Below are 57209 nucleotides of genomic sequence, written 5' to 3' on the forward strand. Positions count from 1 at the left end.
ATTGAATGAAAATACAAATGGCTTAATACGTCAATACTGCCCCAAAGGTTCATGCTTTAAGCACTTAGATGATGAGCATTTTGAATTCATTATGCATCGTCTAAATAACCCACCTAGGAAAACACTTGGAATGAAAACACCAAATGAAGTATTGTTTGAAGAATTACAGGCTGTTGCACTAGCAAGTTGAATCCAAGATTAAATAAAGAGTATATTTTTTTAAGCAGGCGGAATAAAAAACCTTCTTTTTTATTTTCTGTAAAATCTCTAGGCATCGATTCAATGATGCCAACCACATTGTGACCGGAGTTTATTAAAGGCAATAAAAGTCTGGATAAGCCTTGAGTGATTAAAATGATTTTCATAATTCTGGTTAATTTCACCTAAACAGTAAGTGGTACTTTACGTTTCTTTAATGACTGTTCTACGCTTTCATGCCATAACTTTATAGTTTTAGTTGCTTCTGCATTATCATCTAAACAAATCTTTAAAGTACCGCGTTGGTAAGAAAAATCGGTATCTTTAAGTTCCCAATCTAAAACTCTAATGGGTCTTCTGTGCTCTATCCAGCTTAAATCTGTTTCATCATTGGCGACTGTGTAAGCGCCACCTATCACTTGTACTAAGGCGATGAGTTGCTTACCTGTTTTTATTGCAACAATATCATTTACTTGCATACGGTTGTTAAAGTCATCAATTGTGCCCTGCCCTGCTGACCATTGACCCACACCGATAATTTTGTTGTGTTCTAAAATTGCATGTACCCGTTCGATTGCAAAATTTTTATCATCTGGGTGCATTTGCATGTGCCAGTATTGCATTTTAATTTACCTGTTTAGATAAAATTAATTTAACTTTTTTGCATTCCCACTTGCAAAGTTAAATGTCATAAAAAAATTGACAATAAACAATAAAGAGTAAGCTAATGAATAAAAAATCAAAGCAACTTTTTCACTTGCATATAAATAACCTATAAAAAATGCTGCACTTGTTGTAACTAAAAGTATAACCTGCCAAATTAAATCTAGTTTTTGTTTCTCTGCAATCATAAACATTGCACTTAAGGGGCTTGTTATAAATCTTAGTAAAAATACTGGAGTTAAAATCTGTGCGTACTCTCCAGCAATACGCCATTTCTCACCAAAAATTAATGCGAATAAGTCAGGAGCAATAAAGAAAAATGCAACACTAGGTAATATAGAAATAAATAGTAATCTTTTAAAAGTACCTAAATAAACATCTTTGCAGTTACCAGTATTCACATAGGCATAGCTTGCTTCTTGTCTAAACACATCACCTATAGCATTTGCTACCAGTGTCATAGGTGCTGCCATAACTCTTTGGGTTAACATGAAAAATCCTGCAGCAGCACTGTTAAATAATGCGCTAAGAAGAAAGGTTGGCATTTGCCCTGAAGCTGTATTGAAGCCATGTGCAACGATAAGAAATTTTGGAAAATTAATGTACTTTTTGGCTAGTGCAATAACACGTAATTTTTTGATTGTTGAAATGTGTTCTTTGTCTTCTTTATAAATTAAACCACCTAAGACGGCAGTTGATAATGTCTGTCCAATAAGCTGTCCACCAACAAGCCCTGAAGTACCAATGTTATTAAGAGCACCAGCTAATTGTGCAGCACCAGTACCCGAACTTTGCACTACTCTGCTTATTGCTAGTCTTCTGTAGTGTGATTTACGGTTACTCCAGTAGTTTAAGCTTTGATATACGCCCATTAAAAAAGTAGATGCAGGTACCCAATATAACCAGATAGATAATTCTGGCACACCCATGATAGCAATTAGCTGACCATTAAAAGCAATTACTACTATTAAAATAATTATACTTACCAAAAAACTTAATATTATCGATAACGCTACTAAACTCATTGCATCTCTATCTTTTTTTGGCAATAAAATTGCCATTTCATAACGACCTGTCACTAAAACAGTTAATATTGATGCAATCGCCATATATAGTGCAAAAACACCGAACTCTTCTGGGCTGTATATTCGTGTAAGAATTGGGCTAATAGCTATCGGGATTGCCTGCGCTAGACCTGTACCTGTCATTAGAGTTAGTACATTTTTTGCATAAGCACTTTTAGGTAAAAATCTTTTAATCACTGTGTATCGCTTTTTTAATTAGCTGCTTCGATTGTTTGGCGTACTCGACAGCACCTACCTCATTTATGTGGTGCTCATCTAAATACATAAGGTTCTGTTTATAAATAGGCGCTTGTTTAAAAAATTCTAATTCACTTAAAGCTAGGTAGTTACTTTTATTTGCAGTTTTTGATATTTCTTTCAAAAGCTGGTTGGTTCGTAGGTAGTCTTTGTCCAAACCTGCTTTTGTGCCTATACCTAAATGAGCAAACCTTTGGTTACGCAAAGGGTGGCGATTGAGTAGAGGTTCTTGGCTAATAATGTACTTTTGCGCTTGGGGTGCTTCTTTTTTCAGGAAGTTTGTAAGTGCTTGATTAAATGCTTGGCTTTGCATGTGCCAATTCCAACTTGCCGCTAAAAAAATCGTATCTGCTTTATTTAGGTATTTCTTAGCTTCTTCTATTTGATTTAAGCAGGGTTGGTGTGCCCATTCTGCAATACGTTGGTAGTTAAATTCTGGAATAGTTACGCAGCTGCTGGCGGTAATTATTCGTGCTTTAAAGCCGAGTTCTTTTCCTAGGTAATCAAAGAAGTGGTTGAGCATGGCGGCGTGAGAGTCGCCTAGAACGAGCACTTCTTTATCGCTGTTTAAATCTCCTTTTAGGCAATCGCCTATTATTTTGCCGTGGCAAATTGTTTTGGGGTCTGCATAACGGGTGTATTCCACCGGTAAAGGCTCTGGTGTGTAGTGGGCGTTAATCTTTTTCATGCCTACTGCTGTGGCTAGCAGCAGCAGGGTTAGGCTGGCGTAGCCTAGTAGTTGTTTGTTGCTACGTTTTAGTCTTAGTGGTGTTTCTATCCAGTAAAAACTGGCGGTTGCTAGGGCTAGGGTTAGCATTATAAACGCTAGGCTGTATTGCCAGCTGAGTATTTCTGCGCCTGTGTAGTAGCGCATAAAGGCGAGTACAGGCCAGTGCCATAGGTAGAGCGAGTAGGATAAGGCGCCTATCCAGACTAGGGTTTTGTTTGCTAGTAATTGTGTTAGCCGATTGTTGGCGTTGAGTAAAATAATAAGGGCTGCGCCAAGTGTGGGTAGTAAGCCTGCTATGCCTGGGAAATGCCCTGTGAATTTGGGTAGTGTTAATGCAAAAGCAATTAAGCTCACTGCTAGCAAGGTTAACCATAGCTTTTGACTACCCCCCCCCGCAACCTGATTACTTTTACCTATTAGCAGGGCGACCCATGCACCTAAAAAGAAAGCCGGTAAACGGGCAACAAGGCTGTAATAGGTTGCCTGTTGGTTGCCTGCAATGCGCAGTTGGTATTCTGCATAGGCGGTTAAGCTGATAATGCTTAGGGGTAATATCCAGCTAAGTAAGCGCTTGGGTAGCAGTAAAAATATAAACGGGGCGATAAGGTAAAACTGTATTTCTATTGCCAGTGACCAAGTATGCAGCAAGGGTTGTTCGTGGTTGGCTGGGGCGAAGTAGTCACCGAAATTTGCAAAGTAGTTGTTGCTGTTAAAGTAGGCGGCTTTTTTTAACCCGTCTCTGTAGGTGGAAAAATCTGCCGGCAAAAACAATACGGCTGCGATTAAGCTTATGGCTATTAGCGTGGTGTAATAAGCGGGTGCAATTCTCTTGATGCGACTGCTGTAAAAGTAGCTGAGGGTTGGAAGCAGCTTGTATTCAGATTTGCTTTTTTTATGCAGTAAAATGCTGCTGATTAAAAAGCCTGAAATAACTAGGAAAATATCTACACCTATAAAGCCACCCGGCAACCAAGCCGGGTTGAGGTGGAAGATTATTACTGCTAGTACAGCAATGGCGCGAAGGCCTTGAATGTCTGGGCGGAAGGTCATGTTTTAAGGTTCAGTTAGTTAGGCACGAAAGTAAAAGCTAAGAGCATAAAAGCGTTTTTGCCACAGAAGAACACGGAAAATCACGGAATGGTTAAATAGCTAAAAAAGATTGGTTACGGAGAGTACTTCAGTTAAGAGTTTGTTAACTGCTTGATATCAAACTGCTCATGTTTGAGGATGTTTTCAATCTGCTGTTCTGTTAGTCCGTTTTCTAGCATGTTTCGTCTTAGGCTTTCAATGCGTAAGTTAAAGCGCTGCTTGGCTTGGTGTACGCCATCCAGTACGAACTGTGCATCTAGGTCGCTTTCGATGCGGTAAAAACGCACATTTGAAACACAGGCATAAAACCAGTCATGGGTTGCGGTAAGTTCTTGCAGGGCGATGGTTCCGTGTGCCTCGCTTATGCCTTCTTCACCTAAGTAAACGCTACCCTGTATTCGGTTGAAGCCGTGCTTACCTAGTGTGTTGGCAATATCATAATAAGCATTATTCCAGTTGTTGCCGTGGTAGTTTTCTTTTAGGCAGTTGGTGTCCATATCAAAGGTTATTAGGTACTTGCTCATGGGTTATTCCTGGGTTTGCCACTAAATCCACTAAAAACACGAAAAAAAGCTAAGAGCATAAAAGCGTTTTGGCCACAGAAGGACACGGAAAAACACGGAATAGATCATAGCTAAGGGCAACTTTACCACTTACAGCATTTAAAGAACGGGCTGAAAGGGTGAGCGCAGCGAGTAAAACCACTGAAGGCACGAAAAAAAGAGCGAAAAGCATAAAAAGCTGGCTGGCTACGGAAGTACTCTAAAACAATAGTTTAAATTAGATTATTTTGTTTTAACGCGATACAGGGGTACTCGGATTGGTTTTATACCTAAGCGCATGCAGGTGGATTGCACATACTCGCGCCAATAAGGCCACACATGGTAACCCACATGGTTTTCTGAAAATGCTTCTAGTGCTGCTTTTTCTAGTTGTTTTTCTGTGCGGTACAGAGCGTTAAAAACTGCCTGTATTTCAATAAGTGGTGTTTCTTTACTGTCCACATCTACAAGGCGCACGCCGGCTTTGTAGAAAAAATTGTATTCCAACCAATCAGACTCGCCTTCTTGCAGGTGGTGGGTTTGAATTTTTTCTACCCCGTGGATTACTTGAACTTCTAGCTTTTTATTTTTTATATCTAATGGGGCAATTTCATCTGCAAAATTGATGTTTGTGTTTCGCAGCCTAACTTCTTGAATTGCTAATGATTTTATTGCTTGTTCAAGTATATCAGGCATTAGGCTGCCTCCCACGCGCTGAGGTTACGGCAATCAATCACATTTGACTCTAGAATCACTGGGTTAGGCGTTAAGTCTTCTATAACTTCTATTTGCCAAGTGTCTTTTGCATATTTGATTGTTTTTTCTACACTAGATGTCTCTTGCTGTGCTGTGGCTGTATCTGGCAATAACTCGATTTTTGGCTGAATACCTAGCGCAAAACAAATGTCTGCTAGTGAGGCTAAAGTCATATTTCTTGAACCACTAAGCAGTTGTGAAACGTAAGCACGTGATTTTTTTAAACGGCGTGCTAATTCGACCTTAGTAATTGCTAGGTCTTCCATTTGCACTAGTAGGTCTTCTGTTACGTTATAAATTAAATCTTCCCGTGCATAAGCACAGGCTTCATCTTGAGTAAATGAGTGGTCTTTACTGTAAAAAAGTTCTTTAGCGCTCATTTCCACCTACCTCTATTCGTGTCCAGTTTTCGGCCACCTTTGTTTCATCACGTTTTTTTAGTTTTTGATAGTCTTTGTAAACATAGTGGCTGATAAACCAAGTGTTGGGATGGCTATCTGACTGCCAGCAATAACCCCTGATTGGTAACCTTTTAAATGCAAAGAAATAACCAGCAGAGGAGCCATCTATTCTTTTGGGTAACTCGCCTTCTCTTGGGAAGTTCTCGCGACTCATCCGGTGGCCATCTGCCAAACGCTGTATCTGTTGCACCATGCCACGTTTTAAAGCTGTGCCTTTGTGTGTTTCAACATGAGTTAAAGATTGGTGAAAGCTTTCAAGCGCGCCTAAGCAGTGTACAACCCTGTACTTTGCGCCTTGAAACTCAACTTTGACATCCGTACTCATTGGCAAAACCTTGTTAATATATATATTAGCAGAACAGTTGCTTCAACACATCAAGAACTGGTAAAAAAGCAAACCTTGCGCATTTGGGTAGGGATTAGGGGCTAAAAATTGGTTCGCCACTAAATCCACTAAAGTCACGAAAAAAGACTAAAAGCATAAAAGCCTTTTGGCCACAGAAGGACACGGAAAACGCGGAGCAAGCTTAGCTGCTTTTTTCTGTAAGTTGTTCTAGTTGGGTTAGCCATTGATTAAAACCCGCACAGGCTTTTCGTAGCTTTTTAATGCCGATTCTTACCATTCTGGCCGTCCTCCCACTAGGTTTTTCATCCATATATCACCCATGCCATAGTCTTCGAGCCAGACTTGAAGCTGTTCTTCTTCAAGTCGTTCAAAGGTGGAAACGCCCTTCTTTTGGTCAGCGACGATAAAGTCTTGTGGTTTAAAGAAGTTGGCGAAGGTGACTGATTGTGTGGAGCAAATTACTTGCGAGGTTTTAGCGGTGACTTGGATTATTTCGGCTAAAACTTCAAGGGCGGCTGGATGTAGGCCTAGCTCTGGTTCGTCTAAAATAATGGTATTGGGTCTTAAATAATCAGGCTGTAAGAACAAGGTGCTAAGGCATATAAAACGTGCCGTGCCATCGGATAACTGATTGGCTGAAAAGGGTGCGTCGTGTTCTTTATGTGTCCATCTTAGTAGTATTGTTTCATCGCCTTTTTTGCCCTGCGGCACTAGATGAAAATCATGGAAGAAAGGTGCAACAGTTTGTATAGCTGCCAGTATTTCTTGATAGTTTTCAGGCCAATGCTCTTTCAGATAATGCAGATAGGGCGCTAGATTAGCCGCATCGTTTTGCAAAAACGTACTGGCGCTAATGCTTTGTGCTTGCTTAAAGGCGGCTGAGGCGCTGGTATCGTGAAAGTGGTAGACGCGGCATTTATTTAAGTATTCTCGCGTGTACTTTTTTACATTTATGCTATCTGCTTCCCCATCTGGCAGTAAGCCGCTCTCTCCAAGCTTACCTTTAATATAGAAGTTTTTGTTTGAGCCAGTAAAAGTGCAGTATTCCTGCTCAAAAACGAGTGCATCATTGGCTTCGCCGTGTATAAAATCTGCGTGATAGCCATTTTCACCTACATCAAGTGTGATGCTGATGGCTTTAGTATTTTTAGCGCCAAAATGAAAGAAAGTGTTGGCAAAGCCATTTTGCTCAACATGGGTTTGCAGTTTGCCTTCGGACAGGTGGCGTAAAAAAGAGAATAAGGAGATGAAATTAGACTTACCCGAGCCATTGGCCCCGATCAAAATATTGATAGAGTTCATTTTTAAGTCCAAGGATGCAATGGATTTAAAGCCACTGATTTGAACGCGTTTTAAATGGGACTTGGGGGTGGTCATGGTGCTTCTATTCTCTGTGCTGCTTTAAAGTACGGCTGTGAGTCTATTCAGGCAGGCGCATGGATAAGGTTACTGGTAGTAAATTCATACGCTGTGCTTGGAGCACAACTGCGCTTAACTATTTTGAGCTAGCTGTATTGTTTGTAACACTACTTTGGGTAGGTGCATGCGGTTTGTTTGGTTGGTGAGTAGTTCTCGCCAGTAGGGCCAAATGTGGTAGCTGACATTATTTTTTGCAAAGGCGTCAATTTCTTTTTTGCTTAAGGTTTCGGTCATTTTATATTCAGCAATAAAGTCTGCTTCTATCAATGCTTTTACTTCTTCCGCTTCTGAATCAAACCACCGTACCCCTAAAGATACGCTTACTTTAAGTATTTTTTCGTCATCAACCTGCATTAATTGCGACTTTTCAACTAAATGCATGGTTTGTATTTTATATGTATTTAACTTTGGGTCGTATTTAGGTTCAAAATCACCTAGGCATTCTGCTGTTAGCTTGTGCAGGTAGATGTCTTGAATTTTTAAGCTATCTTTTGCCTTTTGCATTTTTAATATCCGTAAGCTTGGGTTTGACTGCTTTTAGATGCATAGCAATAGGTATCAATTGTTTTAGCGGTTTGTACACCTAGCTCGGTAATAGTGCTAGCAAAACTGTTTATATATTTTTTTGCTTTAGGATTACTCTCACCTTTCTTCTTTAATATTTCTAGCGTGTCTGGTCGCTTTAGCGCTATTCGCATTAGGTTATCCATTGCTTCAGACTGCATAACATCATCATTTTCATATTTGCTGAAGGCTTTGGGACCACCACCAAATAGCTTTGCAGCTTCATCTTGGTCTAGGTTTAATTTTTTTCTTAGGGCCTGTACTTCTTTGCCAGTTAGTAAACCTTCTGCTTGTTTTTTTGCGGCTATGCTTGCTCTTTTGTTTTGACGTGCTTGCTCTTTTGTTAATTGTTCTACTTCACAGCAATCACATATGCTGTGTTTGGTTTGTACACTTATTAACTTGTTTTTGTAGGTAATTTGGATTTCTTCCTGCTCTTCTCGCAGGTTGCCCTCTTCACATAATGGGCAGTGCTTTGGATTTTTTTTCATGGTGTTTGCCCCTCTTTACTATCTTGATAAGTGGCAGGAAATAACTAAAACCAAGCTGCCATTTTTATGTATAGCAAATTTAAAATAATATTCACATTTTAAAGTTGTAAGTCTATACACATCGCAAGCGGCACAGGCTTTTTCACTTAATTTTGCCCATTCTGAACCTAGGTAGTTACCTGGTTTTTTTATTGCTTGCTTAAGGTGTTGTGCAACATCGCTCTTGTCCCAACTTAAGCTTGCTGTATCGCGTCTTGAACTTTTTGTGGCTAAATTTATTGCATTTTCTGCATTTTTGCTAAGTAGCTTGCTAACTTTTGTAAGGCAGTAGAGTGGCCCTTTAGAAATTTTTCTGGAACGACCTTCTAGCTTTTCTGGTGTGAAGCCTTCCTGATATTGGCTTAAGATTTTAACACTTACCATAATGGTACTCCAGAATTTTCTTTCTATGCCTAATCTTGCTTACAGGACTTCAACTAAAGCTTGCACTATTTTCTGCTGGTCTTCTTCTGTCATGTAGGGGTGCATCGGCAAACTCATTACTTTTTCTGCAATTGCATCACCCACGGGTAGCTGTACGTTTTTATCTTCTACCGCTGGTTGTTTGTTGAGGGGTATTGGGTAGTGAACTGCGGTGGGTATGCCGGCTTCTTTTAGCTTGGCTTGTACTTGGTCGCGGTTTTCTACTTGAATGGTGTATTGGGCGTAAACGCTGGTGTTGTGTGGTTCGATGAATGGGGTGATTATTTCGCCACTAAATCCACGAAAAGCACGAAAGTTTTCTTTGCCCTGGTTTTCATTTTTAGTGGGTTTGGTGGATTTCGTGGCTAACAGCTCTAAGTATCTTTGGGCGACTTGTTGGCGTAGTTTTGTTTCTTCGGTGAAGATTTCTAATTTGGGTAATAAAATCGCGGCTTGTAGGGTGTCTAGGCGGCTGTTTACGCCCACGCGTATGTGGTGGTAGCGGCGGTCTTGGCCGTGGCGGGCTATTTGTCTTAGTACTTTGGCTAATTCATCATCATTGGTAAAGATAGCGCCGCCATCGCCATAGCAGCCTAGGGGTTTGCTGGGGAAGAAGCTGGTACAGGCAACGGTGCTTAGGTTGCACGATTGTTTGCCTTTGTAGGTGGCACCAAAGCTTTGGGCTGCGTCTTCTATAACGGGTAGGCCGTGTTTATTGGCTAGGGCGTTAATGGCATCCATGTCTGCGCATTGGCCGTAGAGAGATACAGGAATAATGGCTTTGGTTTTGGGTGTTATGGCTGCTTCTAGTTTTGCAGGGTCTAGGTTGTAGGTTTTAGGGCATACATCAACGTAAACAGGCTTAGCACCCAGTAGCGCGACTGTTTCTGCGGTAGCTATGTAGGTAAAGCCGGGGGTGATAACTTCGTCACCTGGGCCGATGCCAAAAGCCATTTGCGCGATTTGTAAAGCATCGGTGCCATTGGCAACGCTGATGCAGTGTTTAGTGCCGGTGAAAGCAGCGAGCTTTTCTTCTAACTCGGTGACTTCAGGGCCAAGAATATATTGGCCATGGGCTAGAACTTTTTGAATGTTGGAGTCGATTTTGTCTTTGATACGCGCTTGTTGAGCGGCCAAGTCGATAAATTGCATTTTAAATCTCTTTATTATTTGCCACGAAAAACACGAAAAAACACGAAAAATAAAAGCTAAAAGACTAGTCTTTTGATTGTGGCTTTTGGGTGGGTGAAGTTGATTAGTAAGCCTACTTTTATGCCTGTTGCTTTGAGGTAGTTGATAAGTTGCGGTTCTGCGGTTACTGGCAAAACTTGTTGTGCTTTAAGTTCTAATAAAACGCGATTTTCAACAATTATATCAGCACGGTATTCGCCAACAATCTCACCTTTATAAAAAACATCTATTCCTTGTTCAGATGCAGCATTAAGCCCTACCAGTTTTAACTCTGCTAGCAATGCTTTTTGATACACCTGCTCTAAAAATCCGGCACCTAAGGTGCGGTAAACCTCGAAGACCGCACCTTGAATTTTATATACCAAATCCTTTTCGTACATATAAGTCCTTTTTTGCCACGAAACCCACTAAAAAGCACGAAGGTTGAAGGCTTATAGTGGTGGTGTGGTGGTTCTTTATTTGTTTAGCCGCGAAATCCATTAAATGTACGGAAAAATATACTGTGATGAATTTAGTGTGTTTTTGTGGATTTCGTGGCTAAATCAGTTTTTAGTGACTAGACCGTTTTCTAAGGTGTAAATGGTGTCGGTGTGTTGGCATTTTGTTTGGGCGTTGCCGGTTAGTGGTAGGTCTAGTTGTTCGCCGTATTGGCTCATCCAGCCGATTTGTTTTGCCGGTACGCCAACCATTAGGGCGTAGGCGGGTACGTCTTTGTTGATTACTGCGCCAGCACCGACAAAAGCATATTCACCAATAGTTACACCACAAACGATGGTGCAGTTAGCACCGAGGGTTGCGCCTTTTTTAACGATTGTGTCGAGATATTGGTCTTTGCGTTCGATCAGTGAGCGGGGGTTGTAGACGTTGGTGAAGACCATGCTTGGGCCGCAAAACACGCCTTCTTCTAGGTGAACATTGTCATACACTGATACGTTGTTTTGAATTTTACACTGGTCGCCAATGGTAACCTTATTGCCGACAAATACGTTTTGACCAAGGGAAACACCCTTACCGATTTTTGCACCACCGCAAACGTGGACAAAATGCCAAACACGGCTGCCCTCGCCTATTTGAGCGCCTTCATCGACGATTGCTGTTTCATGTTTTTGATAGTTCATAGATCAAAACCTTTTTTGTTTTTTTGCCACGAAATCCACGAAACCCACAAAAACAAACAATAATCTATAAGTTTCGTGTTTTTAGTGGATTTCGTGGCTCATCTAGCTTTCGCTTTTGCTTTCACTTCTGTGCTTTTAGTGGGTTTCGTGGCTTATGAATGTTTTTTAACTTTAGCGAGTAGTGGATGGGGGTTGGTTGGGTTTTCTATTAGTTTGGCTTGGCGCATGACATCGACGGTTTTTATAGCTGCGCGGTTGTCTTCTACGCCGTAGCCTTTACCTTCTAGTATGCGCTGGTAGCTTTGGGTGTGTAGGTCGGTAAAACCACCAGAAAACTCGAGTTCTTCGCCTTCTATATCGATACTGCGGTAGGTGGATTTTTCACCATGTACGGCATTGTCTGGCAGGTGGTTGGCATCTATGGATAAAAACCAGCGCACGTTGGCACGTTCGTATTGTAAGTAGCCGCTGGAGGTTTTTTCATCTCGGTAATGCACTTCGTTGTGGGTGATTTCACCGAATATAAAGTGCAGCATGTCGTAAAAATGCACACCGATATTGGTGGCAACACCGCCGGACTTTTCATCAAAGCCTTTCCATGATTTTAAGTACCATTTACCGCGTGAAGTTAGGTAGGTTAGGTCAACATCAAATACTTTGTCTTGGGGTGCTGCTTGTACTTTATCGCGCAGGGCAATAATGGATGGGTGCAAGCGCAGCTGTAAAATTGAGTTTACTTTAGCGCCGTATTCTTTTTCATAGCGGTTAAGAGTGTCTAGGTCTGCTGTGTTAAGCACTAGGGGTTTTTCACAAATTACGTCTATGCCGTTTTGTAAGGCAAATTTCATGTGTGGAAGGTGTAGATAGTTTGGTGAGCAGATAGCGATGTAATCGAGTTTTTGGCCTTGGAGTTTTAGGTCTTCTACATAACCTGAGAACTCTTCAAATTCAGTAAAAAACTCAGCGTCGGGGAAGTGGCTATCCATGATGCCAACTGAGTCGTTGATATCCATAGCGACAAGTAGATTGTTGCCGGTTTCTTTAATGGCTTTTAAATGGCGGGGGGCAATGTAGCCAGCAGCGCCGATTAGAGCGAAGTTTTTCATTTAGAACCTTTTTGTTTGCCACGAAATCCACGGAAAAACACGAAAGTTAAAAGCAAAACTTTTAAAGATTTTTATTGAGCTTCTGTTTTTTTGTGTCTTTGGTGGTTTTTGTGGCCTATTAAACCTGATTTAAGCTTTGATGATGTGTGCAGCGGGGTCACGGTATATGCCGCGGGTGTCGATGATGAGCTTGGCGTGTTGCTTGATTAGATCGTAATCAAAACCGTCGTGGTTGGTGGTTAATACCACTGCATCGTAACTGGCTAGGCTTTCGGCGGTTAAGGCAACGCTGTTTAAGTCAAATGTGTGTGCGCGCATTTTCGGGAATACCGGTACGTGCGGGTCACTATAAGCGACAGCTGCGCCTTTAGCACGTATCAGCTCCATCACTTCCACCGATGGAGACTCGCGCATATCGTCGACGTTCTTTTTGTAGGCAATACCCAGCACCAATACTTTGCTGCCTTTAACAGCTTTACCGCTATTGTTTAGGCCATCCATGAGTTTATTCATTACATATTCAGGCATGGCTTTATTGACTTCACCTGATAATTCTATAAAACGGGTATGTAAGCCGTATTCACGGGCTTTCCAGGTGAGGTAGAAGGGGTCGATGGGAATGCAGTGTCCACCTAAGCCTGGGCCAGGATAGTAGGCAGTAAAACCAAACGGCTTGGTGGCTGCAGCGTCAATCACTTCAAAAATATCTATGCCCATGCGGTCAGCAACAATTTTCATTTCGTTCACTAAGCCGATGTTCACGGCGCGGTGGATGTTTTCTAGTAGCTTAGTCATTTCTGCTGCTTTGGTAGAGCTTACGCTAACGACTTCATCGATAGCTTGTTCGTAAAGGGCAATACCTGCTTCTAAACAACTAGGGGTGTGGCCGCCTATTACTTTAGGAATGGTACGGGTTTCAAAGTCTGGGTTGCCTGGGTCTTCACGTTCTGGTGAATAGACTAAGAAGATGTTTTCACCTACTTTTAAACCACCTTCTTCTACTCTGGGTAACAGTTCTTCTTCTGTAGTGCCTGGGTAGGTGGTGCTTTCTAGTGAAATTACTTGCCCTGCGCGCAAATACGGCTTAAGCGAGTTCATTGTGTTAATGACATAGCTTAAATCCGGTTCACGGTATTTGTTTAGTGGTGTAGGTACACAGAGAATTAGTGCATCACACTCACTCACGCGAGAAAAGTCTGTACTAGCCTGAAAACCTGACTGCACTGCCTCTTTAATTTTTACGTTAGGAATGTGTTCAATATCACTGACACCCGCATTTAAATCGGCAACCTTTTTTTCATTAATATCAATACCAAGCACTTTAAAACCAATGCTGTTATAACGAAGCATTAGGGGTAAGCCTACATAACCAAGGCCAACTATGCCTATAAGCCCTTGCTGGTTTTTTAATCGCTGAATTAGGTTTTCTTGTGGAGTCATATTTAAACTTTTAATGGTGAGTGTTTGATTTAAGTGGATTTTTTTGTTGCTTTGACGGGCTGAAGCCCGACCTACTGTCACTGCGGGAAGCGTAGCGACGTGGCAGTCTTTGGATTACTTCACTTGCCCTAAGCGTTCTCTTTGGTAGCTGCCGTCTTGTACTCTTTGGCACCATTTTGTGTTGTCTAAATACCATTGAATGGTTTTTTTAAGGCCGGTTTCAAAGGTTTCTTCGGGGGTCCAGCCGAGTTCAGTTTGCATTTTTGTAGAGTCGATGGCGTAACGGCGGTCGTGGCCAGGGCGATCGGCAACGTGGGTGATGAGTGATTTGTAGCTGGAAGCGGTATCGTCACTGCGAGGCTGTAAGCCGTGGCAGTCTGTGGATTGCTTCGCTACGCTCGCAATGACGGAAGAATCACCCGCAATAACGGGAGGTACTAGCTCGTCTAGTATTTCGCAGATGGTTTTTACCACTTCTATGTTTTGTAGTTCGTTATGGCCGCCTATGTTGTAGGTTTCGCCATTTTTGCCTTTTTCTAATACTAGGCAGAGGGCGCGGGCGTGGTCTTTTACATAAAGCCAATCGCGAATTTGATCACCCGCTCCGTAGATGGGTAGTTGCTTTCCTTCTAGTGCGTTGAGTAGCACCAGTGGAATGAGTTTTTCTGGAAACTGGTAAGGGCCGTAGTTGTTGGAGCAGTTGGTGATAACTATAGGAAAGCCATAGGTACGGTGCCAAGCGCGGACTAGGTGGTCACTGCTGGCTTTACTGGCTGAGTAGGGTGAGCTTGGTTCGTAAGCAGTGGTTTCGGTGAATAGTGGTAGTTCGTCACTGCGAGGCTGCAAGCCGTGGCAGTCTATGGATTGCTTCGTTTCACTCGCAATGACGGGGGAATCACCTGCAATGACGGGCTCATCATTTGGATGCGGAAGGTCACCATACACTTCATCGGTGGATACATGATGGAAGCGAAAAGCTTTTTTACGTTCTTCTGGCAGTTGGTTCCAGTAAGCTCTGGCGACTTCTAGCAGGGTGTAGGTGCCGACTATGTTGGTGTGAATAAACTCTGCTGGGCCATCAATGGAGCGGTCGACATGGCTTTCTGCTGCTAGGTGCATTACGGCATCGGGTTGGTGCTGTTGAAATACTCTTTCTAATTCGGCGGTATCGCAAATATCCACCTGTTCAAATGCATAGCGTGGGTCGTCACTTACTTCTAGCAGGCTCTCTAAATTACCTGCGTAGGTAAGTTTATCTAGGTTGATAACGCTGTTTTGGGTGTTTTGGATAAGGTGGCGAATAACAGCAGAGCCGATAAAGCCTGCACCGCCGGTGACTAGAATTTTCATGGTATTCCTGAATCAGGCACGCTACCGCCCTGAGGTTTTGGGCCGATCCTCGGGGCGGTGTTGCTTAGATAGGGTTGCTTTGTTTAGTAAAATCAGTGGTTAGTGTTTATTCAGCTTCTTCTTTTAAGCTTTGGCGTACTTGGCTGGCAAACTCTGCAAAAAAGGCTGCCATAATACCTAATATTCCACCTAGTACTATACCTAAAGCTAAAACGAGTGAGCCGCTTAGCTTTTTGAGTTTTGCTCTTTCATCTTGTGCTGAAAGCTGAATTAGCTTGCCTTCTTTTAATTCAATAAGCGCATCTTCTAATTCAAACAGCCTTTGTGTTTGGGTAGCTATCTGCTGTTCTTGCGCTGTAGATTGATTGCTGTTTTTAGCTAAGTCTTCTAACAAGCTTTTAATTAGGGTTATTTGCTTAGTTAACTTGGTTGTTTCACGCTTAAATGCTGCATCTTGGTCTGCCGTTACTTCATTTAAAAGTGCTTGATGTAGCTGTTTAGCTTCATCTTTTTCAGTTTCTAACACAACAGATTTTAAAAGAATAAGGTTAGTACCACTAGGGTTAGTTACTTCGAATGTAAAAGGTAGTTCACCAAAGCCTTTTAGTCCTTTTTCTTGCACATAATTGCGGCGATAACTAGGCCAGTGCATGCTGTTAATTTTTTCTAACACGCTGCTTGTGGTTTCTAGCTTTTCTGCTGAGTTTTTTTCTGCTAGTTCATAAATACTTATGTAGTTATAAGCTGGGCCTGTTCGGTTAGCTAAGGCAAAAGCTAGGGCTAGGGCTACTACTACAAAACCTGTACCTATAACCCACCAGCGGCGTTTTATTAGGGTTTTGGCTAGGTCAACTAAGGAGATTTCATCATCATAGTGTTGATGCTGTTGGAATTGTGCATCACGAATTTGCGGGGTGTTCATAAAGGTTGCTGTACCTAAAACAATTACTTTTATAAAAAAGAGCACACTTAGTAGTGTGCTCTAGTTTTCCTAGTGTGAAACGCTTGGCTTAGAACTTTTCTTCAAACCCAAGGCTGAAAGCTACATAGCGGGGTATGTCACTGTCGTCAAAGCTTGAAGTGTCAGGTGATACCGCTAAATCGAGGTGCATGATACCATAGAAAGTAGCCCCTGCGTGAATTTTGCTTAGTTCGCTGCCTTTCATGTTTTGGCTGTAGCCAGCGCGTAGACCAGGAATCCAAGCTGTTTTTGGGTAATAGCCAGCGGATAGGTGTAGGTTTTGGAATTCATCACCTACAAAGTTAGTAGCTGTGCCTAGGGTGTAGGAACCTTGCAGCATCCAGTTGCGGCTTTTGCTGAAATAAGCACCTTCGATTACTGCGTGGCGTGTGAGAGTGACTGAATCCGCCACTTTGGTTTTGCCAGCTGTTTGTAGCCCGTAAAGTGCGTCTAGGGTTTCACTATCGTAACTGTCGTTGGCATCTAACACTTTGCTTAGGTCTGGGTAATCAAAGCTGGGTTCGTTTAGGTTGTAGAAGGTAATACCTGCTTGGTAGTTATCTGCATGCCATAAAAAACCTAAATCTAAACCAACACCCATAGTGGTTTCTGTGTTGTCTAGGAAGTCTTCGGTTAGGTTGTCGCTCGCGCTGCTGTCGTCATTGCTATTGGCTTCTGCTTGTAGGGATACAAACTTACGGCCTGCTTCTACGTTATAGAGGTTTAAGCGCACACCTGTTTCTAGTTGACCATGCTCATCGTTAAGTTCTAACCACTCGGTTAGGTTAGTACCGTAACCTAAGCCAAAGTGGGCCACTACTGCGGCTTTAACATCTAAACCAGAGTTGGTGGTGAAAGAATAGTCAGTATCACCATCAACAATATCGTTTACATTAATCTTTATTTCTTCTATAGCAGCTATATTTTGTGGCGTTAAAATACCTGAACCCTGAAGAATGGTTTTAATATCATCGATATCCCCCGTATTATTTATTCCAGATGTAACCTTAGCCTTAATATCGTTATATGCAGCAGCCGCTGTTGCCATATCAATATCAATAGCACCCAAGCTGTTACCACTAGCGTCTTTAAAAGTAGTTCTTACACCAAATTTATCACCTAAAAATGCACTTTTTATTTGGGTGCTGGCTGAAGCATTTAGGCTGAAGGTTCCGCGGGCTGATGAACTACGCAATAAAAAAGGCGTTAGAGGAACTTGCAGCTGACCACCTGCTCGGAATTGACCGCCTTTTTCTAAGTCTGGAATTATTGTAGTGTTAAACTCTTTAGCGATGGCTTCGTAATAATCTGCTTCACTATTACCCAGGTTTCCATAGCGATGTACTAAATAAGCTTTTCCACCAACATTGAAATCATCTATTGCATCTAGGTCATCAACCATCGCATCAACTTTTTTATCTAGGTCGTCTGACTCCCCTATTTCTACATAGCCACCCAGGTTACTTAAATAACCAAAGCGCATTTTTTCTTCTTTTTTGAGTAGTAGATTATTACCGGCTGGGTTAAAGCTGCTGGAGTGTATGCTGCCTTCATTAACAACGCCGCCAATCGTGCCTGCATAACCGGCTGTGTTAAGTGATTGATTGGCAGTAGCGGTGAAAGGTAGCGCTAGTGCTGCTACCGCTAGGGCAATGCGTGTGGGTTTAAGTAGTGTTTTCATAATAGTTCCTCGGCGGTAGCCTGTATTTTTCTATTTAAATATCTTGCTTTTTTTGTGTACTACCGGTTTAGTTTACATGTATTTTGGATGCATCTGCTAGCTGATTTTGTAGTTTATCTAAGAATTCCTTAGGCAAGCTAGCGGTTACTTCGGCGATCCAGTGGTTTTTATTTAACCATGCTTGTAATTTTACGGCATCTTTAGCGGTCATTACGACTGGTGTTTTGTTACCAGCTTTTGGTTCGTAAAACTTTAAGTGTTCTTGGGTTAGTTGTGCATGGTCTGCCAGTGGGTAGCCCTTTACCTTTAAACCTAGCTGGCTGAGCTGGTTAAAAAATCTTTGTGGGTTGCCTATACCCGCTATCGCATTAACGGCTTGCCCTGCTGTAAAAGGGCAGTCTTTTTGCCAGTGGCCGTCTCCCCTGCGCCAGCCTGAAAATTCTAATTGATAGGTGTGTAATGTGTTTTTTAAATTCAGTTGGCTAGCCTCTTGAATTTTTTCGCCCTGCATAATAACCCAATCAACTTTATTTAATCTTTCGACTGGTTCACGTAATGGTCCTAGAGGTAAACAATGGCCATTGCCAAAACCTCGGGCTGCATCAACGACCACTATTTCTATATCTCTGGCGAGTTTTAGATGTTGTAGGCCATCGTCGGCAATAATTAAATCGCAGCCTTCTTCTTTAACTAGCAGGTTGGCAGCGGCAGCGCGGTTAGGGTCTACGGCCACGGGCAGCTGGGTTTGCTGCGCCAGCATTAGCGGTTCGTCACCCACTTCTTGTGGATTGCTGTAGGTGGTTACGCGTTGCGGGTAATGTTTGGCTTTGCCGCCATAGCCACGGCTGACGATACCCGGCTGATAACCTAGGTTTTTAAAATGCTTGGCTAGAGCTGCCACTAGGGGGGATTTGCCGCTACCGCCCACATTGATATTGCCGACCACAATAACCGGTACACCTAGGTGAACGGCTGTTTTTTTGCCGCTTAGGTAGGCTTGTTGGTTTTTATTGAAGAGTTTGAGGTAAAGTTTTTCTAAGGGTGCTAGCCATTTTAAGCCGCCTGGGGTGGCGGCATACCAGTTTTTTTCTACCCAGGTTTGCAGTTTATTCATGCTCGGGCTGTATTTGTTCATGAAATTGCAGCTGGTGAAGTTGCGCATAAGCACCGTTAAGGGCTAAGAGTTCTTGGTGGTTGCCCTCTTCGACTATTTGGCCTTGGTCTATCACTAAAATGCGGTCGGCCTGTTCTATGGTAGATAAACGGTGAGCTATCACAAAACTGGTGCGCCCTTGCATGACTTCTTCTAGGGCTTGTTGTATGAAGCGTTCCGACTCGGTATCTAGTGCTGAGGTGGCTTCATCAAGTATTAAAATAGGCGCGTCTTTCATAATCGCGCGAGCTATGGCTATGCGCTGACGCTGACCACCGGAAAGTAACACGCCGTTATCACCAACTAGGGTATTAAGGCCTTCGGGTAGTTTTTCAGCAAAGTCCATAACAAAGGCAGCTTTGGCGGCGGCTTCTATGGCTTTAGGGTCAGGGTCTTTTATTCCATAAGCTATGTTGGCGGCTAGGGTGTCATTAAATAGAGTAACTTGTTGGGTTACTAGGGCAATTTGTTCTCTTAGGCTGGCTAGGGTTAGCTCGGTAATGGGAAGGCCATCGAGTTGAATTTCGCCTTGGGTAGCATTGTAAAAACGTGGAATAAGGTTAGCTAGGGTCGATTTACCACCACCTGACCGGCCGACTAGGGCAATCATTTCGCCTGGCTTGGCAGTAAAGTTAACTTGGTTAAGTGCTAGGGGTTTGTCTTGGGCATATTGAAAACTCACCTTTTTAAAACTGACTTCACCTTGGGCTCGCTCTAGGGTTTTGGTGCCTTTATCTTCTTCTTCTGGCGCATCTAGGTAGGTGAATACATCCATAGCAGCGGCTAGGCCTTGTTGAATGGTGTTGTTAATTTCGGTGAGTTGGCGCAGGGGTTTGGCCATTAAAGAGGCAGCGGTTAAAAAGGCGATAAATTCACCTGGGGTCATTTCGCCCATTAAATCGGGTGAGAGCGCCAGCCAAACTAGAATACCTAAAGCAATCGCCACAATGGTTTGTACCACGGGTGTGTTAATAGCTTTGGTAAGGGCCATTTTCATGGCTTGGGCGCGGTTGTATTCACTGGCTTTTAAAAAGCGTTGGTATTCAAATTCGGTACCGCCAAAGCTGCGCACCACACGATAGCCTTGCAGGGTTTCTGAGGCAACGTGGGTCACATCGCCCATGGAGTTTTGAATACGGTGGCTTAATCGACGAAAGCGTTTGCTGGCGTAGCTAACTACCAGGCCGATAACCGGCGATACAGCAACAAAAACCAGGGCTAGTTTCCAATTCACCCATAAAAGATAGCCCATTAAGCCGACCACAAATAAGCCTTCGCGCACCAATACGGTAATGGCATTAGTGGCTGCACCGGTGACTTGTTCTACGTTGAAGGTCAGGCGTGAAACTAGGTGGCCAGATGAATGCTTATCGTAAAAACCGGCGGGTAGCACTAAAAAGCGTTTGAATAGGTCTAGGCGCAAGTAGTGAATAAGCTGCCTTGCAACGTAGGTCATAAAGTAGGTACCAAAGAAAGTACCCACGCCACGCAGGGCAAAAATACCCACGACCAGTAACGGAAAGAACAGCCGTTTTTCTGTCATGCCATCTTGTATGGAGTCGACTAGCAGCTTCATTACTTGTGCAAAAGCAGTGCTAGAGGCTGCGTAAAGAGCATAACCCAGCACACTGAGTATAAAGGCCGGCCAGTAGGGGCGAACGTAAGAGAGTAAACGTAAATAGGCGTTTAGGCCTGTAGGTGCTTGTTTGCTTGTTTGGGTTTGATTCATTTCTATTATTTTAGCTCTAGGGGCTGAGTGGCTATTCTAACCTTTTCAATGCCTAAACGTCTTGCTAGGTCTAGGGCAGAAACTATATTTTGATGATGGGTGGTATTTTCGGCTTGAATGAGCAGAGCTTGAATGGCTTCTGGGTTGTTTTGTAGCTGTTCGTTTAGCTGGGCTTCAAGTGTTTCTAGGCTGGTTGGGGTTTGCTCGTTAAACAGAATACTACCATCGGCATACAGGCTTAATACGCTTATTTCTGGCAAGGCTTCTGGTTGGGTTTCTGCAGTGCTGGCTGTGGGTAGTTGTAAATTAAGTGCTTGGTCGGGTAAGCGGGTGCTAACCATAAAAAAGATTAATAGCAAAAACACCACGTCTATTAGTGGTGTGATGTTTACATCGGCAGCTTCTAAGGGTTGACGCTTAAATTGCATAGTTATTGGGGCTCAAATTAAAAAAGACCATACCTATTGATTAGCATCTAACAGGGTGTTGGGTAAATGGCCCTTGTTTACTAGTACCGTATTAACGACTAGCGGTGAAACCAAAAAATGCTCTGCTGCTTCGCTAATGGCTTCATCATCGGGTTCTAGCGTATCTAAGCGTTCTATTAAGGCTGTATAAGGGCAAAGTAATTCTTGCGCAAATGCTCTTTGGTATTTTTGGCGGTAGGTTTTACCTATTGTGCAAACCAGTGTTTCTGCAGAGGCAGTTTTTGCTTGAGTGTTAGTCGTATAAAGGTAGTCGCCTATAATTCTGGCTAGCATAAACCTTTGTGCAAGCGGCCTAGATTTACCTAACATTAGTTTGGCTGTTTTATTGGCATCAGTTTGTGCAGCTGCGATGCTTACTTCATTGGTGCTTAATTCTTGCCATAGCTTTTTACTTGCACTTAACCGTTCTGCTAGCTGTTCATTGGATAAATAGTCACTAGCTATACCCCATGCGTTACGCAGTTGTTGTGCTGCTTTTTGTCCTGCTTCCCAAGGTTGTAGGTTTTGATCACTACTGGTGCTGTTTATTTTGGTGTTTTCAAAGTTAATTAAACTCTTGCTTTGAGTTAACTGGTTTTTAACTTCTTCAAGAACTTCCAAGGTTTTATTTTTTTCTGCTTGGGCTATTTCATTCACTGCTAAATGGCCCAGCTGGTTTTCAGCTTCTAGTAGTTGACTGAGGTAATTTGGTTCGCTTTCATTTTGATCAAAACCTAATTGTGCTTCTAGCTGACGGTAACGAAAGTTGCTGGTTTGAGCTAAGTCTTCTTTTAGGTCTGCCCAAGCTTGGTGTAAGTCAGTCTTGTTTATGCCTTTAGAATTAAGTTGCTCTAATGTTTGTTCAATAAGTTTAAAAACAGCCTCTTCAAATTGATGAGCTGTAATTTTACCTGAGTAGGCTTCTAGGTAACGTATTCCACCTAAGTTGTCTTGGTGTAGTTGATGCTGCAAATAAATAGACTGGGTATCTGATGTAAAGGTGATATCTGGCCAGTAATAACCTTGGCCTACTGCACCTAAGCTATGGCTCATTTCCCAATCTAGCTTTTGCATTGCTGTGGTATTAGCTGGCAGGGCTGCTTCCCAGCGTAAACGCCACCAGTTTACGGCAAACCACAAGGCTAGTGGGTAGCTACTAACGTTAATACCTTCTTGTATAAAACGCTTTTCTAGTAGGTCTTCATGGCGAAATAAAGAGGTGTTGTTTGCTAAAAGGCTAAGCTCTGCAAAGGTTGCTAACTCTTCAGTGGGTAGTTGGGGCTGGCTTGTGTGCCATTTAATAGAAAACTGCATACTTAAACCTCTTTAGAAGCTTGTAAGCATCTTGATAATATTATTTGGTATAAAGGGTCTGCTTTTCCAAGTGGATAACCGTGGTAGGTACCTTTCTCTTGGTTGTCTAGCTGAGTTTCCACTGGTTCTTGTTTATCCGTAATCCACCAAACATTTTGTGGCCAACCATTGCGCTCTTGAGCACTGACCATTCCCTTTAATACTCCTTGGCTAAGTAAGCTTTGTGCTGTTTTTTTGTTGAATAAATTGATGCTATCACACAATGTTTTGTTTGGATGCGGTTTGCTTGGCGGTATTAAGCCAAAATCACCTGGGTTTTTCTTATGCAGTGGACTACCCACGTATTTTACACAGCTGGCAAGAGCTTGGCAGTTTGCTAGGTCGGGTTGAGGTGCCAGTTTTCTTTTTAGGTTGTAAGTCTTTTTTTGAAAGCTCATAAAACCACCTGCTATGAAGTAAAATACGAGTAATTATAGAGTTAAGGGTTGACGCTTAAATTGCATAGTTCTGCGCCTGGTGCGAGTTGGTCGAGTGTTTTTTGGGCTTGGGTTTCTAGGATAACCACTAGATCCCCTACTCTTCTTATAAAGTAGCGGTGCATAACCACGCTAGGTATTGCGATGCTTAAGCCTGTGGCGGTGGTGATAAGTGCTAGGGAGATACCGCCAGCTAGTTGTTGGGCATTGCCTGCGGCTAGGTCTAGCTGTTGGAAAACATCGATCATACCAACTACTGTGCCTAGCAAACCTAGCAAGGGGGTAATGCTGGCGATGGTACCTAGTGGGCTAAGGTGTTTTTCTAGTTGGTGTACTTGATGAGCACCAGCGGCTTGCATGGCTTCACGGATTCTTTGTGCGCCTTGGTTTTGGCGGCTAATTCCTGCATCTTTTATGGCTTGCAGGGCTGTGGGTAGTACACGTTTAGCACGCAATACCCAAAGGCGCTCTAGGATTATGGCTAGGGCTAGAATGGAGCTAAGTAATAAAGGCAGCATTAACCAACCGCCAGCTTGTATAAATTCAAACACTTGAGTCGCCTTGGTGAAAAGTAAAAAAGTAGTTTAGCAGTTACAAGCCACGGATTACACGGATGAAAATCGGATAAACCCAAAAGCAAAAGATTGCTAAAAGCAACATTTTGTCGCAAAATACTTTTATACTTATTTTCAAAGTTAGATAAAGGTAAAAGCTATGGCGGTTAGCGTAAGATTAAATAATGAATTTGTTAGCATTGCTAGGGTTCATGCAGAAGCGGAAAGTCGGTCTCTACCTAAGCAAATAGAGTACTGGGCAAAAATTGGTCAAATAATGATAGACAATCCTGACCTACCTTACGAGTTTGTGCGTGAATCATTATTGGCAGCGGAAGAAGTTAAGCAGGGGTTAAGCAAACCTTATGTTAGAAGAACAAAAAAAGATTGATGTCTATGCATCTCGACGGTTTGAGAAGGTACTTAGCAAACTGCCAGAAGCCTTGCTTAAACTTGTTGAAGATGAAATTGAAGAAATTATTAAAAATCCTAAGGTTGGTGAGCAGAAAAAAGGCGACTTAGCTTACCTTAGAGTTCATAAGTTTAAGCTTAACCAGCAATTGGCACTATTAGGTTACTCTTGGGTGGAAGATAAATTAGAAATTTATTTGCTTCAATTTGGTTCACATGAAAACTTCTACAAGGAAGTCAAAAGCCAACGCAAAGTTGATGGTAAGTTAATCCGTGGCTAAAACAGTTTTATGGCTTATACCCCAACCAATGCCATAGCGGTGGTTTTTGGTTTTTATATTGCATCTTCACTTCACCTTTATTTATTTCAAAATGTATTGCGCCATGCGCGGCGGTGCTGAGTTGCTGTGCATTAAATTCTCTTAATCTTTGCACTACGCTTAAATGCGGGTGGCCGTAGCTGTTGCGCCAGCCGTTGGTGTGAATGGCATATTGGGGTTTTGTAGCTTGTAGTAGGGGTAAACCGGTGGAGGTTTTGCTGCCGTGGTGGCCGGTTATTAGTAGGGTTAAGGGTTGTTGTTCACCTTGCTGGTTGGTTAATAGTTGCGCTAGGGCTTGGCTAAAGAAGGCTTCTTCGGCTAGGCCTGCATCGCCGGTTAATAGTAGGCTGGTTAGTTTACCTTGGTGTTCGGGGGCTTTTATCAGTAGCACGCAGGAATCTTCATTATCAGCACGAGTTTTGCTTTTGTTTAAAGGTGGCTGGGGTGGCCAAAGTGCCATAACTTCTAATGCTCCTAGCTGCCAGCTTTGGCCTGCGTAGCAGTTGGCTTGTTGGGCGCTGTATTCTTGTTGAACTTGCCAACGTTTTTTTATGGCAGGTAAACCACCTGAATGGTCTTGGTCATCGTGGCTTATCACCACTTGGTTCAAGCCTTGTGGTGCTTGGCTGGGTGTTAGCCAAGGTTCTAGTGCGGGTAGAACGGCTGCCCAACCGCTGCTAAAACCTCGTCCTGTGTCATAAAGCAGTTTTTCACCGGCGCTTTCTACTAATACTGCGGTGCCCTGCCCTACGTCTAATACTTTCACTTCCCATTGCTCTGGGTTGCTTGTGGCTGGCTTGCTGGGTAAAAAAGCCAAGACTAAACCTAGCCAAGCAAAATGCCTAATAGCTATGCCTGGGGGTAAGAGGGCTAGCAAACCTAACCAGAGGTAAGCTGGGTTTTGTAATTGTTGGCTGGTGAAGTAATTTAGCTTGGCTGCTGCTTCTAACCCCAGTGCGACCAAGTTAAACAGGCTGGCTAAAATGTTTAAGGGTAATTCCATACCTAAAGCTTGTAACATGAGCGCCAGTAAACTACCCGGCAGTAGCACTAGCCCCACCAAGGGCACTAAAACTAGGTTAATCGGCAGTGAGGCTAGATTAAACCAAGCACCCTGCCATATAAGCAGTGGCGTAAAGGCCAGCAAAAGCAATACTTGTACTTTAAATAAAACCATTAAAGGCGAACTGCTTAAACCCTGCTGATTAACCCGTCCATAAAAGCCACCGATTAAAATGGCGACAGCACCAAATGAAAGCCAAAATCCTTTGCTAAGCACTATTAAGGGGTTGGCTAGTAATAGAATAATTAAGGCTAGGCTAAAGGCGAGCCATACTCCTAATTTGCGCCAGCCGCTAATAATCAATAAGCCTAGCAACAACATTAGTGCAGCTCTTTCTGCAGCTAATCCCCAACCGGCTAATTGGGCATAGCCTAGGGCTAAGGCAGCAGCTAAGGGTAAAGCTAGGGCTTGAGGCCAGTGGTATTTATTGGCTAGCCATAAAACCAAGCCGGCCAATAAACCTAAATGCAAACCTGAAACGATCCATAGGTGCAGGGTTCCGGTTTTTTGTAGTAGTTGCCAGTCTTCTTGGGTGAGTAGCTGCTTAGCGCCTAAACCTAGCGCAACTAAAAAGCGCCAGCCTCTTTGCACTTCGGTGGATTGTTCTTCTATTTGGTTAATCAGTTGATTGCGCCATTGGTTAAGCGGGCTGGCTTGTTTTAGGCGTTTTACTTGGGCTTTTCTAGGAATGTAACCACCAGCCACCTGGCCAGCGGCAAGTTTTCTTCCTGTTGAATCGGCTTGGCCAAAGTTTTGTAGGCTACGTAAGGGCCTTAGTCTGGCCTCTAATTGCCAAGTTTCGCCTTGCTGGGGTAAGGCTTGGTCTTTACCTTCTGACGTTTTGGCGTACCAGTTTAAACGGGTTGTATGCAGTTGAATGGCGTTGCCGTAGCTAGGGCTAATTTTGCCTAGCAGTGGGCTGTTATCATTGGCCGCTTGGGTGGTGCTGGGTGCGGCTTGCATTTGCCAGGCTAGAAAAATAAGTAACCAGCAAAAACCAAAGAGCAGAGCGCCACTAAAAAAGTGCTGACGCTTTAGCAGGCTAAAACTGGCTAGCAGCAAAAGTAATAGAGCTTCTACTGGTGGCCAATCGCTAAAATACACTGAGCTTAAAATACCAACTAGCAGGCCAGCAGCCAGCAGTGAAAATTTGTAGGCTATTAGTTTCATTTCTATACGCGCTGTTTTGGGCTACTATACGCGCACTTTTTTAGGGGAGACTTGGGATAGATCATGCCTCGTAAACTTATCAAACGCTTTATGCCTAAGCCTGAAAAAATTCAAGCTAATAAATCGCTCGGATTTATGTCGGCTCACTTGGCTGATCCTAGTTTATGGACGCTGACTCGAACCAGTGTTTCTGGCGCATTCAGCATAGGTTTGTTTGTGGCTTTTTTACCCATTCCTATGCAGATGTTACTGGCGGCTTTTTTGGCTGGCTATTGGCGGGTGAATCTTCCTATTTCGGTGGGTTTGGTTTGGGTTAGCAACCCGCTGACCACACCGCCCCTTTTGTATGTTTGTTACCGTTTAGGGGCTTGGATATTAAACGTGCCTCTGTCGCCACCTTCTAGTGAAGGCATTATTGATTGGGTTTTTACTCACTTTAACCAAATTTGGCCGCCCTTGTTGTTGGGCTGTTTAATTATAGGGGCTGTACTGGCGGTGGTGGCTAATGTTGCAGTGCGCTTATTGTGGCGTTGGCAGGTTTCACAAAGTTGGAATAAAAGGCAGTCAAATCGCTTACTGCCTTCTACTCAAAAAAAAGACACACCTGAAAACTAGCTAAAACTAAACCGTTAAAAGCTGGCCTTTGTCTAAACGTAGCACTCGGTTTTGTTGTTTAGCTAGCTCGTTATCGTGGGTCACTATCACAAAAGCCGTACCTGAGTTTTCGGCTAATTCCTTGATTAATTCTTGCACCTGCTCAGCGGTTTGCTGGTCTAGGTTACCCGTGGGTTCATCTAATAAAACGCAACCTGGGTTGGTGACTAGCGCTCTGGCTAGCGCAACCCTTTGCCTTTCACCGCCTGAAAGTTCGGCTGGCTTGTGTTCTGCTCGCTTGGCCATATTTACTTTTTCTAGCAGCTTTAAGGCTTGTTCCTTGGCTTGCTGCATGGTTTTGCCAGCGATCAACAGTGGCATAGCTGCGTTTTCTAAAGCACTAAATTCGGCTAACAGGTGGTGAAACTGGTAAACAAAGCCTAGGTGCTGGTTTCTTAGTTCGCCACGTTGTTTTTGGTTTAGCTGGGCATAGTCTTTACCCGCAAGTTTAACGCTACCGCTGGTGGGTAGGTCTAACCCACCTAGCATATTGAGTAAGGTGGTTTTGCCTGAGCCTGAGCTACCGATAATGGCAATTCTGTCGCCTGCAAAAATTTCAAAATTAATGTCGGCTAGTACCTGTACCTTTTGTGGGCCTTCGGTATAGGTTTTGTTCAGTGCTTGGCAACTCAGTACAGCCTGCGCACTAGTGGTTTCTTCTATATTAATAGATGTCATGTTTCTCTCTTTGAAGTTAATCCTTAACATTAATCGTAACGCAGGGCTTCGGCTGGCTGAATTTTTGAAGCGCGCCAAGCTGGGTAAAGGGTAGAAAAAAGGCTAAGTAGCAAGGCGGAGATAGTAATAAAGCGTACATCGTCCCAACGCAGTTCTGAAGGCAGGTAACTTATAAAGTACACATTGGAATCTAAAAATTGAATGCCCAACAGGCCTTCTAGCCATAGCACTAGGTCACTTACATTCAGGGCTAAAAGCACACCTAAAACCACTCCGACTAGGGTTCCTATGACACCGATGGTTAAGCCTTGTACCATAAAAATTCGCATAATGGTGCCGGGGCTTGCGCCTAGGGTTCTTAAAATGGCGATATCGGCTTGCTTGTCGGTCACTACCATGACTAGGGTGGAAACAATGTTAAAGGCAGCCACCGCAACTATGATCATGAGCAGCAAGCCAATCATGCGTTTTTCCATTTGTATGGCTTGAAAAAGGTTGCCTTGGGTTTGTGTCCAGTTGGTGCCGCTATAAGGGTAGCCTAGCTGGTTGACCAGCTCTTGGGTTAAACGGCTAGCTTGGAATAAATCGTTAAGTTCTAAACGCAAGCCTTCAATGCTGGTATCCATACGCATCAGCTTTTGCATATCTTCTAAATGCACATAAGCAAGGTTGCCATCTAACTCTGCTCCAACTTTAAAGGTGCCCATAACAGTGAAGCGTTTAAGCCGTGGGAAAACACCAGCGGGCGTGATAGAGGCTTCAGGCAATAACAGGGTTACCTTGTCGCCAGTGTTTACCCTTAAAAAGCGTGCTAACAAATCACCTAGCAAAATACCGTATTCACCCGGCTGCAAAGCATCTAGGCTAATGCCTTCTTGTAAGTGCTGGCCTACAATGGATACTTGGTTTTCGTATTCAGGCAAAATACCTGCTACAAGCGTGCCTCGGTTATAACCTTGATGAATAAGCATGCCCTGACCATTAACAAAAGGAGCCACACCTTTTACATCTGGGTGTTGGCTAAGCTGGTCGGCCACGCTTTGCCAGTCACTAAAATCTTGATAGTTTTTAATGGCTAGATGCGGCACCATGCCGAGTATGCGCTCCCTTAGCTCTCGGTCAAAACCGTTCATAACGGATAAAACTAAAATTAGCACTGCTACCCCTAACATCATGCCGAGCATAGAGGTAAGCGAAATAAATGATATAAAATGATTTCTGCGTTTGGCTCGGGTGTAACGCAGACCAATTAATAGTGGTATTGAGGCCATGAAATACTGCATCCTTATTAAGTTGTGGCCGTATTGTAATGGAAAATTGAATGACTACCCACTACCGATTACTGTCTCAGTTAGATAGCAGCTTTGAGCTATTGGTGAATAGCCTAGCTTATCTGTCTGAAATGCTTGCAGAAGCTCAGCTGCCCGTGTGGATGCTGGGTTATACAAGTGAGGCTAGTAGCCGTGCTGCTTTAACCTACGCTTTAGAAGACCTTTGGTATTTAGATGGCCAAGATGGTCGAGTCACACGTAGCTACCCTGGCTTAGTGGTGTGTAATGCTGCTATTTGGCAACAGTTAGGCAGTGTGAATTTTTGCAAGGTGACTTTTTCTCGTGCCTTAGATGCCATACGCAAAGAAAGCCCAGATATTTTGTCTGAAGCCAGGTTAGGCATAGCAGCTAGGCATGCCAAGCTACATGCGCATTTATCAGAAGAGGGTTTGGCTAGGTTGCATTTAAAGCAGACTTGGCGACAAATACCCGGCTGTGATGCGCCTTTAAAGCAGGTTAGGTTGAGTTGGTATTCTAGTGGGCGAAGCATTCGCCGCATTAGTTATAAAGAAGCTGTGTATCGTTTAGAAAAGATGGACACTAACGCGCCGCACATTAAGCTACAGCTGCAAAAGCTGGCGGGTATTACAGAAAGTACGCCCTTGGCCCAGGTGCAAGATCAAGCTCCTTTAATGCGAGCTAACTTATTTTTTGATAACCCCTTACCCGGCTTGCCAGAGCGCCAAGCCATGAACCTAGCCATGCCTTTATTTGTGCTAACAAAAGATGAAAAGTTGCCTGCCTTTAACCTGCCTAGCCTAACGCCACCTGAAAAACGCACGCGGGCTAAACGCTCAGATGCCCAGTTAGAAGACCAAGCCTTCCTTCCAAGCATCCGGGTTTTTAAATATAAAAGCTAGAAAACGCGATTCAGGCCATTGATAGCCGCTACCCTGTAGGCTTCTGCCATGGTGGGATAGTTAAAAGTGGTGTTCACAAAATACTTAAGCGTATTGGCTTCACCTTCTTGCGACATAATGGCTTGGCCGATATGAATAATTTCTGCAGCCTGGTCACCAAAGCAGTGAATACCTAAAATGGCTAGGGTTTCTCGGTGGAAAAGTATTTTTAACATGCCCACCGGTTCGCTAGTAATTTGTGCCCTAGCTAGAGTGCGGAAAAAGGCTTGCCCAACTTCGTAGGGCACTTTTTCTTTGGTTAGCTCTCGTTCTGTTTTACCTAGCGAACTGATTTCTGGAATGGTGTAAATACCCGTGGGTACATCATCGATAAACCTAAATTCTGGCTCATCTAAAAAATCGGCTGCGGCAGAGCGGCCTTGGTCGTAAGAAGCTGAGGCAAGACTGGGCCAGCCAACCACATCACCTACAGCGTAAATATGTGGAACACTGGTGCGGTAATGTTCATCAATTTGTAACTGACCGCGTGAGTTGGCTTCTAAACCGATGTTTTCTAGGGCTAGGTCGGCGGTATTCCCGGTACGTCCGTTACACCACATAAAGGCATCGGCACGTATTTTTTTACGGCTTTTTAGGTGCAGGGTTACACCACCTTCTACAACCTCTACCTTGTCGTATTCTTCATTGTGCCTGACTAGCACACCATTATTGCGTAGGTGGTAGCTAAGGCTGTTAGAGATTTCATCGTCTAGGAAGGAAAGCAGGCGGTCGCGGTTGTCGATTAAATCCACCTTTACACCTAAGCCACTGAAGATAGAGGCGTATTCACAACCTATCACCCCGGCACCGTAAATAATAATTGAACGTGGGGTGTGGGAGAGTTCTAAAATGGAATCTGAGCAGTAAATACGGGGGTGATCGAAGTTAATGTCGTCTGGGCGATAGGGTCTGGAGCCAGTAGCAATAATAATTTTTTGGGCTTTTAAAAACTCTATACCATCGTGGCGGTCTTTGACTTCGACTGTATTAGGGTCTACAAAGCGGGCTTTACCAAAAAACACATCGGCACGGTTACGCGCATAAAAGCCGGTACGCAAGGCCACTTGTTTTTCTATGACACGCTGCGAGCGGGCAAGCACCTTAGGAAAGGAAAAAGAGCGTGGCTCTCCTATATCGCGGAACATGCGGTTGGTGTTGAATTGAATAATTTGTTTAATCGCGTGACGTAATGCTTTAGATGGAATGGTGCCTTTGTGGGTGCAGTTACCACCAACGGAGCGCTGTTCTTCAACCACGGCCACTCTTTTGCCATGCTTAACAGCATTCATAGCAGCGCCTTCGCCAGCAGGTCCGGTTCCAATTACTATTACGTCATAGTTGTAGACTGCCATTAACAACACCCCTCTACAGTTTGAATTTTTTTACTACTTACTTGCTGCGTCGTAGGCCAAGCTTTTTTGTGATTCTGTTTCACAAATAGCCTCATCGCCACCACAAATATCGCAGGCGACTTCCATTCCTAAAGCACTCATACCACCACAAGAGCCCGCAATGGGTTTACGGCCCATGATAACCCCTACCGACATAATAAGCATGATTGCACCTAGAACTAGGGCACTAAGTAAGAAGATTTGCATAACTGAATTCCTCTAAAGTAAAAATGGGTTGCCTCTTATCACTAGAGACAACCCAAGTAGACTAACAATTCCATGCATTGAAAAAGTTAGCTGTCTGCATTAGCCACCAAAGTCATCGAGTAGAATGTTTTCTGGTTCTACACCTAGGTCTTCAAGTAGCTTAATAACTGACGCGTTCATCATGGGTGGTCCACACATGTAGTATTCGCAGTCTTCGGGTGCTGGGTGGTCTTTTAGGTAGTTTTCATAAAGTACATTATGAATAAAGCCACTGGCCCCTTCCCAGTTATCTTCAGGTAATGGATCTGACAAGGCGAGGTGCCAAGTAAAGTTCTCATTTTCTTCAGCTAGCTTGTCGAATTCTTCTACATAGAAGGCTTCACGCAAGGAACGAGCACCGTACCAGAAGCTAATTTTACGATCAGTTTTGATGCGTTTTAACTGGTCGAAAATGTGCGAACGCATGGGTGCCATACCTGCACCACCGCCCACAAACACCATTTCGGCATCGGTATCTTTGGCAAAGAAGTCACCAAAGGGACCGTAAACATCAATGGTATCGCCTGGCTTAAGGTTGAAGACGTAAGAGGACATAATGCCCGGTGGTACGTCATCTCGGCCTGGAGGTGGTGTAGCAATACGAATATTGAACTTCACTACGCCACGTTCTTCTGGGTAGTTAGACATGGAGTAAGCACGAATAGTGTTTTCAGTGTTCACTGCCACATAACGCCAGATATCGAATTTATCCCAGTCACCATGGAACTCTTCTTGAATATCAAAATTCTTATAAGGAATTTCATAGGGTGGGCATTCTAGCTGAACATAACCGCCTGCACGGAAGTCAACGTTTTCGCCTTCAGGCAATTTAAGCGTTAGCTCTTTAATGAAGGTAGCTACGTTGGGGTTAGATACTACTTCACAAGTCCATTTTTTAACCCCGAAGATTTCTTCATCTACTTCAATCTTCATGTCTTGCTTTACAGGTACTTGGCAAGATAAGCGCCAGCCGTCTTTCTTTTCACGCATGGTGAAAGCTGATTCTTCTGTTGGCAGTATCGAGCCACCGCCTTCAATTACCTTACAAGTACACTGAGCACAACTACCACCACCACCACAGGCAGAGGATAAGAAGATGCCCTTAGCTGCTAGGGTGTTAAGTAGCTTGCCACCTGCGGCTGTTACAAAGGTGTGTTCTGGGTCACCATTAATTTCTATAGTGACGTCACCGGTACTAACCAGTTTGCTACGCGCTGCCAGGATCACCATAACGAGACTAAGCACGATTATGGTGAACATGACGACGCCGAGCAGAATAATTGTAGTGTCGACCATGTTATTTCCCTTTTATAGCTGGATGCCGGAGAAGGACATAAAGCCTAGTGACATTAAGCCCACCACGATAAAAGTGATGCCTAGACCTTGAAGCCCTGCTGGCACATCGCTGTACTTCAGCTTTTCACGTATACCGGCTAGTGCAACAATTGCCAGTGCCCAACCTAAACCTGCACCTGTACCGTAAACCACCGATTCAGTGAAGTTATAGTCACGCTCTACCATAAACAGTGACGCACCCATAATGGCGCAGTTCACAGTAATTAAGGGTAAGAATACGCCTAGGGCGTTATACAGAGCAGGTACAAATTTCTCGAGGAACATTTCTAGAATTTGAACTAAGGCGGCGATTACCCCGATATAGCTCAATAGGCCTAGGAAAGATAAGTCGATATTTTCTGCACCTTCAATACCTGTCCAAACCAATGCGCCTTCACGCAGCAGCAGGTTATAAATAAGGTTGTTAACGGGTACGGTAATAGCTAGTACTACAATCACCGCAACACCTAAACCAAAGGCTGCATCCACCTTTTTAGACAGGGCTAAGAAGGTACACATACCTAAGAAGAAGGCTAGCGCCATGTTTTCTACAAACACGGCAGTAATAAACAGCGATAAGTAATGTTCTAACATGCTTACATCGCTCCTTCAGATTTAGTGTTTTCGGTAATTTTGAACTCAGGAATTTCATTTTGCTCTGGCTGCCATGAGCGTAAAGCCCAAATGAGTAGACCAATAATGAAGAAGGCTGAGGGTGGAAGTAGCATTAAGCCATTAGCTAGGTACCAGCCACCATCTTTAGTTAGGGATAGAATTTGATAACCAAAGAAACTACCCGAACCAAAAATTTCACGCACAGCACCAACTAACATAAGCACTACACCGTAACCGAAGCCATTACCCATACCATCCCAAAAACTGATGATGGGGCCATTTTTCATGGCGTAAGCTTCTGCACGACCCATAACAATACAGTTGGTAATGATTAGACCAACGAATACTGATAGCTGACGGCTAATTTCGTAGGCGTAAGCTTTAAGTACCTGATCTACCACGATAACCAAAGACGCAATGATCGTCATTTGCACGATAATACGAATACTGCTGGGAATGTGGTTACGAATTAAGGATACAAAGAAGTTAGAGAAGGCAGTTACAAACATAACCGCTATCGTCATAACAACTGCAACTTGCATACTGGTGGTAACAGCCAGCGCCGAACAAATACCTAACACCTGTAAGGCAATAGGGTTGTTCTTAAAAATAGGGCTTACCAAGACTTCTTTAACAGTATCTTTTGCCATGATTAAGCGCCTCCCTGACGGAATTTAGCTAGGAATGAACCGTAGGCTTGTTCACTAACCCAAAATTGCAAAAGGTTAGTTACACCACGAGCGGTTAAGCTAGCACCCGATAAAGTGTCAACTTCATGCACGCCATCTGGGTTTTTTGAAAGACCCAAAAGCGGTTGCATGGTGTCTTCGTTGTAAACCTTTTTACCCGGCCACTGAGCTTTCCAGTTGGGGTTATCTACTTCACCACCTAAACCAGGGGTTTCAGCATGATCATAAAAACCCATACCTGCAATGGTGTTGCCGTCGCCTTCAAGGGCTAGGAAGCCATGCAGTGTTGACCACAAGCCAGGACCACGTACAGGAAGAATAATACGGTCTGGATTGCTTTCATCACCCACTAGGTAAACTAGACCGTAGTTTTCTAGGCGTTTTACACCTATAGCCACTTCATCTAGTTCAAAGCTTTGACTAGGGTCTTTAGCTGCACGCAGTTGGTCGTAGGTTTCTACGCTTACGTCTTGAGTGAATTCACCCGTGCGTAAATCAACCACTTTCACCTGAATTTTGGCAAACTCTTCGGCAATGCGATCTTTGGTTACTTCATTAGGGTCAAGTAAACCAGCAGCAACCAAAATATTACTACGGCGGAAATCTTCTTGGTTAGCATTTTGTAGCGGTTTAAGTGCTACGGCGGATACCGAAACAATCACCGCACAAACTAAACAGAGGATAAACGCAACTGTTAGTGTTTTTGAGATGGAGTCATTACTTTTAGACATTGCGCAATACCCTCCGCTTGATATTTGCTTTAACCACTAGGCTGTCGATCAGTGGGGCAAACAGGTTAGCAAATAGAATAGCTAGCATGATGCCTTCTGGGAAAGCTGGGTTAACTACACGTATTAGAACGGTCATAACACCGATAAGTGCACCAAATACGAGCTTACCCTTGTCGGTCATGGAGGCTGAAACTGGGTCAGTTGCCATAAACACCATTGCAAAGGCAAAACCACCCGTCACTAGGTGCCAATACCACTGCATAGCAAACATATTATTGGTTTCTGAACCAATCATGTTAAACAGGGTTGATGTGGCCATCATACCTAGCATGACACCCGCCATAATGCGCCAAGAAGCGATACGGGTTAGTAGCAGTGCTGCACCACCAATAAAAATCGCTAGGGTTGAGGTTTCACCCACTGAGCCAGGCATAATGCCAACAAAGGCATCCCACCAGCTTAGGCTTTGGTTCAGTGCATTCACACCTTCGCTGTAAGCAACTGAAAGCGCTGTTGCACCAGTGAAACCATCGGCTGCAACCCAAATTGCATCACCCGAAATTTGTGCAGGGTAAGCAAAGTAAAGGAAAGCACGACCAGTCAGTGCAGGGTTAAGGAAGTTTTTGCCTGTACCGCCAAAAATTTCTTTACCTATTACCACACCAAAGGTGATACCTAGGCCAACCTGCCACAAGGGAATGGTTGCTGGAAGAATAAGCGCAAATAGAATAGAAGTAACAAAGAAACCTTCGTTAACTTCATGGCCACGACGCATGGCAAACAAGACTTCCCAAAAACCACCCACTATAAAGGTGACGGCATAAATGGGAATAAAGTAGGTTGCACCGTGAACAAGGTTGTCCCAGACACTGGTTGGGTCGTAGTTACCCGCACCAAACAGAACAACAAAGCTCTCGCGCAAACCACCTAGTGAACCAAACCCTGCATCTATCGCTTGGTTAGCTTGTAAACCAGTATTCCACATACCAAAAAACATGGCTGGGAAGGTACATAGCCAAACGGTAATCATCATACGCTTAAGGTTAATACCATCGCGTACAAAGGCCGTTGTTTTGGCAACACTGGGTGGCGTGTAAAAGATTGTATCGACAGCTTCATAGAGCGCATACCAGCTTTCGTAACGTCCACCTTTTACAAAGTGCGGCTCCATTTTGTCGAGAAGATTACGTAATGCTTTCATTCATTAGCCCTCTTTCTCTATCAGCGTTAGGTTGTCACGCAGAATTGGACCGTATTCATATTTGCCTGGGCACACGTAGGTACAGAGGGCAAGGTCTTCTTCGTCGAGTTCTAAACAACCTAATTGCATGGCAACTTCTATATCGCCCACAATAATGGAGCGAAGAAGTTGGGTGGGCAGAATATCTAGCGGCATCACTTTTTCATAAGAGCCAATGGGTACCATGGCACGCTCTGAACCGTTAGTAGAAGTAGTGGGCGCATAGTGTTTACCTAAACCTAAAAAGGCTGAAGCAAAAATACCCGTTACCGAATGGTTGCCGCTGTTAGGCATACCTGGCGTTAGCCAACCTAAGAAGAGACGGTCACTACCTTCTTGTAAAACGCTGACTTGATTGTGATGAAAGCCTAAATAGTTAAGCGCATCATCGGCTGCACGACCGCTGAATACCGAACCAGATATAATCTGCGATCTGGTTTCAGTGGTTAGTTCGCCTGAAACCAGATCATCTAGGTTAGCACCCACACGAGTACGCACTAAGCGTGGCTCTTTGACTTGTGGGCCAGCTAAAGCGACTACTCGGTTAGTATTGATTTTACCTGTTAGAAATAATTGGCCGTAGGCAATCACTTCTTGGTAGTTCAAATGCCAAACCTGTTTAGTCGCGCTAACTGGGTCTAGGTAGTGAATGTGCGTTCCAACTAAACCGGCTGGATGCACACCTGCAAATTCTGCTACTTCAAAGCTACCACCGGTTAAAGTGGGTAGGTCTTTACCAGCTTCTTTACAGATGAAGGTTTTACCTTCGGTTAGTTTGCTCACTACTTTTAGACCAGCTAAGAAGGCTTCTTTTTGGTCTGCAATGATCACTGCAGGATCTGCAGCTAGAGGATGGGTATCTATGGCGGTTACAAATATCGAGCTAGGCTTAGCGTCCAGTGCCGGAACACGACTAAAGGGTCGAGTTCTTAATGCTGTCCATAAGCCTGATGCAACCAGTTGCTCTTTTACTTGCTCACCGGTTATGTCAGCCAACTGAGCTTCACTGTAGGCAGTAAACTCTTCGGCTTCTTCTTCTGCTGCTATTTCTATCACTACGGATTGCAGTACACGGCGCTGGCCACGATTAATGGCTACTACCGTTCCTGCTGCGGGTGCTGTGTAGTTCACACCGGCAGTTTTTTTATCCGTAAAGAGGATCTGACCCAATTTCACCTTGTCGCCTTCTTTGACCAGCATGGTTGGTTTCATACCAACGTAGTCTGGCCCTAGAACTGCAACGGAGCGCACTTTATTGCCGTCCGTGATGGACTGCTTAGGTGCACCGGCGATGGGTAGATCAAGGCCACGCTTGATTTTTATCATAGGTCACGCCCAATCACCAAGTTAAAGATAAAGCTTTTTAAAGCTAAGGTTTTTACATCTGAAAAAACTGTGTCCCTTGTGGCTGCGCAGTCATGATTGCGTCTTTTTGTCGCACAAGTGGCTATTTAAAAATGTGTGCATTATAAAGACCCTAAACACCAAACGCTACCCGATGCTAGGGTCTTTTAGTCGACCTAAGCAGAAAACTTATAGGTCTATTCGTACAGCTTATTTAAGCTGCAAATAATATTAGCTGCGATCTGCTGGAAAGTAGGGTGAATTTATATGAGAAATCTCTTGTAAAATTCTAACCACTTGGCAGCTATAGCCAAACTCATTATCGTACCAAACGTAGAGTACTGCTTGTTTGTCACTCACGATGGTGGCTTTTGCATCTACGATACCAGCATGACGATTACCTACAAAGTCTGATGAAACCACTTCGTTGGAATCAACAAAATCAATTTGTTTTTGCATGGGTGAATAAAGCGATGCCCAGCTTAGGTAGTCGTTCATTTCCTGTGCGCTGCTTGCCTTTTCCATGCTTAGATTCAATATAGCCATAGACACGTTAGGAATGGGTACACGAATCGCGTTACCCGTTAGCTTGCCTTCTAGTTCTGGCAAGGCTTTAGCTACGGCTTTAGCAGCACCGGTTTCGGTTAGTACCATATTCATTGCAGCTGAACGACCGCGACGATCACCTTTATGGAAGTTATCAATTAAGTTTTGGTCGTTAGTGTAAGCATGCACCGTTTCTACATGGCCACTAATAATGCCGTACTTGTCATTGACTGCTTTTAGAACCGGAACAATGGCGTTAGTGGTACAAGAAGCAGCTGAAATAATTTTATCGCTGTCTTTAATATCGCTGTGGTTAATGCCATAAACGATATTTTTGATATCGCCTTTACCTGGTGCTGTTAAAATAGCGCGTGAAGCACCTTTGCAAGCTAGGTGTTGACTTAGACCTTCTTCATCACGCCACATACCTGTGTTGTCCACCACTAGCGCATCTTGAATACCGTGCTGAGTGTAGTCCACTTCTGCAGGCGAGCTGGCATAGATAAATTGTATGTAGTTACCGTTGACTATGAGTGCTTTGTTTTCTGTGTCTACGCTAATGGTGCCATCAAAAGGACCATGCACTGAGTCACGACGTAAAAGGCTGGCACGCTTTTCTAGGTCGCCATCACTACCACCACGAACCACAACAGCTCTTAGGCGCAGCAGGCTACCACCACCCGCTTTTTCGATCATAATGCGCGCTAACAAACGACCTATACGACCAAAGCCGTAAAGTACAACGTCTTGTGGCTCGCCACCTAGCTCAGCATCTTTATGCTTGCCAAGCACATCACCCATTTCAGCTTTTAAGAAGGCTTCCATGTCTGTGCTGCCTGACTTACGAAATTCTGCCGCCAACTTACCGATATCAACGTGACAAGGGCCAGGCTTTAGCTTGAGTAGTGTGTCTAACAAAAGGTGACTATCGCGCACATCCAACTCACTGCCTTCAACCTGACGTACAAAGCGGTGGTCTTTTAAAATGCGTATAACAGAGCGATTAACTAAAGCTCGACCATAGATAGAAGTCACTACGTTGTACTTACGGTATAAACGGCCAATAATTGGAATCATTGCTTCTGCAATGGTTTCGCGTTCCTGCCAGTCTTCAAAGTAGGTATCTAATTTATTGTCGCTCACAGGCTAAGCCCCTCTTTAGTGAATTAAACTGAATAGTTATCAGTAAATAATGGAGTGTAAAAATTTGCCGCTATTATGCTTGTTGACCCGCTTTTAGGCAAATGGCTCAGGCTTATTAGCTTTAGACCTTCGCAGGGTTAAAGGCATTTTTTAATATCTTGTTTGGCTGGTATCATGCGCTTTAATTTTTAGCTAACTCGGTTATTTTACTAATGAATAAAGCGGTCAAACCCTACTCACTTTTAACCAGTACACCTCCCTCTAAAGCAGGTTTTTTACAACGCTGGTTAAATGTTTATGATGCCGCCGCCGCTGTGGCTTTGGTTGAAGCGGCTCAACAGCATTCTGCCCCTTTATTAGTGATCTGCCCTGATACCACCAGCGCACGCCTTTTAGCTGATGAACTGACTTTTATTGCACCCGAGAACCTACCTGTTTTAAGCCTGCCGGATTGGGAGGTTTTGCCCTATGATCGTTTCTCACCTCATCAAACCATTGTTTCTGAGCGCTTAAAAACTTTATTAGCCTTACCTAATCAGCGTAAAGGTTTGTTGGTTGTGCCTATTAGTACCCTAATGCAGCGTTTACCACCTGCTGAATTTGTAGTAAGCCATGCCATTGACTTAAAGCTAGGGCAAAGGCTAGATATGCATGCTTTTCGTCGCCAGCTTGAAGAAGCAGGTTACCGAGCGGTGGACACGGTTTTTGAGCAGGGTGAATTTACAGTTAGAGGTGGTTTGCTAGACCTTTTCCCTATGGGTAGTGAGCAACCCCTGCGTATTGAACTTTTTGATGATGAAATTGAGTCTTTGCGCTTTTTTAATGCTGAAACCCAAAGAACCGAAGAGAAAACCGATGCGGTTTCGTTACTACCTGCCCATGAGTTTGTATTAAATGAGCAGTCGTTAAAGGTTTTCCGCACAGAATTTCAAACCCGCTTTGATGTTGACCTGCCCCGTTGTGATATTTACCAAGATACCCTTAAAGGCTTAGTAACGCCTGGGCTTGAATTCTTTTTACCATTATTTTTTACTCATACCGCCACCCTTTTTGATTATTTGCCGGTAGGTACGTTAATTGCCGAAATAACTATTGCTGAACCTGCTAGTTCTGAGCCTGGCATGAATGCAAACCCTGACAGTGAGTTAGCAACAGCTAACCAGCCAGTGCAAACCGTTCAGCAGGCTGCAAGTAATTATTGGGAAGAAATTGAACGCCGCTATGAAAACCTGCGCCATGATATTCGCCACCCTTGTTTAGCCCCTAACGAACTCTACCTACCGCTAGAAACTTTAAACCGTGAGCGTAACCTATTTGCGCGGGTTGAAGTGCACTCTTTAACACCCAAAGATTCCCTAGCAGGTGACCAAACCTTAGCCAGTCTGCCGCTACCTAATTTAGCCGTTGCAGCCAAGGCTAAGCGGCCTTTAGGTGCCTTACAAGATTTTATAGCCGCCAACCCTAAGGCTAGTATTTTATTAACGGTGGAATCTCGTGGTCGCCGTGAAGCCTTAATGGAATTATTAGGTCGCCACGACCTAGTGCCGCAAGACGTTAAAGACTGGCAAGACTTTTTAAACCAAAAACCGCCCCTAGCACTGACCCTAGCGCCCCTCGATAGAGGCTTGTATTTACCCCAGCCAGAACTACTGCTGATTACTGAGTCAGTGCTCTTTGGTGAACGCATTTTGCAAAGACGGCGCCGAGAAGTGTCGGCAGTTAACCAAGAGCTGGCCTTTCGTAGCCTATCTGAATTAACCCTGAATGCGCCCGTAGTGCATATTGATCATGGTGTTGGCCGTTATATGGGTTTGGAAACTCTCACCTCAGGTGGGCAAACACAAGAGTTTTTAAAGCTGGTTTATGCTGATGATGCCAACCTTTATGTACCTGTGGCTTCGCTTGACAGAATCAGCCGCTACAGTGGCAACAATGACGAACATGCACCCCTTCACCGCTTAGGTTCTGACCAGTGGGATAAAGCACGTAAAAAAGCTGCAGAAAAAATTCGTGATACCGCTGCAGAGCTGTTAGATATTTACGCCCGCCGTGAAGCACAAAAGGGCTTTGCTTTTACCCTAGACGATGAAGACTGGGCAATGTTTTCTTCTGCCTTTCCTTTTGAAGAGACCGTCGACCAACAACTGGCCATTAATGCAGTGATAAGCGATATGGCACGCACTCGCCCCATGGATAGAGTGGTGTGTGGCGATGTAGGCTTTGGTAAAACGGAAGTAGCCATGCGAGCTGCGTTCATTGCTGTACATAACCAAAAACAAGTGGCTATTTTAGTACCTACGACACTCTTGGCTCAGCAACATTACGATAATTTTAAAGACCGTTTTGCTGATTGGCCGGTGAATATCGAGCTGCTTTCACGTTTTCGTTCTGCTAAAGAACAACAAGAAAGCATTAACCGCCTAGAAGAAGGCAAGGTCGATATTCTAATAGGTACGCACAAGCTATTGCAGTCTTCGGTTAAGTTCCAGAATTTAGGCTTGGTGATTATTGATGAGGAGCACCGCTTTGGGGTGCGTCAAAAAGAAAGCTTAAAAGCCCTAAGAGCTAATGTAGACCTGCTTTCCATGACTGCTACGCCCATTCCGCGTACTTTAAATATGGCCATGTCTGGCATACGCGATTTATCCATTATTGCTACCCCACCGGCTAGGCGCTTATCGGTTAAAACCTTTGTTCGCCAGCGCGATGAGGCGATTATAAAAGAAGCTGTATTGCGTGAACTCTTGCGTGGTGGTCAGGTGTATTTCTTACACAATGATGTGAGCACCATAGAAAATGCTGCTGAAAAGTTAAGGGAAATCATTCCAGAAGTACGCTTAGGTGTTGCTCACGGGCAGATGCCTGAACGCCAGTTAGAAAGGGTAATGCAAGACTTCTACCATAAACGCTACAACCTTTTACTTTGCTCCACCATTATTGAAACAGGCATCGACATACCTAACGCTAACACCATTATTATTGAACGTGCTGATAAATTTGGTTTAGCTCAGCTTCACCAACTTAGGGGTCGAGTGGGTCGCTCTCATCACCAAGCTTATGCTTATCTGCTAACGCCTGAGGGCAAAAAACTTAGTAAAGATGCTGAAAAGCGTTTAGAAGCCATAGCCATGAATGAAGATTTGGGTGCTGGGTTTATTCTAGCTTCACAAGATTTAGAAATTCGTGGTGCAGGTGAGCTTTTAGGTGAAGAACAGAGTGGGCAAATAGCTAGCTTAGGTTTTAGTTTGTATATGGACTTACTAGAAGACGCAGTTAAAGCCATTCGCCAAGGTAAAACACCCAGCGCTGAACTTCCCCTACGCACGGGTACAGAAATTAGCTTACACTTGGCTAGCTTAATTCCAGATGACTACCTGCCCGACGTTAATGGTCGTTTACAGCTGTATAAGCGTATTGCTAGCTGCAAAGATGCTGCTGCTTTAAGGGATTTACAAGTAGAAATGATTGACCGCTTTGGGCTATTGCCTGAGGCAACTAAAAACCTCTTTCGCTTAACTGAGGTCAAGCAACGGGCAGAAGCACTGGGTATAGTACGTATTGATGCAGGTAAAGACAGAGGAATTTTGCACTTTGGTAGTCAAACCAGTGTTGAACCCATTAAGCTAGTGCAGCTAATGCAACGTCAGCCTTTGGTCTATAAACTCGATTCTGCTCAGTCTTTGAAGTTTAATTTAGATATGAGCACAGCCGATAAATGCTTTGCTGGCTTAGAGAAGCTTTTGGATGCACTGCAATGAAGCTGCTTAAATTTTATACAATAGGGATAATTTAGTGATGCGATTATTAGTTTTATTACTGGCTAGCCTAGTAGCTAGCAAGGCAGTGGCAAATACTGAAGCTACGCCTCACCCTAATGAGCGTGACTACATTATTGAAGTGCTTATTTTTTCACAACAGCCTGGCAAGGGCTCTACTGAACTTCCGGGTAAGCCGCATACTTTTTCACCCCTTCAAGAGCCAGCCTTACAAATTGGCCCTTCGCCTGCCTGGTCACAGTTAACTAAGCAACCTAGCGGTAACTATTTACCTCAAGAAGCTTTGTTAGTCAGAGAAGCAGACGCTTTAAAGCGCAATAAAGACTACCGTTTACTTTTCCATGAAACTTGGCGTATGCGCCTAGTCTCTGAAGACAGGAGTCTGCCTTTATTAATAGAAGGTGGTGATTATTACGATGGAATGCCTGAACTGCAAGGCAAGCTAAAACTTAGTGTTGCGCGTTATTTGCACTTAGAAACTGACCTGTTTTTAAACACCTTTGAGCCCTTAGCTGAGTCTAATCAAGACACTCCCTTAGCTAGAAGTCTGCATCCTTTACCTCTAGCAGAAGAGCAGCTAGACCCTAGCAAACTTCGTAAGGGCTCTAGCCTAGTAGAAGGTCAATATAAAGTGAAGGACTCTGCAGGCATGCACCAAAGACGCAGAATGCGAAGTGGCGACTTACATTTTATTGATAGCCCTTATTTAGGCTTGCTAATAAAAATAGAAAGAGCACCAGAATAACTGCTTATAGTTTATAGCCCTTGGGGCGCATAAATAGCAGGCAGGTTACGCAAATAACCCTGGTAGTCCATTCCACAACCAAACAAATACCGGTCTTCTACTTCTAGGCCGGTAAAGTCGGCACTAAAACCTTCTACTGCTTTGCGATTATGTTTTTTATCGACTAAGACGGCACAGGTTACTTCTTTTGCGCCCTGCTCTCGGCAATGATCTAAAATAGCAGCTAGGGTTGCGCCTTCATCAAGAATGTCATCGATCACTAAAACACTGCGTCCTTTCATGGCAACTTCTGGCTCTACTCGCCAATGCAGGTCGCCCGCTTCTGTTTTGCGTCGGTAACGGGTAGCGTGAAGGTAATCGACTTCTAAGGGAAAATCTAAACGCTTTAGCAATTCTGAGGTGGTAAACATACCACCATTCATAACGCAGTAAACCACGGGCAGTTTATCTTTTAAACGCTGAGTAATCGCTTGTGCCATTGTATCGAAAGCCGCTGCTACTTCTTGCTCAGTTGCTAAACAGTCAGCATCTTGAGACACCTTACGAATTCGTTCAATTTCACTAGGTAAATCATCGTTCATTAAGGCTCTACCTGTCCTAGAGCAGAGGAAGCAGAATCCTCATGCAAGTACAAAGTTTGGGTTGGGAAGGCTATATCTGCACCTTCATTACTAATAATGTCGTAAATACCTAAAAGGACATTTTGCTTAATGCCGTGATAATCAACCCAGTTAGTGGTTTTAGTAAACGTATAAATAAAAAACTGTAAAGAAGAGGGGCCATAGGTATTAAAATTAACGATTAAAGTGCGGTTTTCTGTTTCCATGTCTGGATGATCAATCAAGAATTGACGCACCTTTTCAATAATCGCAGGCATTTTGTCGGCATCACTATAGCGTATTCCGATCGTTTCATTAATACGACGATTGAACATACGTGAAGGGTTTTCTACCGCTATGCTAGCAAAAACAGCATTAGGTACATAAAGAGGGCGTTGATCGAAAGTTCTAATGCGAGTTAAGCGCCAACCTATTTCTTCAACCGTGCCTTCTATTTCTCTGTCGGGTGAGCGTATCCAGTCACCCACTACAAATGGGCGGTCTAAATAAATAACCAAGGCACCAAAAAAGTTGGCTAGCAGGTCTCTTGCCGCAAAACCCACAGCTATACCACCTACACCACCAAATGCCAGTACCCCAGAAACTGAAAAGCCTAGGGTTTGTAATAAAACCAGCGCTGTGGTGATAATAGTGGATGCTTTAAGTAGCTTACTAATGGCTTTAGCGGTGGTTAAGTCTAAGGGTTTTTTTAATGCGCCTGGCTTGGTTAAACGTAATTCCATACCCCGAATAAAACGCAGTAGGAACCAAGCAATTAGAATAATAACCACAGAACGCCTTGCTACATCTATAAGCTCGGCCATATCTAGGGTTGAATGGATATTCACTATATTGAACGCAAGCAATAAACCCTGTGCCCATATAAATGCACTAATCGGCTTGCGAGCCGCATCTAAAAACAAGTCATCCCAAATATTGCTTGTTTTTTCAAACTTTTGTTGCAGCTTATTCATAAAGCGATTAGCAAAAAAATTAATCACTAGAGCAACAAATACTACAATAAATACTTGGATTATCCAGGCGTAATCGATAGGTATAACGCCACCTAATGAAGAGACTGTGTGTAAAATATCATTCATCGTCTTGCCTTTTTAATGTTAAGTAAGCAGGTGCAATACTGACTGCAAATCTTTAGCCACTAAATGCTCTGCTAACTGCCTTGCTAACAAGGCCTCAGGTGATTCTAACCAATTATTACTGCTAGCAGGCTGGGCTTTTAAAGCAGCAATTTTATTACAAGGTTCAAAATCTTGCGTTTCTAACCAGTCTAAAACTTCTAATGCAGCTTTAGGGTTATTACAAACCAGAACTTGATCGCAGCCAGCTTTAAGTGCTGCTGCCGCACGTTGTGGAAAACTACCCGCTTGGCTTGCACCTTCCATTGCCAGATCATCACTAAAGATCATGCCTGTAAAATTAAGCTCTTTACGTAATTTGGTTAACCAAACCTTTGAAAAACCTGCTGGCTGAGTATCTACTTGAGTATAAATAATGTGTGCGGGCATGATGCCTTGCACCTGTGCTGCCAGTGCAACAAAGGGTTTCAGGCAGCTAGTTTGAATGTCTTCAAGGCTACGGCTATCTAAAGGTATGCAATTATGTGAATCACCAGTGACATAGCCATGACCAGGAAAATGTTTAGCGGTAGCGGCCATACCCGACTGTTGCATGCCCTGAATAAAAGCTTGGGCTAGGTCTATAAGTGAAGGAATATCACTGGCAAAGGCTCGATCACCAATAACTTCACTGGTTTGGTAGTCAATATCTAAAACGGGCGCAAAGCTTATATCTAAGCCAACCTCTATCACTTCAGCAGCCATTAACTGACCAAGAAGCCGTGCAGTGGTGAGTGCTGCTTCTTGATTCAACTCGTAAAGCCTACCAAGTTCACGCATTGCGGGTAAAAGAGTAAAGCCTTGTTTAAGCCTTTGTACTCTACCGCCTTCTTGATCGACAGCTAAAAGTAAGTCTGGGCGAATGGAGCGTATTTCAGCACTAAGCGCAGCCACTTGGGCTGCGTCTTGTATATTGCGGGAAAAAAGAATGACACCACCCACCAAGGGCCTTGTCAGTAATTGCTCTTCTGCTGGCGTTAGGTGCAAGCCTTGCAGGTCAAGCATAAGTTTAGACATAACTGGGTAACCTAGCGCAGAATGATTTTGGCATCACGCTCTAGCTGCTGCACAAAGCTATTTTGCATACGATAGCTCTGCTCTTCTTGTAAAGCTAAGCTAAGCTGACTTACTTCTGCTTCGTTACTAGACAACTCACCTTGAGTTACCTGGTGCAACTCAATAATCACTGAATCACCATTGATTAGGCTAAGGCTAGTGGTTGGCTTGGCTAGACTTAAACGAAAAGCTGCTTGATTGATATCAGCTAAAACTTGAGAAGCATTGCGTGTAGCTTTGTTGACTGACTGCCAATCGCCCGCCACTTCTTCTTGAGCTTGAAGTTTATCTAGCTGCTGTTGGGCAAGCTTACTAACTAGTTCGCTAGCTTTTTGCTGTTTGAGTTCTGCTGTTACTGCCTCACTCACTTCTTCAAGTGCTTGCTGCTCTTGTGGCTGGTAGGTTTCACGGCCGGCAATTAAATAACGACCATCCGCTAGTGCTAGGGGTTGGGTTAACCAGCCATCTTTTATAAGGTCATCAGCAAAAATAGCTTTACTAACTTTAGACTCAGCCCAAATGCCTTTTAACTTGCCTCTAACTAACCAATCACTGAGCTGAACCTCTAGGTCGGCTGCCTCAGCAACACTGGCTAGGTTATCTGAACTAAAGCTTAGGTTGGTTAGTTCTTCTAGTTTTTCGCTGGTTGCATTGCGTAGCGGTTGCGCTATTACTCGCTCAACCAATTCTGGACGCAGTGTTTCAAAAGCAGGCAGTTCAGGCTCTTGTTTATCGGTAAGCTGAATAAGGTGTAAACCAAACTCTGTTTCAATTACGTTTGATAGGTCACCCGGTTGTTCTAGGGCAAATAAAGCTTCTTCAAAGCTAGCATTTAAACTACCTGCCTGAATACGACCCAGTTTACCGCCTTGTTTGGCAGTAGCGATATCTTCAGATACTTCTGCCGCTTGGGTTGCAAAGTCTGCACCCGCTTGAATTTTTTCTTTTACTGCCTCTAGGCGCTCTTGAGCTTGTTGCTTTTCTGCTGCCGTAGAATAAGTAAGTAGGATATGGGCTGCTGAATAATCACTTTGTTGATTTTGCAGGCTGCTGATGTAGCGCTCGTATTCAGCCTTCAGCTCTGCTTCGCTAGGATTAAACTGCTTGGCCAGCTGGCTAGGATCAAAAATCAAATAGTTAAGTCTTAGCTGTTCGGGGGTTTGAAAATTTTGTGCCTGTTGCTGATAAAAATTTTCAATTTCTTCAGGCGTTACTTCTACCTGACTTAAATAGCTTTGGGTAGGAATAATTTTGTAACGGTAGTCGCGTTTTTGCCCAATTAACAGCTGAAACTCCTCCACTTCGTTGGCAAGTATAAATTCACTAGCCGACAAACCACCTAGAAGCTGTTGGGCTAAAATATCTTGTTTTAACTGGGCTCTAAAAGCTTGAGGCGACAAACCTTGCTGAGCAATAAGCTGAGAGAACCTGTCTTGCTGAAAGCGGCCTTCTTCGTCTTGAAAAGAGCTAATGCGTACTATCTGCCTTTCTAGCTGACGGTCACCCACCTGCATATTGAGCTGCTGTACTTTTTGCTGAACGAGCTGCTCTTGAATGATTTGGTTCAGAGCAAATTGACGCAGTAAATTCATATCTAGCTGGTCGGTATCGATTTGACCTTGCTGCTGCAGCTGTCGCATTTGCTGTTGAGCGACCTGGTCAACCTGAAACTGGCTGATTGATTCACTGTTTACTTTCGCCACTTCATTGGGATCACCACGCATGGCAGTGAAGAGTGAATCCATTCCCCATAAGGAGAAGGCAATGGCTATTAAACCTACTAAAAAGTAGGCAACTATTCCTTTGGATCTTTCTCTAATTTTTACCAGCATGTAGCTCTCAATTCAGGCAAAGGTTATTGGATATCGTTTAATGGTGGATTATAGCTTTTTGATAAAAAAAACGCACCTAGTCGGTGCGCTTTGATGTGTCGTCTGATTTAAAATCAGTTAACAGCGTCTTTTAGACCCTTACCTGCTTTAAAGCTAGGTACTCTGGCAGCTTTAATAGTAATTGGCAGACCAGTCTTAGGGTTACGACCTTGACGTTCTGCACGATCTTTAACACTAAAAGTACCGAAGCCAACTAAAGAAACACTGTCACCCTGCTGTAGTGCTTCGCTTACGGCATCAATTAAGGCATCAAGCGCACGGCCTGCAGATGCTTTAGGAAGATCTGCTTTAGTTGCTATTGCATCAATTAGTTCTGATTTATTCACACTTCCACCCCTTTTTTTGGTTTTAACACGCTTCTGTTCCATAAAGATTTGGCTCAAGGTCCAGAATGCAAGGTTTACTACTTATATTAAATTAACCATACGGCCGGTATCTTAGCCTTTAATATAACCGTATGGAAATACCTAAAAGCAATTATTTAGGATTTTAATGCGTTCCGGGCCGTAATTCTGCATTTTTTTCGTCTGCAAGTGTCGCTACCTTGGCTGGCAAAGGTGTTGGTATGGCTTCTAAAGCAATATCGAGCACTTGATCTATCCATTCTACTGGCACTATTTCTAAAGGACCTTTGATGCTGTCAGGAATTTCTTTAAGGTCTCTTTCGTTGTCTTGAGGAATTAAAACGGTTTTAATTCCCCCACGACGCGCTGCCAGTAGTTTTTCTTTTAAACCACCAATCTGCATCACTTCGCCACGCAGGTTGATTTCACCAGTCATAGCTACGTCTGCACGAACAGGAATACCCGTAAATGCTGATACTAATGCAGTACACATGCTGATACCAGCACTAGGGCCATCTTTGGGTGTGGCACCTTCGGGTGCGTGAATATGAATGTCTTGCTTTTCAAATTCTGCTGGGTCTATGCCTAAGCTTTGACTACGGCTACGCACCACTGTAAGCGCTGCCTGTATGGACTCTTGCATAACATCGCCTAGGGAGCCTGTTCTAACTAATTTGGCTTTACCCGGCATAATAGCGGCTTCTATACTCAGCAGCTCACCACCTACGCTTGTCCAGGCTAAACCGGTCACACGACCCACCTGATTATCTGCATCAGCTAAGCCGTACTTGTACTTACGCACACCTAGGTATTTCTCTATTGCTGCGGCATCAATTTTAACAGGGGCTTCTGCTTTACCTTCGCCCAGCTCACGCACAACCTTACGACAAACACGCGTAATTTGCCTTTCTAGCTCTCGCACCCCAGCTTCACGGCTAAAGTAGCGAATAATTTCTAGTAGGGCTTCTGGAGTAAACTCGGCTTCTTTAGCTTTAAGGCCTGAGTTTTCCATCTGCTTAGGTACTAGGTAGCGCTCGGCTATATTACTTTTTTCGTCTTCGGTGTAGCCAGGCAGGCGCACCACTTCCATACGGTCTAACAAGGGCGCAGGAATGTTCATTGAGTTGGCGGTACAAATAAACATGACTTCAGATAAGTCATAGTCTACTTCTAGGTAGTGGTCATTAAATTTGCTGTTTTGTTCTGGGTCTAACACTTCTAGCAGTGCAGAAGAAGGGTCTCCACGGTGATCCATACCCATCTTGTCGATTTCGTCTAACAAGAAGAGCGGGTTTTTAACCCCCACTTTGGAGATTTTTTGAACCAGCTTACCTGGCATGGAGCCAATATAAGTACGGCGATGACCTCTAATTTCTGCTTCGTCTCTTACGCCACCCAAAGCCATGCGTACATATTTGCGGTTAACAGCGCGAGCTATAGACTGACCTAAAGAGGTTTTACCTACCCCTGGTGGGCCTACAAGGCAAAGCACTGAGCCTTTAATTTTTTTAACCCTTTGCTGAACAGCTAGGTAGTCTAAAATGCGCTCTTTAACTTCTTCTAAACCATAATGGTCAGCATCAAGTATTTCGCTGGCTTTTTTAAGGTCTATGCTGGCTCTAGAGCGTTTTTTCCACGGCAGGCTTACCATCCAGTCCAGGTAACCGCGTACAACGGTTGCCTCGGCTGAGGTGGGTGACATCATTTTTAACTTGTTCAGCTCGGTGGCGGCTTTTTCTTTGGCTTCTGCGGGCATTCCAGCCGTTTCAATTTTTTTGGTAAGCTGATCAATTTCGTTACCGCTATTGTCTAGATCACCCATTTCTTTTTGAATGGCTTTCATCTGCTCATTCAAATAATACTCGCGCTGGGTTTTTTCCATTTGCTGCTTTACTCGCGCACGAATGCGCTTTTCAACTTGCAGCAGGTCTATTTCTTCTTCTATTTTGGTCATGAGGCGTTCAATACGCTCACGAACCTTGTCTAGCTCTAAGAGTTGCTGTTTATCTTTGACGCTTAACAGCATGTGTGCAGAGATGGTGTCAACCATGCGGGTTGGATCAGCAATGCTTTCTAGGCTGGTAACGACTTCTGCGGGTACTTTTTTAGACAGCTTAACGTACTGCTCAAACTGGCCTAACAATACACGCGTTAAAACTTCTTGTTCGCGCTCGGTCAGTATTTCGCTTTCTAGCGGCTGACCTTCTGCCATAACATAGTTAACAGCTTCACCTTCCTCATTGGTGCTGTCTTGATAATAAACACGCGTAATTTTTGCGCGGTGACTACCTTCAATAAGCACTTTCACTGTGCCGTCTGGCAAGCGCAATAATTGTAAAATATTGGCTTCTGTTCCTATGCTGTAAAGATCTTCGAGTTCTGGATCATCTTTTTCAGCATCTTTTTGAGCCAGTAAAAATACTTTTTTGTCTTCTGCCATAGCGGCTTCAAGCGCATGGATAGATTTTTCACGCCCCACAAAGAGTGGAATGACCATCTGTGGGTAGACCACTACATCCCTGAGGGGCAATAAGGGCAGCTCTGTTGGAGCGAGCAAATTTGTTTCTGTTAGCTGCGACATTGCAGTGGACCTCTTAAATTTCAATTCGGCTTATTTCATTCTAAAAAATAGATATGGAGGCTAAAAGCCAAGAAAAAAAGGGCACTCGGCCCTTTTTTTATAACTTCTTGATTTAATGATGAGTTTTTTAGTTAATCGGGTTAGCAGCTAACTGTTCTAAATCATCATTTTCATAAAGTAGCAGCGGTTTAGCTTCACCTTCAACCACTTTTTCATCCACTACGGCTTTAATAACCTGCTTAAGTGATGGTATTTCATACATGGTATCTAGCAAAATGCTTTCCATAATAGAACGCAAACCACGCGCACCGGTTTTACGTTCTAAGGCTTTTTTCGCTATAGCACGCAGGGCTTCTTCACGGAACTCTAACTCGACACCTTCCATCTCAAATAGCTGACCATACTGCTTGGTTAACGCATTTTTTGGCTCAGTTAATATTTGAATTAAAGCATCTTCGTCTAGGTGGGTTAGCGTAGCGACTACGGGTAGACGACCAATAAACTCTGGAATTAAGCCAAAGCGTACTAAATCTTCTGGCTCTACTTCTAGTAGCGCTTCACCTAAAGCTTCATCTTCTTTTTTGCTTTTGATTTCTGCACTAAAGCCTATGCCGCCTTTTTCAGTACGGGCACGAATAACTTTATCTAGGCCAGCAAAAGCTCCACCACAGATAAACAGCATATTACTGGTATCTACCTGTAGAAATTCTTGCTGAGGGTGCTTACGGCCACCCTGAGGTGGAACGGAGGCAACCGTACCTTCAATCAGTTTAAGCAAGGCTTGCTGTACACCTTCACCCGACACATCACGAGTGATGGATGGGTTATCTGATTTACGTGAAATTTTGTCTATTTCATCTATGTAGATAATACCGCGCTCTGCACGCTCAACATCGTAATCACATTTCTGCAGTAGTTTTTGAATGATGTTTTCTACGTCTTCACCCACATAACCGGCTTCGGTAAGGGTGGTGGCATCTGCCATAGTAAAGGGTACATTCAACATACGCGCTAAGGTTTCTGCTAACAGTGTTTTACCCGAACCTGTAGGGCCTATGAGCAGAATATTACTTTTACCTAGCTCTACTGACTGGTCAGTTTTTAGCTGTGACTTAAGGCGCTTGTAGTGATTATAAACTGCTACAGCTAGCACCATTTTGGCGCGATCTTGGCCTATAACGTAGTCGTCTAGCTGCTCTCGAATTTCTTTAGGCACTGGAAGCTTTTCATTTTCTTCTTCGAGTATTTCTTCTTGAAATTCATTGCTAACTATATCGGTACAGAGGCTTACGCAGTCATCACATATATAAACAGATGGGCCTGCAATAAGCTTTCTTACTTCGTCTTGGCTTTTACCGCAGAAGGAACAGTATAGAAGCTTTTCTTTACTTTTTTTGCCGTCGGCCATTATTTACCCCGTTGTCTTCAAAACTTGCCCTATATAAGCCTGCTTGAATTTATTTGCAGGCTATATAAGTTTATTCTGGACGTTTATCTAATACTGCATCGATTAAGCCATAGTTTACTGCTGCTTCACCGTCCATAAAGTTATCGCGGTCAGTATCTTTGGCAATGGTCTTAATGTTTTGACCTGTGTGCAGTGCTAAAAGTTTATTTAACTTGTCACGTATGCCAAGAATTTCACGGGTATGAATTTCTATATCTGAGGCTTGCCCTTGGAAACCACCTAAAGGTTGGTGAATCATCATGCGTGAGTTAGGTAAGCAAAAACGCTTTCCTTTGGTGCCACCAGCTAGTAAAAATGCACCCATACTAGCCGCTTGACCAATACACATGGTTGATACGTTAGGCTTAATAAATTGCATGGTGTCATAAATAGACATGCCTGCAGTAACTGAGCCACCAGGTGAGTTGATATAAAGGTGAATGTCTTTATCTGGATTTTCAGACTCTAAAAATAGCATCTGCGCCACAATTAGGTTAGCCATGTAATCTTCTACTTGCCCAACAAGGAAAATTACGCGTTCTTTTAGGAGGCGCGAGTAGATATCGTAGGAGCGTTCACCACGAGCAGATTGCTCTACTACCATGGGTACTAGGCCACCTGCGTTTTGTATATCTGATTTATTAAACATTTTGCATCCCTAATTTACATAATGCCAACTAAACTAACCGAGGTTGAAGATAAATTCCACCAAGATTTAGCCTGAGTATAAAAAAAAGATCCGGCGTTTTGGCGCCGGATCAGTTTACAACGCTGTTTTTACTGCAACTTTTACTGCTGAGCAGGCATAGCTAGCTCTTTAAAAGTTTTGGTGACATCTGTCACTTCTGCTTCTGCTAAAAGCTTTTCAACTACCTGCTGCTCTAACGCTGCGCCTTCAACTTGACGTAGCATTTCAGGGTTGGTTTTGTAGTAATCAACCACTTTTTGCGGTTCTTGATAAGACTGAGCCATTTCGTTCAGTAGCTCATCAACAATGGTTTGGTCTGCTTTAATTTCGTTCGCTTTAATGACTTCACCAACCAACAAACCTAAAACAACATTGTTTTTAGCTTGATCTTGGAATAAATCACCAGGAATTTGGCTGATATCAAAGTCTTCACCAAGGTTGTACTGTTGTGCCGCTTGGCGACGCAGGTTGTCGACTTCGTTTTCAACTAGCGCACCAGGTACTTCAATGGGGTTAGCTTTCATTAGTGCTTCAAAAACAGCTTGCTTGGTTGTGTTACGCAAGGCTTGCTTTAACTGAGCGCCCATGTTTTTGCGTACTTCTTTACGGAAGGCTTCTTCACCGCCTTCACTAACACCAAACTGAGTGAAAAATTCTTCGTTTAGCTCGGGTAGCTCTTGTGCTTTAACAGCATTAACTTTGCACTTAAAGGTAGCTGCTTTACCAGCCAAGTTGGCTGCTTGGTAATCTTCTGGGAAGCTTACTTCGACTTCTTTATCTTCACCTGCTTTGCTACCAACTAGCTGATCTTCAAAACCTGGTATAAAAGAGCTAGAGCCGAGTACTAGGTCGTAGCTTTCGCCTTTACCGCCTTCAAAAGCTTCGCCATCAATAAAGCCTTCAAAATCGATATTAACCTGGTCGCCGGTTTCAGCTGCTTTGTCTGCATCTGCCCACTCAGCACGTTGCTTGCGTAGATCAACAATTAAATCTTCTAAATCTTGGTCATTAATTTCTGCAACAGGACGCTCTACTGTTTCGCCCTCTAAGCTTTTAAGTTCAATTTCTGGATAAACTTCAAAAGTTGCAGTGAATTCAAAAGGCTTGCCTGCTTCATTAGCAGCACCAGGTTCAATTTCTGGTGTGCCCGCTGGGTTTAGCTTTTCTTGTGTAACGGCTTCAATGAAGTTACTGCGCATGAGTTCCGAAAGAACATCTTGACGTACACCTTCACCAAAACGACGCTTAATAACACTCATTGGCACCTTACCTGGGCGGTAACCATCTACCTTAGCCTTGCGTGCGGTGTCTTTAAGGCGTGCTTCAACAGCGGTATCTACCTGCTCTGCTGGTACCTGAATAGTTACTCGACGCTCCAGCGCGGAAGTCGTTTCTACGGAAACTTGCATGGACAATCCTCGTTAAACATTTCTTGGTGTTTTATTAAATGGTTTTATCTAAGTGAATAGTAAGCAAAGGGGGGATTTTAAGAGTTACTGTCGCTTGCAGCAAGCCTTAATGCAAAAAAGGCACCCTTTAAGGATGCCTTTTTTAAAATCTGGGGTGAACGATGGGGCTCGAACCCACGACCGCTGGAGTCACAATCCAGAGCTCTACCAACTGAGCTACGCTCACCATCAAAAACTTATTCGCAAATAGTTTCTTACCACTACAGAGCGCTTTGGCGCGCCCAGCAGGAATCGAACCTGCAACCTACGCCTTAGAAGGGCGTTGCTCTATCCGATTGAGCTATAGGCGCATTGGGTGATTATTGCCTGCATGTAGAAGCTTGAAATAAGTGGTCGGGGTAGAGGGATTCGAACCCCCGACATCCTGCTCCCAAAGCAGGCGCGCTACCAGACTGCGCTATACCCCGACTTATTTCTACTACTTGCATTAACTAGGTTGCTTCTCGCTGTTTCTTGGAAGTCCCGATCAATGTGGAGCGCATTATAGGGCATATTTAAAAACCGTCAAGCCTTTTTTGAAATTATTTTCTAAAACAGCAGCTTAGTGAGTAATTTACCTAGCTGGGCGAACAAAATCCTTGTCAGCATTCCTCTTAGCCCTAAGTCATGCGACAATAGCTTATCTCGTCTAGTTATGGAAATTTAAGTTTAAATGAGCGCCCAATTAATAGATGGCAAACAAGTTGCCCTAAACCTTCGTGAAGCAGTCGCTAAAAAAATAAGCCAACACTTAAATGCAGGTCAGCGTAATCCTGCTTTAGCAGTTATTTTAGTCGGTGCCGACCCTGCCTCTGAAGTCTATGTTCGTAATAAGCACTTGGCCTGTGAAAAAGCAGGTGTTACTTCTCATTCTTTTAGCTTAGATGCGACAACCAGCCAAACAGATTTAGAAAACCTAATTGACCAGTTAAATGAAGATGCCCAGATAGACGGTATCCTTTTACAGCTTCCTCTACCTAAGCACCTTAATCCTAATCCTTTATTAGAGCGTATTCGTCCTGAAAAAGATGTAGATGGCTTTCACCCCTTTAACCTAGGTCGCCTTGCTCAACGCCAACCCCTGCTTCGCCCTTGTACACCTAAAGGCATAATGACGCTCTTAGAAGGCTTAAACCTTGATTTACATGGCTTAAAAGCCACGATAGTGGGTGCTTCTAATATAGTAGGCCGCCCCATGGCATTAGAGCTGCTTTTGGCTGGCTGCACCATTACAGTTACTCACCGCTTTACTAAAGACCTAGCAGCAGAAGTGGCTCAGGCAGACATTATTGTTGTGGGTGTTGGTATTCCCGGCCTTGTTAAAGGAGAGTGGATTAAGCCTGGCGCAGTGGTTATTGATGTTGGCATCAATCGTCTAGATAATGGCACTTTGGTGGGCGATGTTGAGTTTGCTCCTGCTGCTGAACGTGCCGCTTGGATCACTCCCGTACCTGGCGGTGTTGGCCCTATGACGGTAGCAACCTTATTAGAAAATACCCTACAAGCCTATGAATTAGCTTTAGGCCTAAATTAGGAATCGATATGACCCAAGCTGCTAAAAGAATTCTGCTCGTTGATGACAGCCGTGTTGCACGTTTAACTCTGCAACATTTAATTAAGCTGACTGATGCAACGGCAGAAATAACTCAAGCTGCTAACGGTGATGAGGCTTTAGCTGTTTTTCAACCTAATGCCTTCGATTTAGCCTTATTAGACTTTAATATGCCCGGAATTGACGGCTTAGAACTAGGCCAGTTAATTCGTGAACAAGACAAAAAAATTCATCTCGTGTTAGTAACTGCCAACATTCAAGACACCATAGTGACCCGAGCTAAAAATATGGGCATAGGTTTTCTTGGCAAACCCGTTGACTCTGAGCAGCTAGCTAACCTACTAAAGAGTTAAATCATGATTAACGCTTTCAACCAAGATCAACAAGATACCATTGTTGAGTTAATGAATATTGGTGTTGGTCGCGCTGCATCTTCTTTATCTAAGCTAGTGCATGATGAGGTTTTGCTCTCAGTACCTAAAGTGGACTTTGTTGATATTGCAACGGCTGAAACTCACTTTTCTGAATTACTGCCCTCAGCTTTAGCCGGTGTCAC

Annotated in this window: 56 protein-coding genes and 3 tRNA genes (1 of these 59 running past the window's edge); 10 read left to right on the forward strand and 49 right to left on the reverse strand. The window is 43.7% G+C overall.

From position 1 onward, the window contains the following. On the forward strand, nt 1–190 hold a 190-nt coding region (locus BP27_RS17245), incomplete at its 5' end, for a hypothetical protein (protein ID WP_027851132.1). A gap of 193 nt (nt 191–383) precedes the next feature. On the opposite strand, the gene BP27_RS0108175 is transcribed toward BP27_RS17245, so the two are convergent. The 25 genes from BP27_RS0108175 to BP27_RS0108300 all read right to left on the reverse strand — a co-directional run bounded on the left by BP27_RS0108175 (nt 384) and on the right by BP27_RS0108300 (nt 23580). After that, complete coding sequence (locus tag BP27_RS0108175; protein ID WP_027851133.1) at nt 384–821, reverse strand: hypothetical protein; 438 nt, start codon at nt 819–821, stop codon at nt 384–386. A 24-nt stretch (nt 822–845) separates the two neighbouring features. Then, the gene (locus BP27_RS0108180; protein WP_027851134.1) at nt 846–2123 is read right to left on the reverse strand and encodes a lipopolysaccharide biosynthesis protein; all 1278 of its coding nucleotides are present in this window, start codon (nt 2121–2123) and stop codon (nt 846–848) included. Further along, nucleotides 2116–3963: an acyltransferase family protein gene (locus tag BP27_RS0108185; RefSeq protein ID WP_027851135.1), complete on the reverse strand. Its 1848-nt coding sequence runs from the start codon at nt 3961–3963 to the stop codon at nt 2116–2118. Before BP27_RS0108185 ends, BP27_RS0108180 begins: the two co-directional genes overlap by 8 nt. 131 nt (nt 3964–4094) lie before the next feature. Beyond that, on the reverse strand, nt 4095–4526 hold the full coding sequence (locus BP27_RS0108190) for a virulence-associated protein VapD (protein WP_027851136.1): 432 nt from the start codon (nt 4524–4526) through the stop codon (nt 4095–4097). A gap of 261 nt (nt 4527–4787) precedes the next feature. After that, nucleotides 4788–5240, reverse strand: a complete 453-nt coding sequence (locus BP27_RS16750) for a hypothetical protein (RefSeq protein WP_027851137.1) — start codon at nt 5238–5240, stop codon at nt 4788–4790. Continuing rightward, nucleotides 5240–5680, reverse strand: coding sequence for a helix-turn-helix domain-containing protein (locus tag BP27_RS16755; protein ID WP_051610464.1), 441 nt, complete (start codon nt 5678–5680; stop codon nt 5240–5242). Before BP27_RS16755 ends, BP27_RS16750 begins: the two co-directional genes overlap by 1 nt. Beyond that, nucleotides 5670–6086, reverse strand: a complete 417-nt coding sequence (locus BP27_RS0108205; protein WP_051610465.1) for a hypothetical protein — start codon at nt 6084–6086, stop codon at nt 5670–5672. Before BP27_RS0108205 ends, BP27_RS16755 begins: the two co-directional genes overlap by 11 nt. A gap of 291 nt (nt 6087–6377) precedes the next feature. Continuing rightward, nucleotides 6378–7484 carry an AAA family ATPase gene (locus BP27_RS0108215; protein WP_027851139.1) on the reverse strand — a complete coding sequence of 369 codons (1107 nt, stop codon included), beginning with the start codon at nt 7482–7484 and terminating at the stop codon, nt 6378–6380. A gap of 114 nt (nt 7485–7598) precedes the next feature. Continuing rightward, nucleotides 7599–8030 (reverse strand): protein-export chaperone SecB, encoded by a 432-nt coding sequence (locus tag BP27_RS0108220; RefSeq protein ID WP_036239817.1) that lies wholly within the window; start codon nt 8028–8030, stop codon nt 7599–7601. Between the two features lie 2 nt (nt 8031–8032). Continuing rightward, nucleotides 8033–8581: a type II toxin-antitoxin system MqsA family antitoxin gene (locus BP27_RS0108225; protein WP_027851141.1), complete on the reverse strand. Its 549-nt coding sequence runs from the start codon at nt 8579–8581 to the stop codon at nt 8033–8035. Nucleotides 8582–8599: 18 nt separating this feature from the next. Then, nucleotides 8600–9004: a hypothetical protein gene (locus BP27_RS15725; protein WP_036239819.1), complete on the reverse strand. Its 405-nt coding sequence runs from the start codon at nt 9002–9004 to the stop codon at nt 8600–8602. Between the two features lie 39 nt (nt 9005–9043). Beyond that, on the reverse strand, nt 9044–10195 hold the full coding sequence (locus BP27_RS0108235; protein ID WP_027851142.1) for a DegT/DnrJ/EryC1/StrS family aminotransferase: 1152 nt from the start codon (nt 10193–10195) through the stop codon (nt 9044–9046). A 56-nt stretch (nt 10196–10251) separates the two neighbouring features. After that, the gene (locus tag BP27_RS0108240) at nt 10252–10614 is read right to left on the reverse strand and encodes a GxxExxY protein (protein WP_027851143.1); all 363 of its coding nucleotides are present in this window, start codon (nt 10612–10614) and stop codon (nt 10252–10254) included. A gap of 162 nt (nt 10615–10776) precedes the next feature. Next, nucleotides 10777–11352 (reverse strand): acyltransferase, encoded by a 576-nt coding sequence (locus tag BP27_RS0108245; protein WP_027851144.1) that lies wholly within the window; start codon nt 11350–11352, stop codon nt 10777–10779. Nucleotides 11353–11504: 152 nt separating this feature from the next. Next, on the reverse strand, nt 11505–12458 hold the full coding sequence (locus BP27_RS0108250) for a Gfo/Idh/MocA family protein (RefSeq protein ID WP_027851145.1): 954 nt from the start codon (nt 12456–12458) through the stop codon (nt 11505–11507). 129 nt (nt 12459–12587) lie between these two features. After that, a complete protein-coding gene (gene wbpA, locus BP27_RS0108255; RefSeq protein WP_027851146.1) occupies nt 12588–13898 on the reverse strand; it encodes a UDP-N-acetyl-D-glucosamine 6-dehydrogenase in 1311 nt (436 codons plus the stop codon). A 114-nt stretch (nt 13899–14012) separates the two neighbouring features. Then, complete coding sequence (locus BP27_RS0108260; RefSeq protein WP_027851147.1) at nt 14013–15248, reverse strand: GDP-mannose 4,6-dehydratase; 1236 nt, start codon at nt 15246–15248, stop codon at nt 14013–14015. A 106-nt stretch (nt 15249–15354) separates the two neighbouring features. After that, complete coding sequence (locus tag BP27_RS0108265; protein ID WP_150112036.1) at nt 15355–16170, reverse strand: hypothetical protein; 816 nt, start codon at nt 16168–16170, stop codon at nt 15355–15357. 88 nt (nt 16171–16258) lie between these two features. Beyond that, a complete protein-coding gene (gene traF / locus BP27_RS0108270; protein WP_027851149.1) occupies nt 16259–17890 on the reverse strand; it encodes a conjugal transfer protein TraF in 1632 nt (543 codons plus the stop codon). A gap of 67 nt (nt 17891–17957) precedes the next feature. Then, nucleotides 17958–19004, reverse strand: coding sequence for a tetraacyldisaccharide 4'-kinase (gene lpxK, locus BP27_RS0108275; protein ID WP_027851150.1), 1047 nt, complete (start codon nt 19002–19004; stop codon nt 17958–17960). Further along, the gene (msbA, locus tag BP27_RS0108280; protein WP_027851151.1) at nt 18997–20772 is read right to left on the reverse strand and encodes a lipid A export permease/ATP-binding protein MsbA; all 1776 of its coding nucleotides are present in this window, start codon (nt 20770–20772) and stop codon (nt 18997–18999) included. Before msbA ends, lpxK begins: the two co-directional genes overlap by 8 nt. 5 nt (nt 20773–20777) lie before the next feature. Further along, nucleotides 20778–21200, reverse strand: a complete 423-nt coding sequence (locus BP27_RS0108285) for an ExbD/TolR family protein (protein ID WP_027851152.1) — start codon at nt 21198–21200, stop codon at nt 20778–20780. 33 nt (nt 21201–21233) lie between these two features. Further along, on the reverse strand, nt 21234–22553 hold the full coding sequence (locus tag BP27_RS0108290) for a hypothetical protein (RefSeq protein ID WP_027851153.1): 1320 nt from the start codon (nt 22551–22553) through the stop codon (nt 21234–21236). 2 nt (nt 22554–22555) lie between these two features. Continuing rightward, nucleotides 22556–22990: a hypothetical protein gene (locus tag BP27_RS0108295; protein WP_027851154.1), complete on the reverse strand. Its 435-nt coding sequence runs from the start codon at nt 22988–22990 to the stop codon at nt 22556–22558. A gap of 41 nt (nt 22991–23031) precedes the next feature. Then, entirely contained in the window at nt 23032–23580 is a 549-nt protein-coding gene (locus BP27_RS0108300; RefSeq protein WP_027851155.1) for a MotA/TolQ/ExbB proton channel family protein, read from the reverse strand. A gap of 163 nt (nt 23581–23743) precedes the next feature. Here BP27_RS0108300 and BP27_RS0108305 point away from each other — a divergent pair, with 163 nt between their 5' ends. Both BP27_RS0108305 and BP27_RS0108310 read left to right on the forward strand, forming a co-directional pair. Further along, on the forward strand, nt 23744–23974 hold the full coding sequence (locus BP27_RS0108305; protein WP_027851156.1) for a TA system antitoxin ParD family protein: 231 nt from the start codon (nt 23744–23746) through the stop codon (nt 23972–23974). Continuing rightward, nucleotides 23949–24275, forward strand: coding sequence for a type II toxin-antitoxin system RelE/ParE family toxin (locus BP27_RS0108310; protein WP_027851157.1), 327 nt, complete (start codon nt 23949–23951; stop codon nt 24273–24275). The genes BP27_RS0108305 and BP27_RS0108310 overlap by 26 nt, the downstream gene beginning before the upstream one ends. A 7-nt stretch (nt 24276–24282) precedes the next feature. Here BP27_RS0108310 and BP27_RS0108315 read toward each other — a convergent pair whose 3' ends face one another. After that, a complete protein-coding gene (locus BP27_RS0108315; RefSeq protein ID WP_027851158.1) occupies nt 24283–26547 on the reverse strand; it encodes a DNA internalization-related competence protein ComEC/Rec2 in 2265 nt (754 codons plus the stop codon). A gap of 63 nt (nt 26548–26610) precedes the next feature. On the opposite strand from BP27_RS0108315, the gene BP27_RS15730 reads away from it, so the two are divergent. Further along, nucleotides 26611–27162, forward strand: coding sequence for a DUF2062 domain-containing protein (locus tag BP27_RS15730; protein WP_051610466.1), 552 nt, complete (start codon nt 26611–26613; stop codon nt 27160–27162). A 6-nt stretch (nt 27163–27168) separates the two neighbouring features. On the opposite strand, the gene lolD is transcribed toward BP27_RS15730, so the two are convergent. Next, nucleotides 27169–27879, reverse strand: a complete 711-nt coding sequence (lolD, locus tag BP27_RS0108325; protein ID WP_036239821.1) for a lipoprotein-releasing ABC transporter ATP-binding protein LolD — start codon at nt 27877–27879, stop codon at nt 27169–27171. Nucleotides 27880–27908: 29 nt separating this feature from the next. Then, entirely contained in the window at nt 27909–29150 is a 1242-nt protein-coding gene (locus BP27_RS0108330) for a lipoprotein-releasing ABC transporter permease subunit (RefSeq protein WP_036239824.1), read from the reverse strand. A 50-nt stretch (nt 29151–29200) separates the two neighbouring features. On the opposite strand from BP27_RS0108330, the gene BP27_RS0108335 reads away from it, so the two are divergent. Further along, nucleotides 29201–30070: a hypothetical protein gene (locus tag BP27_RS0108335; protein ID WP_027851161.1), complete on the forward strand. Its 870-nt coding sequence runs from the start codon at nt 29201–29203 to the stop codon at nt 30068–30070. On the opposite strand, the gene sthA is transcribed toward BP27_RS0108335, so the two are convergent. The 9 genes from sthA to BP27_RS0108380 form a co-directional block, all read right to left on the reverse strand. Beyond that, nucleotides 30067–31461 carry a Si-specific NAD(P)(+) transhydrogenase gene (gene sthA, locus BP27_RS0108340; RefSeq protein WP_027851162.1) on the reverse strand — a complete coding sequence of 465 codons (1395 nt, stop codon included), beginning with the start codon at nt 31459–31461 and terminating at the stop codon, nt 30067–30069. The genes BP27_RS0108335 and sthA overlap by 4 nt on opposite strands. Before the next feature lie 33 nt (nt 31462–31494). Further along, nucleotides 31495–31707, reverse strand: a complete 213-nt coding sequence (gene nqrM / locus BP27_RS0108345; protein WP_027851163.1) for a (Na+)-NQR maturation NqrM — start codon at nt 31705–31707, stop codon at nt 31495–31497. A gap of 99 nt (nt 31708–31806) precedes the next feature. Next, nucleotides 31807–33042 (reverse strand): NADH:ubiquinone reductase (Na(+)-transporting) subunit F, encoded by a 1236-nt coding sequence (gene nqrF / locus BP27_RS0108350; protein ID WP_027851164.1) that lies wholly within the window; start codon nt 33040–33042, stop codon nt 31807–31809. 12 nt (nt 33043–33054) lie between these two features. Next, complete coding sequence (nqrE, locus tag BP27_RS0108355; RefSeq protein WP_027851165.1) at nt 33055–33675, reverse strand: NADH:ubiquinone reductase (Na(+)-transporting) subunit E; 621 nt, start codon at nt 33673–33675, stop codon at nt 33055–33057. A gap of 2 nt (nt 33676–33677) precedes the next feature. Then, nucleotides 33678–34346, reverse strand: a complete 669-nt coding sequence (locus BP27_RS0108360; protein WP_027851166.1) for an NADH:ubiquinone reductase (Na(+)-transporting) subunit D — start codon at nt 34344–34346, stop codon at nt 33678–33680. Nucleotides 34347–34348: 2 nt separating this feature from the next. Then, a complete protein-coding gene (locus BP27_RS0108365) occupies nt 34349–35116 on the reverse strand; it encodes a Na(+)-translocating NADH-quinone reductase subunit C (RefSeq protein ID WP_027851167.1) in 768 nt (255 codons plus the stop codon). After that, a complete protein-coding gene (locus tag BP27_RS0108370) occupies nt 35109–36317 on the reverse strand; it encodes an NADH:ubiquinone reductase (Na(+)-transporting) subunit B (RefSeq protein ID WP_027851168.1) in 1209 nt (402 codons plus the stop codon). The genes BP27_RS0108365 and BP27_RS0108370 overlap by 8 nt, the downstream gene beginning before the upstream one ends. A gap of 3 nt (nt 36318–36320) precedes the next feature. Further along, nucleotides 36321–37682, reverse strand: a complete 1362-nt coding sequence (locus BP27_RS0108375) for a Na(+)-translocating NADH-quinone reductase subunit A (RefSeq protein WP_027851169.1) — start codon at nt 37680–37682, stop codon at nt 36321–36323. 249 nt (nt 37683–37931) lie between these two features. Continuing rightward, nucleotides 37932–39389 (reverse strand): glyceraldehyde-3-phosphate dehydrogenase, encoded by a 1458-nt coding sequence (locus tag BP27_RS0108380; protein WP_027851170.1) that lies wholly within the window; start codon nt 39387–39389, stop codon nt 37932–37934. Between the two features lie 212 nt (nt 39390–39601). Here BP27_RS0108380 and mfd point away from each other — a divergent pair, with 212 nt between their 5' ends. Both mfd and BP27_RS0108390 read left to right on the forward strand, forming a co-directional pair. Beyond that, nucleotides 39602–43147 carry a transcription-repair coupling factor gene (mfd, locus tag BP27_RS0108385; RefSeq protein ID WP_027851171.1) on the forward strand — a complete coding sequence of 1182 codons (3546 nt, stop codon included), beginning with the start codon at nt 39602–39604 and terminating at the stop codon, nt 43145–43147. A 37-nt stretch (nt 43148–43184) separates the two neighbouring features. Continuing rightward, on the forward strand, nt 43185–43910 hold the full coding sequence (locus BP27_RS0108390) for a CsiV family protein (protein WP_027851172.1): 726 nt from the start codon (nt 43185–43187) through the stop codon (nt 43908–43910). A gap of 11 nt (nt 43911–43921) precedes the next feature. On the opposite strand, the gene BP27_RS0108395 is transcribed toward BP27_RS0108390, so the two are convergent. The 12 genes from BP27_RS0108395 to BP27_RS0108450 form a co-directional block, all read right to left on the reverse strand. Further along, nucleotides 43922–44491: a hypoxanthine-guanine phosphoribosyltransferase gene (locus tag BP27_RS0108395; RefSeq protein ID WP_027851173.1), complete on the reverse strand. Its 570-nt coding sequence runs from the start codon at nt 44489–44491 to the stop codon at nt 43922–43924. Beyond that, nucleotides 44491–45609, reverse strand: coding sequence for a mechanosensitive ion channel family protein (locus tag BP27_RS15735; RefSeq protein WP_051610467.1), 1119 nt, complete (start codon nt 45607–45609; stop codon nt 44491–44493). The genes BP27_RS0108395 and BP27_RS15735 overlap by 1 nt, the downstream gene beginning before the upstream one ends. A gap of 18 nt (nt 45610–45627) precedes the next feature. Continuing rightward, complete coding sequence (gene nagZ / locus BP27_RS15740) at nt 45628–46662, reverse strand: beta-N-acetylhexosaminidase (protein WP_245597830.1); 1035 nt, start codon at nt 46660–46662, stop codon at nt 45628–45630. Between the two features lie 11 nt (nt 46663–46673). Further along, complete coding sequence (locus BP27_RS0108410; protein ID WP_027851174.1) at nt 46674–48533, reverse strand: SurA N-terminal domain-containing protein; 1860 nt, start codon at nt 48531–48533, stop codon at nt 46674–46676. A 113-nt stretch (nt 48534–48646) separates the two neighbouring features. After that, nucleotides 48647–48961, reverse strand: coding sequence for an HU family DNA-binding protein (locus tag BP27_RS0108415; RefSeq protein WP_160169829.1), 315 nt, complete (start codon nt 48959–48961; stop codon nt 48647–48649). A gap of 121 nt (nt 48962–49082) precedes the next feature. Then, nucleotides 49083–51518 (reverse strand): endopeptidase La, encoded by a 2436-nt coding sequence (gene lon / locus BP27_RS15745; RefSeq protein ID WP_051610468.1) that lies wholly within the window; start codon nt 51516–51518, stop codon nt 49083–49085. Between the two features lie 127 nt (nt 51519–51645). After that, nucleotides 51646–52926, reverse strand: a complete 1281-nt coding sequence (gene clpX / locus BP27_RS0108425; protein ID WP_027851176.1) for an ATP-dependent Clp protease ATP-binding subunit ClpX — start codon at nt 52924–52926, stop codon at nt 51646–51648. 70 nt (nt 52927–52996) lie between these two features. After that, nucleotides 52997–53614 (reverse strand): ATP-dependent Clp endopeptidase proteolytic subunit ClpP, encoded by a 618-nt coding sequence (clpP, locus tag BP27_RS0108430; RefSeq protein ID WP_027851177.1) that lies wholly within the window; start codon nt 53612–53614, stop codon nt 52997–52999. A gap of 140 nt (nt 53615–53754) precedes the next feature. Beyond that, nucleotides 53755–55062: a trigger factor gene (gene tig, locus BP27_RS15750; protein ID WP_036239852.1), complete on the reverse strand. Its 1308-nt coding sequence runs from the start codon at nt 55060–55062 to the stop codon at nt 53755–53757. Nucleotides 55063–55212: 150 nt separating this feature from the next. Then, nucleotides 55213–55288, reverse strand: a tRNA-His gene (locus tag BP27_RS0108440). Nucleotides 55289–55335: 47 nt separating this feature from the next. Further along, a tRNA-Arg gene (locus BP27_RS0108445) sits at nt 55336–55412 on the reverse strand. Between the two features lie 40 nt (nt 55413–55452). Beyond that, nucleotides 55453–55529, reverse strand: a tRNA-Pro gene (locus BP27_RS0108450). A gap of 245 nt (nt 55530–55774) precedes the next feature. Between BP27_RS0108450 and folD the strand changes: the two genes are divergently transcribed. The 3 genes in view from folD to BP27_RS0108465 are tightly spaced (at most 8 nt apart) and all read left to right on the forward strand, a layout consistent with a single transcriptional unit that may run on beyond the window. Continuing rightward, nucleotides 55775–56635: a bifunctional methylenetetrahydrofolate dehydrogenase/methenyltetrahydrofolate cyclohydrolase FolD gene (folD, locus tag BP27_RS0108455; protein ID WP_027851178.1), complete on the forward strand. Its 861-nt coding sequence runs from the start codon at nt 55775–55777 to the stop codon at nt 56633–56635. A gap of 8 nt (nt 56636–56643) precedes the next feature. Continuing rightward, nucleotides 56644–57006, forward strand: a complete 363-nt coding sequence (locus BP27_RS0108460; RefSeq protein ID WP_027851179.1) for a response regulator — start codon at nt 56644–56646, stop codon at nt 57004–57006. Nucleotides 57007–57009: 3 nt separating this feature from the next. Then, nucleotides 57010–57209 carry the beginning of a chemotaxis protein CheX gene (locus tag BP27_RS0108465; RefSeq protein WP_027851180.1) on the forward strand. It continues 418 nt past the right edge of the window, so the window shows 200 of its 618 coding nt (coding positions 1–200); the start codon lies at nt 57010–57012; its stop codon lies beyond the right edge, outside the window.

It is taken from the genome of Marinospirillum insulare DSM 21763 (assembly GCF_000686905.1).
In the GTDB taxonomy this organism is placed as follows: Bacteria; Pseudomonadota; Gammaproteobacteria; order Pseudomonadales; family Halomonadaceae; genus Marinospirillum; species Marinospirillum insulare.

Excerpts from the sequence above, each read along its gene's own strand:
- BP27_RS0108175 (WP_027851133.1), bottom strand. The coding sequence starts at position 821 with ATGCAATACTGGCACATGCAAATGCACCCAGATGATAAAAATTTTGCA.
- BP27_RS0108185 (WP_027851135.1), bottom strand. The coding sequence starts at position 3,963 with ATGACCTTCCGCCCAGACATTCAAGGCCTTCGCGCCATTGCTGTACTA.
- BP27_RS0108190 (WP_027851136.1), bottom strand. The coding sequence starts at position 4,526 with ATGAGCAAGTACCTAATAACCTTTGATATGGACACCAACTGCCTAAAA.
- BP27_RS16750 (WP_027851137.1), bottom strand. The coding sequence starts at position 5,240 with ATGCCTGATATACTTGAACAAGCAATAAAATCATTAGCAATTCAAGAA.
- BP27_RS16755 (WP_051610464.1), bottom strand. The coding sequence starts at position 5,680 with ATGAGCGCTAAAGAACTTTTTTACAGTAAAGACCACTCATTTACTCAA.
- BP27_RS0108205 (WP_051610465.1), bottom strand. The coding sequence starts at position 6,086 with ATGAGTACGGATGTCAAAGTTGAGTTTCAAGGCGCAAAGTACAGGGTT.
- BP27_RS0108215 (WP_027851139.1), bottom strand. The coding sequence starts at position 7,484 with ATGACCACCCCCAAGTCCCATTTAAAACGCGTTCAAATCAGTGGCTTT.
- BP27_RS0108220 (WP_036239817.1), bottom strand. The coding sequence starts at position 8,030 with ATGCAAAAGGCAAAAGATAGCTTAAAAATTCAAGACATCTACCTGCAC.
- BP27_RS0108225 (WP_027851141.1), bottom strand. The coding sequence starts at position 8,581 with ATGAAAAAAAATCCAAAGCACTGCCCATTATGTGAAGAGGGCAACCTG.
- BP27_RS15725 (WP_036239819.1), bottom strand. The coding sequence starts at position 9,004 with ATGGTAAGTGTTAAAATCTTAAGCCAATATCAGGAAGGCTTCACACCA.
- BP27_RS0108235 (WP_027851142.1), bottom strand. The coding sequence starts at position 10,195 with ATGCAATTTATCGACTTGGCCGCTCAACAAGCGCGTATCAAAGACAAA.
- BP27_RS0108240 (WP_027851143.1), bottom strand. The coding sequence starts at position 10,614 with ATGTACGAAAAGGATTTGGTATATAAAATTCAAGGTGCGGTCTTCGAG.
- BP27_RS0108245 (WP_027851144.1), bottom strand. The coding sequence starts at position 11,352 with ATGAACTATCAAAAACATGAAACAGCAATCGTCGATGAAGGCGCTCAA.
- BP27_RS0108250 (WP_027851145.1), bottom strand. The coding sequence starts at position 12,458 with ATGAAAAACTTCGCTCTAATCGGCGCTGCTGGCTACATTGCCCCCCGC.
- wbpA (WP_027851146.1), bottom strand. The coding sequence starts at position 13,898 with ATGACTCCACAAGAAAACCTAATTCAGCGATTAAAAAACCAGCAAGGG.
- BP27_RS0108260 (WP_027851147.1), bottom strand. The coding sequence starts at position 15,248 with ATGAAAATTCTAGTCACCGGCGGTGCAGGCTTTATCGGCTCTGCTGTT.
- BP27_RS0108265 (WP_150112036.1), bottom strand. The coding sequence starts at position 16,170 with ATGAACACCCCGCAAATTCGTGATGCACAATTCCAACAGCATCAACAC.
- traF (WP_027851149.1), bottom strand. The coding sequence starts at position 17,890 with ATGAAAACACTACTTAAACCCACACGCATTGCCCTAGCGGTAGCAGCA.
- lpxK (WP_027851150.1), bottom strand. The coding sequence starts at position 19,004 with ATGAATAAACTGCAAACCTGGGTAGAAAAAAACTGGTATGCCGCCACC.
- msbA (WP_027851151.1), bottom strand. The coding sequence starts at position 20,772 with ATGAATCAAACCCAAACAAGCAAACAAGCACCTACAGGCCTAAACGCC.
- BP27_RS0108285 (WP_027851152.1), bottom strand. The coding sequence starts at position 21,200 with ATGCAATTTAAGCGTCAACCCTTAGAAGCTGCCGATGTAAACATCACA.
- BP27_RS0108290 (WP_027851153.1), bottom strand. The coding sequence starts at position 22,553 with ATGCAGTTTTCTATTAAATGGCACACAAGCCAGCCCCAACTACCCACT.
- BP27_RS0108295 (WP_027851154.1), bottom strand. The coding sequence starts at position 22,990 with ATGAGCTTTCAAAAAAAGACTTACAACCTAAAAAGAAAACTGGCACCT.
- BP27_RS0108305 (WP_027851156.1), top strand. The coding sequence starts at position 23,744 with ATGGCGGTTAGCGTAAGATTAAATAATGAATTTGTTAGCATTGCTAGG.
- BP27_RS0108310 (WP_027851157.1), top strand. The coding sequence starts at position 23,949 with ATGTTAGAAGAACAAAAAAAGATTGATGTCTATGCATCTCGACGGTTT.
- BP27_RS0108315 (WP_027851158.1), bottom strand. The coding sequence starts at position 26,547 with ATGAAACTAATAGCCTACAAATTTTCACTGCTGGCTGCTGGCCTGCTA.
- BP27_RS15730 (WP_051610466.1), top strand. The coding sequence starts at position 26,611 with ATGCCTCGTAAACTTATCAAACGCTTTATGCCTAAGCCTGAAAAAATT.
- lolD (WP_036239821.1), bottom strand. The coding sequence starts at position 27,879 with ATGACATCTATTAATATAGAAGAAACCACTAGTGCGCAGGCTGTACTG.
- BP27_RS0108330 (WP_036239824.1), bottom strand. The coding sequence starts at position 29,150 with ATGGCCTCAATACCACTATTAATTGGTCTGCGTTACACCCGAGCCAAA.
- BP27_RS0108335 (WP_027851161.1), top strand. The coding sequence starts at position 29,201 with ATGACTACCCACTACCGATTACTGTCTCAGTTAGATAGCAGCTTTGAG.
- sthA (WP_027851162.1), bottom strand. The coding sequence starts at position 31,461 with ATGGCAGTCTACAACTATGACGTAATAGTAATTGGAACCGGACCTGCT.
- nqrM (WP_027851163.1), bottom strand. The coding sequence starts at position 31,707 with ATGCAAATCTTCTTACTTAGTGCCCTAGTTCTAGGTGCAATCATGCTT.
- nqrF (WP_027851164.1), bottom strand. The coding sequence starts at position 33,042 with ATGGTCGACACTACAATTATTCTGCTCGGCGTCGTCATGTTCACCATA.
- nqrE (WP_027851165.1), bottom strand. The coding sequence starts at position 33,675 with ATGTTAGAACATTACTTATCGCTGTTTATTACTGCCGTGTTTGTAGAA.
- BP27_RS0108360 (WP_027851166.1), bottom strand. The coding sequence starts at position 34,346 with ATGGCAAAAGATACTGTTAAAGAAGTCTTGGTAAGCCCTATTTTTAAG.
- BP27_RS0108365 (WP_027851167.1), bottom strand. The coding sequence starts at position 35,116 with ATGTCTAAAAGTAATGACTCCATCTCAAAAACACTAACAGTTGCGTTT.
- BP27_RS0108370 (WP_027851168.1), bottom strand. The coding sequence starts at position 36,317 with ATGAAAGCATTACGTAATCTTCTCGACAAAATGGAGCCGCACTTTGTA.
- BP27_RS0108375 (WP_027851169.1), bottom strand. The coding sequence starts at position 37,682 with ATGATAAAAATCAAGCGTGGCCTTGATCTACCCATCGCCGGTGCACCT.
- mfd (WP_027851171.1), top strand. The coding sequence starts at position 39,602 with ATGAATAAAGCGGTCAAACCCTACTCACTTTTAACCAGTACACCTCCC.
- BP27_RS0108390 (WP_027851172.1), top strand. The coding sequence starts at position 43,185 with ATGCGATTATTAGTTTTATTACTGGCTAGCCTAGTAGCTAGCAAGGCA.
- BP27_RS0108395 (WP_027851173.1), bottom strand. The coding sequence starts at position 44,491 with ATGAACGATGATTTACCTAGTGAAATTGAACGAATTCGTAAGGTGTCT.
- BP27_RS15735 (WP_051610467.1), bottom strand. The coding sequence starts at position 45,609 with ATGAATGATATTTTACACACAGTCTCTTCATTAGGTGGCGTTATACCT.
- nagZ (WP_245597830.1), bottom strand. The coding sequence starts at position 46,662 with ATGTCTAAACTTATGCTTGACCTGCAAGGCTTGCACCTAACGCCAGCA.
- BP27_RS0108410 (WP_027851174.1), bottom strand. The coding sequence starts at position 48,533 with ATGCTGGTAAAAATTAGAGAAAGATCCAAAGGAATAGTTGCCTACTTT.
- BP27_RS0108415 (WP_160169829.1), bottom strand. The coding sequence starts at position 48,961 with ATGGAACAGAAGCGTGTTAAAACCAAAAAAAGGGGTGGAAGTGTGAAT.
- lon (WP_051610468.1), bottom strand. The coding sequence starts at position 51,518 with ATGTCGCAGCTAACAGAAACAAATTTGCTCGCTCCAACAGAGCTGCCC.
- clpX (WP_027851176.1), bottom strand. The coding sequence starts at position 52,926 with ATGGCCGACGGCAAAAAAAGTAAAGAAAAGCTTCTATACTGTTCCTTC.
- clpP (WP_027851177.1), bottom strand. The coding sequence starts at position 53,614 with ATGTTTAATAAATCAGATATACAAAACGCAGGTGGCCTAGTACCCATG.
- tig (WP_036239852.1), bottom strand. The coding sequence starts at position 55,062 with ATGCAAGTTTCCGTAGAAACGACTTCCGCGCTGGAGCGTCGAGTAACT.
- folD (WP_027851178.1), top strand. The coding sequence starts at position 55,775 with ATGAGCGCCCAATTAATAGATGGCAAACAAGTTGCCCTAAACCTTCGT.
- BP27_RS0108460 (WP_027851179.1), top strand. The coding sequence starts at position 56,644 with ATGACCCAAGCTGCTAAAAGAATTCTGCTCGTTGATGACAGCCGTGTT.